Source organism: Dyella mobilis, from assembly GCF_016904945.1.
GTDB lineage: Bacteria > Pseudomonadota > Gammaproteobacteria > Xanthomonadales > Rhodanobacteraceae > Dyella_B > Dyella_B mobilis.
The window spans coordinates 509,159-564,760 of sequence record NZ_JADIKF010000039.1; the positions used below are offsets into that span (position 1 = coordinate 509,159).

Sequence of the window (55,602 nt, forward strand, 5' to 3'; positions counted from 1 at the left end):
ACCAGATCGTGCTCGGCTTCATCTGCGACGAGCGCGGCTCGCGCTGGCTATGCGACGACGAGATTGCCCAGGGCACGATCCAGGCCGTGTCTGCGGGTGCACCCAAGCACGTGGTGGGCGTGGTCGAACCCTGGGAAGCGAGGCCCTAGCCAGCACTCGTGGTGAGCTGCTTGAGCAACTGGAACAGTTCGCGGTAAGCACGCGGCGACTTGTTGCCGTCGCGCTCCAGGCGCGCCTGGCGGACCAGCGAGCGCAGGTGTTGGCGATCGACGTCTGGATGTTGATCGATCAATTCCTGCAAGGCGTCATCGTTGTCCAGCAACTTGTCGCGCATGGATTCCAGCCGATGCATGGCGGCGGTTTCCTTGCGCTGTTGATCGCGATTTTCGCCAAGCAGTGCCTTGGCCGTCTCGAATGCTTCGTCCTCGTGACGGCGCATGACCTTGGCGAGAAAGCCCAGTTGCCGCTTGCGCGCGATGTGGGAGGTGATGCGGCGCAGATTGTCGAGTTCGCGCAGCACGTCGTCCGGCAGGCCGGCGCGGGCCAGCTTGGTCTGCGGCAGCTCCGACAGCTGGATGGCGAACGCCAGCACGGCCAGCGCGTCGCGTCGCTGCTGGGTGCGGGTGGGGCCGTAGTCGTGTTCGGGATCGTCGGTGTAATTGCGGTTCACGGTGTGGTCCGGTTCAAGAGCAAATGTCGCCAGGCTGGGCCTCGATCAGCGCAAAGCGCGGGATCGGTTCGCCCTCCAGTTCCACCGACTCGGCGAACATCGCGGCAGGGCGCACCCACAGGCCGAAATCGCCGTAGAGAGCCTGGTAGACGACCAGCTCTTCCATCGTTTCGCTGTGGCGGGCCGTACCCAGCACGCGATAGTTCTGGCCTTTGTAGTGGCGGTAGATTCCGGTGGCTATGGACATCCGCCACTCCTATGGCAACCTTCAGGGTTAACGGGACGTCGAGGGAGCACTCGTGCGCTCTGCTCAACGCGCCAAGACAGGCCATGGCCAGGCCTTGGCTCCGATGAATGGGCATTTGACTGCCTGGTTCGTGGTGTGCCGCCCTCAACCGCCTGCTGCTGCATTGGCAATGGACTGAGGAGGCCCCATGTCGGTTTATTGTACCTGCCAGACCCTCAGGAAACCTACGTGAGCGAAGTTGCGATCAGCCAGGACGCCAGCCGGCGCGAACTCGAGCGATTGGCCGAACTGGCCCAGGACGTGATCCGCCGGGCTCGTGCGGCGGGCGCCAGTCAGGCCGAAGTGTCGGCCAACGTCGATACCGGCCTCAACGTCAACGTGCGACTGGGTGACGTGGAGACGGTCGAACACACCCGCGATCGCGGTTTCGGCTTGACGGTATATTTCGGGCAGCGGAAGGGCTCGGCCAGCACGGCCGACCTGAACGCCGATTCGATCCAGGCGACCCTGGACCAGGCCTGTGCGATCGCACGCTATACCGAAGAAGACCCTGCCTCGGGCCTGGCCGATGCGTCGCTCATGGCCACGCAACTGCCGGAATACGATCTGTGGCACCCATGGGCCATCGATACCGGCGAAGCCATTGCCCTGGGCCAGCGGATTGAGCAGGTCGGCCGCGCGCACGCAGGCATTACCAATTCCGACGGAGCCAGCGTGCAGGTGGGCGAGAGCCTTTCGGTATACGCCAATTCACACGGCTTCGTAGGGCGCGAGCGCGGTACGCGGCATTCGTTGTCGCTGTCGCTGATTGCCGGCGACGAAGCCGGCATGCAGCGCGATTACTGGTACGACACCGTTCGTAGCGCCGATGATTTCATCAGTGCGCAGACACTCGGCGACAAAGCGGCGCAGCGAACTCTTGCCAGGCTGGGCGCGCGACGCCTGTCTACGCGGCAATGCCCGGTGCTGTTTTCGCCGGATATCGCCCGCGGTTTGATCGGCCACCTGATCGGTGCGGTCAGCGGCGGCTCGCTGTATCGGCGTGCCAGTTTTCTACTCGACCATGCCGGCAAGCAGATCATGCCGGGTTGGCTGAACATCGTTGAGCGTCCGCATCTGCTGCGCGGGCACGGCTCGGGTGCGTTCGACGCCGAAGGCGTGGCCACGCGCGACAGTGCGTTGATCGAAAACGGTGTGCTGGCACGTTATGTCCTGGGCAGCTATTCGGCGCGCAAGCTCGGGCTGCCGACCACCGGCAACGCTGGCGGCATTCACAATCTGGTGGTCGAGCCGGGGCACGCCGATGGCGGAACGCCGCACGATTTTTCGGGGATGCTCAAGCTGCTGGGCACCGGTTTGCTGGTCACCGAAGCGATGGGGCAGGGCGTGAACGTCATCACCGGCGACTATTCGCGCGGCGCTGCCGGCTTCTGGGTGGAAAACGGAGAAATAGCCTACCCGGTGGAGGAAATTACCATCGCGGCCAATCTCCGGGACATGCTTGCGGGCATCCGGGCCGTAGGGGGCGACGTCGATCCGCGCTCGCATTTGCTGACCGGTTCGATCCTGCTCGACAAGATGACGGTCGCGGGGGAATAAACATCCCCTGCACGAAGGGCGCAGCACGATCGGCTGCGCCCTGTTAGGATGATTCCGACCGGCGCAACGCCGGGACCTGCACGACTTGAAGGAGTTGCTTATGAGCGTTCCGCCCGAGTCCGTCGTACCGCCGCCGAGCGATTCATCGAGCGCCAGCGACATTCCCGCCCAGGAGCGTACCTGGGCCATGATCGCCCACCTCTCGGCTCTGCTTGGAGCGTTGATTACTTCGTCCCACGGTGCAGGCTGGGGATGCTTCGTGGGTCCGCTGGTCGTCTGGCTGATCAAGAAGGACGGCATGCCTTTCGTGGCCGATCAGGCGAAGGAAGCCCTGAACTTCAATATCAGCGTTGCCATCGCCACGCTGGCTTTGGCGTTGCTATCGGCGATCACCTTCGGCATAGGGCTGATCATCGCCATTCCGATGTGGGTGGTGATCGGCGTTGGCTGGCTGGTGCTTACCATCGTGGCAGCCGTGAAGGCGAACGACGGTGTGCGCTATCGCTATCCGTTTACGTTGAGGCTGATCAAATAACGGGCTTGCGATGTAGCGCCCATTTGAGTCGACGAATCACTGAGCGTGGCAAAGCGAGATGCGGTCACGCAAGGAGCAGGCTTTATGAGCACCCCTTCCGATCAGGCCGCGCCGCCATCCGAGCCGGTTGTATCGAGCAACGACCGCAACCTGGCCATGCTCACGCATCTGTCCGGTTTCGTGCTGTACGTGATCATGCCGCTGGTCGTCTGGTTGATGCACAAGGACCGGCCCGAGAAGTCTTATTTGACCGGCGAAGCCAAGGAAGCCTTGAACTTCCAGATCACCATGCTGATTGCCTGGGTGGTCAGCGGGATCTTGCAGGTGATCCTGATCGGATTCCTGTTGATGGCGATCGTGTGGGTGGCTAATTTGATCTTCTGCGTGATCGCCGCGGCAAAGGTCAGCGCGGATGGGCATTATCGCTACCCATTCACCTTGAGGTTGGTGAATTGAGCCGCAGTCGCACGGCTTGAAACCTGGCGCGGCGCGCACTCGTGCGGGCTTCGCTTTTGCAACGCGCAGAGGTTTGGTGCCGGCAGCCAGCTAGCGGAGTGCGTTTTGCTCAGGCTTCCGGCTGGAACGGTTCGGCGGAATCGGGGGCTTCGGGGTCAAGCAGCAGGCGTACGCGCAATTCCGCCTGGTCCAGCGCCTGCTGGCAATGACGGTACAGCCCGATGCCGCGTTCGAAGGCACTGAGCGATTCATCGAGGCTCATGTCGCCGCCTTCCATGCGAGCTACCAGTTGCTCCAGCTCGTCGAGCGAATGCTCGAAATCGGCGGCCGGGGCGGTTTCAGCAGGGGCGGGAGCGGGTTTCTTGACCATGGCGGGGAACGCTAACGCAGCGCAGAGACGGAATCAATCGCCGCAAGCGCGCCTTGTGGCGCGGCGCAAATGGAAGCCGCCCGTTGGGCGGGCATGACCTTTGGCAGGCTTGATTTCGATATATCTAAATTATATCTTGCGACAATCCCCAAAACCCGTGCGGACCGCCGGATGCGGTTCACTGCTGGAGTCCTCGTGAGTCAATCTTCGAACTTGCATGCCGCCGAATCGGGCGGCACGGGGTTTTCCGCCTATCAGAAATTCGTGGTGGGCGTGCTGGCCTTTCTGCAATTCACCATCGTGCTGGATTTCATGCTGCTGGCGCCGCTGGGGGCCATCGTGATTCCGGCTTTGAAAATCACGCCTGCGCAATTTGGCGACGTGGTGTCGGCCTACGCTTTCAGCGCGGGCGTGTCCGGCATTCTTTCCGCCGGATTTGCCGATCGCTTTGACCGGAAAAAGCTGCTGCTGTTTTTTTACACCGGCTTCATGGTCGGTACGTTGTGCTGCGCACTCGCCCACACCTACCTCACGCTGCTGCTGGCGCGCATGGTGACGGGCATGTTCGCGGGTGTGGTGGGTGCGGCATCGATGGCCATCGTCACCGATCTGTTTCCGCTTTCCATGCGCGGGCGCGTCATGGGCTTCATCCAGACGGCATTCGCGGCCAGCACGGTGTTCGGTTTGCCGATCAGCCTGGTGTTGTCCAGCCGCTGGGGATGGAATGCGCCGTTTTTCATGATCGTTGTGGTGTGCGCGCTGGTCGGTGGATCGATCCTGGGTCGGCTGCGCCCGGTCAATGCACATCTGGCGCTGCATCCGGATCGCAGTCCCGTGCATCACTTGCGCCAGGTTCTTACCACGCGCACCTATCTGGTTGGTTTTGTCACCACTGCCATGCTGACGCTGGGCGGCTTCCTGCTGATGCCGTACTCAACGTTGTTCGTGGTGAACAACGTGGGCATTTCGGTGGACCAGCTGTCGTTTGTCTATCTGGTGACCGGAACGGTATCGGCGATCATGGGGCCGCTGATCGGGCGTGCCAGCGACACATTCGGCAAGTTTCGCGTGTTCGCTTTTGGCTGTGCGATGACTATCGCAATGGTGCTGATCTACACGCGGTTGTCGCACGTGGCCTTGTGGACTTTGATCACCATCAGCGCGTTGCTGCAGATCGGCATTTTCTCGCGCATGATCTCGTCGCAGGCCTTGATGTCGGCCCTGCCCAAGCCTGCCGATCGTGGTGCCTACATGTCGATCAGCTCCTCCCTGCAACAGGTTTCGGGGGGATTTGCGGCGATGATCGGCGGCCTGATCGTGAAACAACTGGACGACGGCCAGTTGCTTCATTTCGACGTGCTGGGCGACGTACTGGTGTGCACCACCTTGATGTCGTTTGTGTTGATGTATTTCGTCAACCGTCGGGTGAATGGTGCCGTGCTGGTAGCGCCCCAAGGGCTGAAGAGCGAGACCGGGCAGGAGTCTTGATGCTTACGTGGGGTGCCAGCGCGGACGGCCCCCGCACGCGCTGAACAGCTCTTGCGCGCGAGCGCTCAACCAACGGTCGGCGACTGCAATCAGCTCGTCGCCTTCATACAGCAGCGGGCAGGCATCGCGTTGCCACGGCGGCACGGCTCCGGTCTGGAACAGCGAACGAAGATCGCGGGTGTGGCGATCGCCGGCCGGCCTGATTCGTTCTCCGCCGCTGCGCGTACTCACGCGCAAGGGTGCAGGCAACCGTGCGGCAGCGGGTTCAAGCGTGAGCCGGCCACCATCAGGTAGCGTCAGCGGCTCGCCTTGCCAGCTCAATCCTTCTGGCCAGGTTGTGTGGCGGCGTGGCGCCATGGCCCATAGTCTGTTTTTCCACACGTAGAGTTCGGCGCCGGGCCAACGGATGAGCGGTAACTGTCCCTCCCGTGCCGCGCACTGTCGCTCGATCTGCCGGCGTTGTGCCGTGGTGGGTGCTGGCAGGCCCTGGGTGTGCAGCCAGTGTGACAACAGTGGATCGCGCAAGGCTGGAGCCAGGGCGAGCCAGGCGCCAGCGGCGAGACTGTTGGTGGCCTCGTCGCGCAAACTGTCGAGTTCGCCCAGCCAGTTTTGCGCTAAAGCATCCGAGGCGGCGCGGCACAACGAGGCACTGTGGGTGATGGATGCCGTGGCGTGGGGCCAGTGCGTTTTCAGCAGTGGCAACACGTCATTGCGCAGGTGATTGCGCGCCAGCCGGGTGTCGTCGTTTGAGGGATCGTGGATGGATGGCAATGCGTGGGCGCGCACGTAATCGCCCAGCGCCTGGCGTGGCAAGGCCAGCAACGGGCGCCACAGTGTCCCGCCGCCCAAGGCACGTTCCGCGCGCATGCCGCCCAATCCTTCCGGGCCCGCTCCGCGCAGCAGTTTCAACAGAATGGTTTCGACCTGATCGTCCTGGTGGTGACCAAGCAACAAGCGCTCGCCGACGTGCAGATGCCGGGCAAAAAGGCTATAGCGAGCATGCCTTGCCGCGGCTTCCAGGCCCATGCCGCCATGACGATCCACCTGGGCGGCATGAATATCGCAGGTCAGGCCCAGGGTGGCGCTGAAAGCCCGGCAATGAGCCGCCCAGCGGGCGCTCTCCGGATGCAGGACATGATCCACGTGGATGGCGCGCAGGCCGCGTGCGCGCGCCTGGGGCATGCTGGCGAGTGCGTGCAGTAGCGCCGTGGAATCCGGCCCGCCGCTGTAGGCCACGCACAACGGTCCGATGGGATGGGCGGCCAACGCCTCGTGGAGGGTATCGAGCAAAGAACGGCCGCTACTCACGCGCCACCGGCTTTTTCTTGTTGCGCACGTAAATAGCCTTGGGGCGGCCGTCGCCGGGGCTGCGGCGATCCAGCTCGAACAGTTTGATGGCATCGATCAATTCGCTCAGCTTGCCGTAGCCGTAGCTGCGCGAATCGAAGTTGGGGCGCTGCTTGGTGATGATGGAGCCGACGCCGCCCAGTCCCGCCCAGCCGTCGTCATCGTCGTCGGACGCCGCGTCGATAGCGTTGCGCAGCAGGTTGATCAGGCCGCTGTCCTGCTTCAGCTGCGCCGTGGTGCGCGGCTTGAGCGGCTGTTCTTCGTCGGGCTTGGCACCGAGAATTTCGGTATAGATGAATTTGTCGCAGGCGGCGACGAAAGGCTCCGGTGTCTTGCGCTCGCCAAAGCCATAGACAATCAGGCCCGATTCGCGGATACGCGCGGCCAGGCGCGTGAAGTCGCTGTCGCTGGAGACGATGCAGAAACCATCGAAGCGGCCGGCATAGAGCAGGTCCATGGCGTCGATGATCATGGCCGAATCGGTGGCGTTCTTGCCGCTGGTGTAGCCGAACTGCTGGATCGGCTGGATCGATTGCGTCAGCAGCTGATCTTTCCAGCCTTTCAGGTGATTGCTGGTCCAGTCGCCATAGGCGCGTTTGACGTGCGCCGTGCCGTACTTGGCCACTTCGGCCAGCAAGCCTTCGGCGATGGCTGGCTGCGCGTTATCCGCATCGATCAACACGGCGAGTTTGGTGGCTTGATCGTTGGCCATGGCAGGGCGCTCGTGGAGGCTGCCAGGATGGTAACGCGGGAGGTCTCTTCTCCCTAGCCAGGGAGAAGAGCCATGGGTTTATTCCTGGAAGGCGCCGTAACCGCGCATGCGGCGATAACGCAGCTCCAGCAGCTCGGGCAGAGGCACCGCTTCCAGCTTGTCCAGCTCGTTGAGCAGCACGGCCTTCAAGCGGACAGCCATCGAATGGGGATTGCGGTGGGCGCCGCCCAGCGGCTCGCGCACGACCTTGTCGATCAGGCCCAGCTCGAACAGGCGCGGAGCGGTCATACCCAGGGCTTCGGCAGCATCCTTGGTCTTCTCGCCGCTCTTCCACAGAATCGAGGCGCAACCTTCCGGAGTGATCACCGAATAGGTGGAATATTGCAGCATCAGGGTGCGGTCGCCGACGCCGATGGCGAGTGCGCCGCCCGAGCCGCCTTCGCCGATCACCGTACAGATGATCGGGGTCTTCAGTTCGGCCATTTCCAACAGGTTGCGGGCGATGGCTTCGCTCTGACCGCGTTCCTCGGCGCCAATGCCGGGGTAGGCGCCCATGGTATCGATGAAGGTGAACAGCGGCAGCTTGAAGCGCTCGGCCATTTTCATCAGGCGCAGCGCCTTGCGGTAGCCCTCCGGCCGCGGCATGCCGAAGTTGCGCTTGAGCTTGCCCTTGGTGTCGCGCGCCTTCTGGTGGCCGATGATCATCACTGGGCGGCCATTGATGCGGCCCAGGCCGCCCACGATGGCGCCGTCGTCGGCATAGGCGCGATCGCCGGCCAGCTCGTGGAACTCTTCGCAGATCACACTGATGTAGTCGAGCGTGTAGGGGCGGGCGGGATGACGCGAAAGCTGGGTGGTCTGCCAGGAATCCAGGTTGCGGAAGATGTCGGCTGTCTTCAGCTTCAGCTTCTCGCGCAGGCGTCGGATTTCGTCGTCGATATTGACGGCCTGGCCGCTGCTCGCATAACGCAGTTCCTCGATCTTGGCTTCCAGATCGGCGATCGGCTGTTCGAAGTCGAGGAAATTGGGATTCATTCGGTCATGGGGTGGCACGGAAGCGGCGCAGTATAACCGGGGAGGCCGGTTGGGCGAGAACGTTGGCGTATGGCCCGGGCAGGCCGGTTTCGCATGGGTCGCCAGCAAGTTGCATGGATTAACTCTTTTTTATCTCTCCTTTTGAATGGTTTCGGTGTCTGGTTTGGCGGTTCCGCCGATCCAGGGTGTGAATCGTTGCGGCATGGGGGTGCGCCAATGGATGGAATGGGCTGCCGGATTTGAATGCGCCGCTCATCATTTGCGCGGGCGTCCGCAGCGGCTCCCCGTTTCTCACCGGTCACGTCGCAAGCGGATCCTCACGAATACCCATGAGAACCGCGTCTACGTCGCTGCTCAGTTGTCTGCGCCGCCGGTCTTGACGATTCTCACGCCGGCACCCAGGACCCCCGGCATGCCACGCAGCGTGCGTAGCAGATCGGGAATGGCGTGCACCTTCCATTCCTGCCCAAGCTCGAAGTCGGCCTGTGCGTTGGCGTTGCGGTAACCGTTCAAGATCACGCTGGCGTTGCCGCCGCGGTGGCCGGCCAGCGCCTGCCGGAGCTGGGATACGAAGTCCGGGCCGATGCCGTTGACCTTCACGCGCAGCAGACGCGCGAAGCGGCGACAGGCGTCGCCGAGGGTGTAGGCACTGCGGGCGCGTACCTGGAAGCCGCCGCCGGAGAACTCGTCGATGCGCAGGCCGCCTTCGACCACCAGCATTTCGTCGCGGGTGAGCAGGGGAGCGACCTGCTGATACAGCTCGCCGAAAAAGCTCACTTCGATGATGCCGGTGCCGTCTTCCAGGCGCACGAAGGCATCGCTGTCGCCGCGCTTGCGCACGGCGGTGACCATGCCGGCAACGGTCCACGGAGTGTCCGGGCCGCGACGGAAGCGGTTGCCGTCATCGCCGTCGTTCTTGCGTGGACGAGGCGGCTGGTAGCGGTCGGCGATCTCGCCGAGTGGGCAGGTGGCCAACTGGGCCAGCTCCTCGCGCCACGGGTCGGTGGGGTGGCCGGAGAGGTAATGGCCCAGCGTGTCGCGCTCGCCCTGCAGCTTCTGCTCCAGCGGCCATTCCGGCGCGGTAGGCAGGTCGACCTGAACCACTGGCGCGGTCGTGCCCATCATCGCCCCGAACATGTCGTTCTGGCCCGACTGGCGGTTGCGCAGATGCTGGTCGGCGGCCTTCATCGCGTCGGGCAACTGCAACATCAGGCTGGCGCGGCTGGGGGCCAGCGCGTCGAGCGCGCCGGACAGGATCAATGCTTCGAGCACGCGGCGATTTAGCTTGCCGGGATCGACGCGCCGGCAGAAGTCGGCCAGGTCCTTGTAGTTCCCGCCGTTGCGCCGCTCGTCGGCGATGGCTTCGCACGCACCCTGGCCGACGCCCTTGATCGCGCCCAGGCCGTAGCGGATCACCCGCGGTTCCACTGCCACGAACATGAACTCGGAAGCGTTTACGTCCGGTGGCAGGACCTTCAGCCCGATCGCGCGCGATTCGTCGAGGAAGATCACCGCCTTGTCGGTGTTGTCCATGTCCGACGAGATCGTCGCGGCCATGAACTCGGCCGGGTAGTGCGTTTTCAGCCACGCGGTCTGGTAGGAGACCACTGCGTAGGCGGCGGCGTGCGACTTGTTGAAGCCGTAGCCGGCGAATTTTTCCATGTCATCGAAGATGGCGTCGGACTTTTCGCCCGTCAGCCCATCTTTGGCGGCGCCTTCACGGAACTTGGCGCGCTCCTTCGCCATTTCCTCGACTTTCTTCTTGCCCATCGCGCGGCGCAGCAGGTCGGCGCCGCCGAGCGAATAGCCGCCGACGATCTGCGCCATCTGCATCACCTGCTCCTGGTAGACCATGATGCCGTAGGTCTCTTTCAGGATCGGTTCGACACGCGGATCGGGATAGATCACTTCCTCGCGGCCATGTTTACGCGCGACGAAGCTGGGGATCAGGTCCATCGGACCGGGGCGGTACAGCGCCACCAGCGCGATGATGTCTTCGAAGCGGTCCGGCTTCGCGTCCTTCATCATGCGCTGCATGCCGGAGGACTCGAGCTGGAACACGGCGACGGTCTGCGCCTTCTTCAGCAGCTCATAGGTCGGCGCGTCGTCCAGCGGCAGCGCGGCGATATCCAGTGGTTCTTCGTCGGTGGTCGCACGGCGTTGGTTGATCGCCTTGACCGCCCAGTCGATGATGGTGAGCGTACGCAGGCCAAGGAAGTCGAACTTCACCAGGCCGACCGCTTCCACGTCGTCCTTGTCGTACTGGGTGACCACGCCGGTACCGCCGGCTTCGCAGTACAGCGGCGCGAAGTCGGTCAACGGTGTGGGCGCGATCACCACGCCGCCGGCGTGCTTGCCGGCGTTGCGGGTGAGGCTTTCCAGCTTCAGCGCCAGATCGATCAGTGCCTTCGCTTCTTCGTCCTGTTCATACAGGTCGCAGAATTCCTTGACCACGCGATCAGGTTCTTTCTGCGCCTTCTCGGAACGTCCGAGCGCGCAGGACAAGGTCAGGTCGAGCGGGCGCGGCGGGATCAGCTTGGCGATGCGGTCCACCGCGTTGTAGCCCATGCCCAGCACGCGGCCGGAGTCGCGCAGCACCGCCTTCGCGGCCATCGAACCGTAGGTGATGATCTGGCTGACGTGGTCGCGACCGTATTTACGCGCGACGTAGTCGATCACCTCATCGCGGCGATCCATGCAGAAGTCGATGTCGAAGTCGGGCATCGACACGCGCTCGGGGTTGAGGAAGCGCTCGAACAGCAGGTTGAACTGCAACGGGTCCAGATCGGTGATCTTCAGCACCCACGCCACCAGCGAGCCTGCGCCCGAACCGCGGCCCGGTCCCACTGGAATGCCGTTCTGTTTACCCCAGTTGATGAAGTCCGCCACGATCAGGAAGTAGCCGGGGAAGCCCATCTTCACGATCACGTCGAGCTCGCGTTCCAGGCGTGCCTCGTAATCGGCCAAGGTATGGCCGGCCGCCAGAGGCGCTGCGGCGAGGCGTTCCTTCAGGCCCTCGCGCGCGATCTCGCGGATATAGCTGGCGAGGTCGTGGCCTTCCGGGACCGGGAAATTCGGCAGGTAATAGGTGCCGAACGACAACTCCAGGTTGCAGCGCTTGGCAAGTTCCAGCGTGTTTTCCAGCGCTTCGGGAATGTCGGCGAACAGCGCCGCCATCTCTTCGGGAGTCTTCAGGTATTGCTGATCGCTGTAGTCGCGTGGGCGCTTGGGATCGGCCAAGACGCGACCCTGGTGAATGCACACGCGCGCTTCGTGGGCCTCGAAATCGCTTTGCTTGAGAAAGCGCACGTCGTTGCTGGCGATCACGGGCAGGTCTTGTCCGGTCGCCAGGGTGAGGGCGGCGTTGTTCCAGGCCTCTTCGCCTTCGCGGCCGGCGCGGGACAGTTCCAGGTACAGACGGTCCGCAAACAGCTGTGACAAGGTACGCAGGCGCGGCGTTGCAACGTCGGTTCCCTGATTGACGGCCATGCGGGCCACTTCGCTTTCGCGGCCCAATAGAGCGATCAATCCATCCGTCGCATGGGGCGTGAGCCAGTTGGCGTCGACCAGCGCGCGGCCATTGAGCTGACCCTCGCGCCAGGCCCGCGAAACCAGGCGAGAAAGATTCAGGTAGCCGTCGCGGTTCTGGCACAGCAGTGTGAGACGCCAAGGACGCGGGTCGTCCGGCGAGCTGATCCACAAGTCGCAGCCGCCGATCGGTTTGATGCCGGCCGCGCTGCACGCCTTGTAGAACTTCACCAGGGCGAACATGTTGCATTCGTCGGTCAGCGCTACGGCGGGCGCCCCCGCCTGCACGCAGGCAGCGACCAGCGCCTTGATGCGGATGGTCGAGTCGACCAGCGAATACTCGCTGTGCAGGTGCAGATGAGCGAAACGGAGGGACATGGCTCGCACGCGAACACAATGGCTCAGCCTAGCGGGGCGGTCCGGAGCGGGCAAGAATTGACAAGGGGCGTAAATCGGGAATCGTTAAGCGGCAAGCCTTGCGCGCTTGCCGGACTGGCTTTGCGACTCCCGCGGCGTGCCGCTCAGAACAGTCGCCCTTGATCCAGCAACTGCCTGACCGGCGCAAAACTGCGGCGGTGCTGAATGCACGGGCCGAGCCGCGCCAGTGCGGCGAGGTGAGCCGGCGTCGGGTAGCCCTTGTGGATGGCAAAACCGTAGCCCGGATGCTGTGCTTCCATGGCGACCATCAACCGGTCGCGACTTACCTTGGCCAGGATCGACGCTGCGCTGATGGCAGGTTCCAGCGCATCGCCGCCGACGATGGCGCGACCTGGGCAGGGCAGATCCTTCGGGAGTTTGTTGCCGTCGATCAACGCTTCGCTGGCAGCGGGCGTCAATCCGGCTACGGCGCGGCTCATGCCGGCCATGGTGGCCTGGAAAATATTCAGGCGGTCGATTTCTTCGGGTTCGACGATTACCACGCAGTGGGCCAATGCGCGTTCAATGATCAGCGGATACAGTTTTTCGCGCCGTGCTTCGCTGAGCTTTTTTGAATCGTTCAGGCCATCGATGGGCTTGAGCGGGTCCAGCACCACCGCTGCGACCACGACCGGCCCTGCCAAGGGGCCGCGGCCGGCTTCATCGACACCTGCCACGATAGAAGAGGCCGAGCGCATCATCGAGTAGCCGCAGGCGCGTCCAGCAACTCCACGATCGCCGCGGCGGCGTGATCGCCGGCATGGCCGTGCAGGTCGCCGCGCAGGGCTTCGTGCAATTGCTCGAAAGCAGCGACGATGGCGCCGCGTTGCTCGCTGTCGCGAAACAACGCCAGCGTGGCGTCGGCCAGCTTGGCGGCGGTGCAATCGTCCTGCATCAGCTCGGGCACGAGCTTTGCCGTCTTGCCCATGCCGCAGGCACGGGCAAGGATGTTGGGCAGCGCATACACATCGGTCTTGAGCATGTTGAGCATGCGCGCGATGCGATAGCTCACCGGCGAAACGCGATAGCCCACCACCATGGGACGCTTGGCGAGCATGGCTTCCAGCGTGGCGGTGCCGGACGCGAGCATGACGACGTCCGCGGCCAGCATGGCCTCGTGCGCGTGTCCGTCCAGCAGCACCGGTGCGGTCTCGTCGTGGGGACCCCGCGCAAGCAGGCGCTTGAGCGTGGCAAGCGCGCGCGTATTGGCGGCGGGGATGATGATGCGCAGGCCAGGCAGGGCTGCGGCGACGCGACGAGCCGCATCCAGGAAGGGTTCCGCCAGCCGCTCCAGTTCGGAATGGCGGCTGCCGGGCAATACGGCCAACACCGGCACGTCCAGCGGAAGTTGCAGGCTGCGCCGGGCCGGAATGCGATCGGAAACCAAGGGGAAGCGATCGGCCAGGGGATGCCCCACGAAACGCGCGTCGATACCGTGCCTGGCGTAGATCGGCGGCTCCATCGGAAACAGGCACAGGACGCGACTGGCGCTCATGCCGATTTTGTCCGCGCGGTTTTCGCGCCAGGCCCAGATCGATGGGCTCACGTAATGAACCGTGCGCAGGCCCGCTCGTTTGACGCGTCGTTCGACGCCGAGGTTGAAATCCGGAGCGTCGATGCCGATCACCACCAGCGGTTTTTCGGCGATGAGCCGCGCCACCAGTTCCTTGCGCAACTTGAGCAGGCGAGGCAGGTGACGCACGACTTCGGCAAAACCGAACAGCGAAAGCTGCCGCATGTCATACCAGGACTCGAAGCCCTGCTGTTGCATGCGGCTGCCGCCGATGCCGGCGAAGCGGGCCTGCGGGTAGTGGCGGCGCAAGGCCGCGATCAGATCGGCACCGAGTTGGTCGCCGGATTCTTCACCGGCGACGATGGCGATCAGCGGACCTTGGTTGTCATCTGACACGAGTGGCTCCCAAGCTAAAGCCCTTGCCCGATGTGGGCATGAGCGTAGCGCGCACGGTCAGCGCGCCAATCCCCGCTCGCTGCGGTCGAGGAACTCGAGCATGGCGCGCACGTCTTCGCTTTCCTTGGCTTGCGCCGCGAGTTGTTCGCGTGCCTCGGCCAGAGGCAGGCCGGAGGTATACAGCGTGCGGTAGGCGCGCTTGATGGCGGTGATGCGCTCCATTTCAAATCCGCGCCGCTTCAGGCCGGTGGTGTTCAGGCCGCGCGGTCGTCCGTTCTGGTCGTTGGCCATCATCAGGAACGGCGGCACGTCCGCGCCAATCAGGCAACCCATGGCGATGAAGGCGTGTTCGCCGATCTTGCAGAACTGGTGCGCACCGGAATAGCCGGAAAAAACCGTCCAATCGCCAACTTCCACGTGCCCGGCAAGCGCCGAATAGTTGGAGAAAATGGTGTGATTGCCGATGGTGCAGTCGTGCGCCACGTGCACGTAGGCGAGCAGCCAGTTGTCGTTGCCGATGCGCGTTACGCAGCCGCCGTCGCCGGTGCCGCGATTGATGGTGACGAATTCGCGAATGAGATTGCGATCGCCGATGATCAGCTCCGTGCGCTCCCCGTTGAACTTCATGTCCTGCGGATCGCCGCCGAGCGAGGCAAATTGCGCAATGCGGTTGTCGCGACCGATCCGCGTGGGCCCTTCGATCACCACGTGGGGACCGATGATCGTCCCCTCGCCGACGTGCACGTCTGCACCGATGACGGTATAGGCACCAATGCGCACATTGGCGCCGATGACGGCAGTGGGATCGATTTGCGCGGTCGGATGGATCATTTCTCCGACCTCGCGGCGCACATCAGTTCGCAGCTGGCCACTTCCTTGCCGTCGACCAGAGTGCGGGCCTCGAACAAGCCCATGCTGCGCAGCAGGCGTTTGAGGCGAACTTCCATCCGCAGCTGATCACCCGGCACGACAGGGGCGTTGAAGCGTGCATTGTCGACCTTGGCCAGGTAGAACAGCGCGCTTGGCGAGCCGCCCTTCGCGCGCGCGCTCAGTTGCGTGAGCAAGCCGGCCGATTGCGCCATGGCTTCCACGATCAGTACGCCAGGCATCACCGGGTGACCAGGGAAGTGGCCGTTGAAAAAGGGTTCGTTGATGGTCACGTTCTTCAACGTCACCACGCTCTGATCCGGCACGATCTCGATCACCCGGTCCACCAGCAGGAACGGATAGCGGTGCGGCAGCAGCTGTTGAATTTGCTCAACGGCCACCGGCAGAGTGATCGGAGCGGAGTTGTCAGTCATTGTTTTTATCCTTTTCCAGCGCCGACAGCCGGCGCGTGTATTCATCCAGGTGCTTGAAACGCGCAGCATTGCGGCGCCACTGTCGATTTTCCTGCAGCGGCACGCCGGAGGAGTATTCGCCAGCTTCCCGAATCGAATGGGTCACCAGGCTCTTGGCCGTAATGGTAACCCGGTCAGCCACTTCCAGATGGCCCAGCACGCCGGCATTGCCGCCAATCATGCAATAACGGCCTATTTTTGCGCTTCCGGCCACCGCCGCACAGCCCGCCATGGCGGTATGCGCCCCTATGTGGACGTTATGGGCGATCTGGATCTGGTTGTCCAGCCGCACGTCTTCTTCCAGCACCGTGTCGTCCAGTGCGCCGCGGTCGATGGTGGTATTGGCGCCGATTTCACAATCGTCGCCAATGCGCACACCGCCCAATTGCGGCAGTTTTACCCAATGGTCGCGATCGAAGGCGAGGCCGAATCCGTCAGAACCAATGACCGCGCCGGGGTGTGCCAGCACGCGCTTGCCCAACGTTACACGGGTGACCAGGGTTACTCGCGCGACCAGCCGCGATTGTGCACCCACGACACAGTCCGGGCCGACGATGCAATGCGGGCCGAGCATTGCGCCATCCTCGATGACCGCGCCTTCTTCGATCACACAGCAGGGGCCAATGCTTGCGGTAGGGCTTACGCGTGCGCCGGGTGCAACGACCGCACTGGAATGGATGCCGGGCGGTGCTGCGGGTAGGCGCTCGAACAAGGCAGCGATGTGCGCATAAGCGACGTATGGATCGCGCGCCACCAGCGCGGCGGTGGGGCAGCTTTCGAGGGTGTCCTGGTGCAGTACGACGACGCCGGCGCGGGTGTTGGCCAGCTGCCCGGCATATTTGCTGTTCGACAGGAAGCTCAACTGGCTTGGACCTGCGCCGGCAAGTGTGCCGACCCCATCGATGATGCGTGCGCCGTCGCCGCTGAACTGGAGAGCGAAGCGTTCGGCAAGTTCGGCGACGCTGTATTGGATCTTATTCATGCAGGCCTCCGCGACACGTGCCGCATTGTAGGGTCTGAACGTACCCTTTTGCGGAATCTATAAAAGAAAGCGCGGCATAGCCGCGCTTTCTATAGGCGGGTCCTCTCGGACCGGTCGGGCAAGCGAGATTAGAACTGGCTGCCGAACGTGAACTGGATGCGTTCTTCGTACTCGGCGTCGCCCGGCTGCGAGCGGAACGGGAAGCCCAGGCTGATGATCAGCGGGCCGATCGGCGCCTGCCAGTGCAGCGACACACCGGCCGAAGCATCGAGCGTCTTGGTGCTGAAGCTCTGGACGTTCTGGTAGGCCTGGCCGACGTCCATGAACAGCGATACGCGTGCGGTATTGATGTCCTTCAGGAAGGGCAGCGGCAGATAGACTTCTGCCGTACCCAGCACCTTGAAGGCACCGCCGATCGGCTGGGCATAGTTGTAAGTGCTGCCTGCGCAGAAGCCGGTTCTGGGATCTGGAGTGATGGGGCCGCCGTTCGTTCCGGTGCCGGCGCAGGCGCGCGGGCCGAGCGTGTTGTCCTGGAAGCCGCGAAGGTCGGTCACGCCGCCAGCATAGAAATTCATCCAGAACGGGAAGGAGACCTGCTGGCCGGCCTTGTAGCCGATCTGCGAGCTGGTAGCCGTAGCCGGCGCGTAGTCCGCCGTGGTGTTCTCGAAGGTCTTGCCGCCATACGTGTTGCCGTAACCGACCTTGCCGTCGAGATACAGCACGAAACCGCCGCCAATCGGCCAGTAGTGGTTGGCTTCGCCGTTGAAGGTCCAATACTGCACGGTCGAGCCGGGCAAGGCGGTGCTCACCGTCGCGGTCAGCTGGCCGCCGTGGGTAGGGGCCCAGTAGGAGTTGCGCGTGTCGTGCACCCAGCTGAGCGAGCCTGTCCAGGTGTGGATGGTCTCGTGGCCCAGGGCATTGATGTAATCCACCAGGACCTGCGGGGTATAGCCCGCGTAGGTGTTGATCTTGGTGCTGCCGATACCCAGGCTGGCGCTGAGGCGGTCGAAGTCGGTGATCGGAACGCCCAGCGTGGTGGAGAACGATTTGGTGCTGTTGGAGTAACTGGCGTACTGGCTGCCCAGGTCGGTGTAATCGGCGCGCGAGAACGACGCGTTGTACCCGATCCCGACACCGTTGTCGGTGAGGTACGGGTTGGAGTAACTGGCGTTGATCTGCGTGAGGTAATCGCTGCGCTCGGCGCCGACGCTGAATTGGTCGCCGGTGCCCATGAAGTTTCTCTGCGACACCGAGCTGGACAGGATGATGCCCGAATACTGCGAATAACCCACGCCGAAAGTCAGGCTGCCGGCGGACTGTTCTTCCACCTTTACCGTCAGATCGACTTCGTCGTCGCTGCCAGGCACCGTCTGCTTGTCGATAGTGACGGTCTTGAAGAAGCCCAGCTGCTGCAGGCGGATCTTCGAGCGGTCGATGGCGGCCTGCGAATACCAGGAGCCTTCGAGCTGGCGCATTTCACGGCGCAGCACGTCGTCTTCGGTGCGGGTGTTGCCCTGGAAGATCACGCGGCGCACGTATACGCGCGGACCGGGCTGGATGTACCAGGTGATGTCGGCGGTGTGCTTTTCTTTGTCGAGCTTGGGTACCGAATTGACCTTCGCAAAGGCGTAGCCGATGTTGGCCAGCAGGGCCTTGATCGAGTCCGAGGTTGCTTCGATCGCACGGCGATTGAACAGGTCGCCGTTTTTGACGAACACCAGCTTGCGCAGCGTGTCTTCCGGCAGGATCAGCTGGCCCAGCAGGTGCGTGTCCGAGATGTGGTAGATGTCGCCCTGGATGACGTCGGCGGCGATGTACATCGCGCGCTTGTCGGGCGCAATGGTGACCTGGGTGGAGTCGATGCCGAAGTCGGCGTAGCCGCGATCCATGTAATAGGACTGCAGCTTCTTCAGGTCGCCGGAGAGCTTGTCCTGGGAATACTGGTCGTTCTTCGAATACCAGGACAGCCAGTTGGTGGTGCCCGATTCGAAGTCTTTTTCGATGTCCTTGGTGGTGAACGCCGTGTTGCCGACGATGTTCACTTCCTTGAGCTTGGCGACCTTGCCTTCGCGGATTTCGATATCGATCGCCACGCGGTTGCGGTCAAGCTGGGTGACGTGCGGATTGACCGACACGTTGTACTTGCCGCGGTTGTAATACTGGCGGATCAGTTCCTGCTGCACGCGGTCAAGCGCGAGACGATCGAAAGTCTCGCCTTCGGACAGGCCGATGTCCTTCAGGCCCTTCTTGAGGTCGTCGGTCTTGATGTCGCTGTTGCCGCGAATGGTCAGCTTGGTGATCGACGGGCGTTCGACCACCTTGACCACCAGGATGTCGCCGTCGCGCTCCAGCTCCACGTCGCTGAAGAACTTGGTGTTGTACAGGGCGCGGATGGCCTGCTGGGCTTCCTCGTTGGTGAGGCGGTCGCCCTTGTTGATCTGCAGGTAGTTGAACACCGTGCCGGCGGAGATCCGGCTGAGGCCTTCGATGCGGATATCGGAAACGACGAATGGTTCGAGCGCAAACACGCTCGTAGAAAGGGAGGCAAGCAGGATCAGGGCGGCGATACGCTTCATCGTCGATTCCGTTGTGTTATTCGGACGGGGCGGTTTGCGGCCGCCCCGCTGTATTTTTTTCCAAAGCCGGAATCATCCCGGCCCGTTTTTTCTACCGCAGCCGAGCAGGTCGGGTCCGGACGAACAGCTCCGGACGCAGCGCACTGCTGGCAGGTTGCCGCGCGATAGGGAGACCGCGGCCAGCATCCAACCAGAGGTTGTCAGCGGCGCGCATCCTTCTCACGAGGGCAGGATGATGCGATGGATGTCGTTGAAGAACGTCAGCCCCACCAGCATGACCAGCAAGGCGAGACCCACGTACTGGCCTGCGATGATAGTCCGTTCGCTGACCGGGCTGCCTTTGATCAGCTCGATAAGGTAATACAGCAGGTGGCCGCCGTCCAAGATCGGAATGGGCAGCAGGTTGATGATGGCCAGGCTTAGCGATACCAGTCCCAGGAATTCCAGGAACCGATCCAGGCCCATCTTGGCGGCGGCATTGGCCACCTGGGCGATGCCGATGACGCCGGAAATGTTCTTGGTGGACGCCTGGCCGGTCAGCATCCTGCCAACCATGTTGAAGGTGTCGGTGGTGCGCTCCCAGGTCAGGTTGAGCGACTCGCCCAATGCCTTGACGGGCCCATAGTGCTGGACAGCCGCCTCCAGCGGCCGCTGCGCGACGCCGATGACCCAATGCGGCGCGCCGCCGTCAGGAGAGTCCATGCGGGCTGTTACGGTCAACTGCACGGGCTTGCCGTTGCGAAGAACGTCCAGCGAGAGCACCGGCGACTTAGCGGCGTTGGCAATGATCTGCGTGCTGAGGTCGTCGAAAGTCTTTACCGCGACTCCATCGACGCTGACGATCTGATCCCCGGCCTGCATGCCGGCCATGGCGGCCGGATAGCCGGGCGCCACCGTTGCGACGATGGCCGGGGCGGGAGCCGGCTCGATGCCCAGCTTGTCCAGATAATGCGGAATGTCTTCGCCAGCGGGCAGGCGATTGAGCGGCAGGACCAGCGAACGTTCCTTGCCATCCGCTCCGCGTACCGTGACGGCCAGCGGTGCGCGACTCAGCATCGCATTGGCGATGATGTCGAACGAATCGCTCCAGGTCGCCACCGACTCGCCGCCCACCGTAAGCAGGCGATCACCGCTCTGAATGCCAGCCTGTGCCGCCATGCTCTGCGGTGCGGCGGTGACGATCGGTGCGTAGTCGGTACGCCCCAGCACGAACATCAGCCAGAACGCGGCAATGGTGAAAATGATATTGAAGCCGGGGCCGGCGGCGACGATGGCAATACGCTTCCAGATCGGTTGCGAGGTGAACTCCTGGCTACGCAACGCCGGGTCCACTTCGCCTTCGCGCGCATCGAGCATCTTGACGTAGCCACCCAACGGGATTGCGGCGATCTGGTATTCGGTGCCATCACGTCCGACGTGCTTCCAGATGGCGTTGCCGAAGCCGACGGAGAAGCGCAGCACTTTCACGCCGCAGCGTCGCGCCACCCAGAAGTGACCGAATTCGTGAAAGGTCACCAGCACGCCAAGCGTGACCGCCAACCAAAACACCGAGCCGAAAAAGGGATTCATCAAGTCAGATACGTCTCTACGGAACTCAAAGCTTATCAGCAAGCGTCGCTAAGTACCTGTCGGGCTTCCTCCCCGTCGGCCCCTGGACGCTTGCGCAAAGGTCTGGATATCGACCGCGACCCGGCACGGCAGTTCCGTTGATCGCGACTGGAGCGGTTTCACGACCGCAAGGGCATCCGGTCGGTGGACAAGAGAGGCCGTGACACCCCCCAAAACGCGGAAGAGTCCGGATGAAAGGCGGGGCCTCTAAAATGAACGGGGGGCGGTCAGAAGCCCAGCAGCAGCTTGCCCAGGGCGAATACCGGCAGGGCGGCAAACACGCTGTCGAGACGGTCGAGCAGGCCGCCATGGCCGGGAAAGAGCGCGCCGGAATCCTTGACGCTGGCATGGCGCTTCATCAGGCTTTCCAGCAGATCGCCCACGATCGAAGCGGCCACGGTCACGATAGCGACCAGAATCAGCCCGAGCAGGCGCGCGTCGCGCACCCCAAGCAGCCAGCCGCCCGCGACGACGACCACGGAGCTCGTGACGAAGGCACCGTAGACGCCGGCCCAGGTCTTGCCCGGACTGATCTGCGGGGCGAGCTTGCGCTTGCCAAAGAAGCGGCCGCTGAAATAGGCGCCGGTATCGGCGGCCCAGACCAGCAGCATGGCCAGGAAGGTCCATACCGGACCATGCGACGGGCTGTGGTGAATGCTGAGGGTCGCCACCCAGGCCGGAAATATCACAAACGCGCCGGCCAGGAGCTTCAGGTTGCGGTTCTCCGGCGTCGGCGCCGCGGCAAAGGCGAAATGGCGCAACCAGGCGCACGCCACCAGCCACCAGGCTACCCCTGCGCAGATCAGCGCCGGCCACAGCCAGGTTTTGTCGCGAAGTACCCATAGCGCGACAAACACCGCCGCGGCAAACATCAGGATCGCGGCTCGCGTCGCGTGGCTTTTCATCCGGGCCAGTCGCGTCCACTCCCAGGTGGCTGCCAGGAACGCCGCCGACAGCAGCCAAGCCAACAGGCTGGTCGGCAGCAGCAGAATCAGCAGGATGGCCAGCGGGGCGAGGAGCAGGGCGGTTAGAACGCGCTGTCGCAGCATGGAGGGTCCTTAGCAATCAGGCCTGGGCGACCTGATCGCCGGTGCGGCCAAAGCGGCGCTCGCGGCGGGCAAAGTCATTGATGGCATGCTGCAGCGAGAGCTGGTTGAAATCTGGCCACAGCGTATCGGTGAAATAGAGTTCCGCATAGGCCAGCTGCCACAGCAGGAAGTTGCTAACGCGCCGGTCACCGCCGGTGCGAATGAACAGGTCCAGGGGCGGCAGGCCGGCCAGGCTCGTGTGGAGGTCGAACGCGGGCTCGTCGATGGCGTCCACCGACAGATCGCCCCGAGCGACCGCGGCGGCAAGCTGGCGTGCGGCATGCACGATGTCCCAGCGTCCGCCGTAGTTGATGGCTACGTTCAAATGCAATTTCTCATTGCCTGCCGTGCGCTTGGCGGCAGCCAGCATGCGTTGCTGTAGCGGCTGGTCGAACGCGTCCAGATCGCCGATGAATCGCAGGCGTACCCCATTGGCGTGCAGTTCATCCACTTCCTTGTCGAGCGCACGCATGAACAAATCCAGCAGTGCGCTGACTTCTTCTTGCGGGCGTTGCCAGTTTTCGCTGGAAAACGCGAACAGCGTGAGGGCCTCCACACCCATCCGCAGACAGCCTTCCACGACCTGCCGTACCGCTTTGCGGCCGGCGTTGTGGCCGAAGCTGCGCGGGCGATGGCGTGCCTTGGCCCAGCGACCATTGCCATCCATCACGATGCCGATGTGGCGGGGTATGTAGTTTTGCTCGGTCGTGGTCATGGATGGAGAGTAACGTTGACGATGACGCTTGCCTCGCTGAAGCGGATGCCGGAAGCACGTTCGCCAGGGAACGGCCATTTGTCATCACGATACGGACTCATCGGCGGCGGAAGCTGCCTCTGGTCTGCAGGTTCGTCGGCAACTGGGCTGCTGGCCGGGTGTGCGTTCGAACGACTTTGCGATAACTGGATAGAGTCCTTCACCCGTTGCCCTCTCCCCGTCTGAGAGCGTGGAATGCGCGGTGCTGCAAGGTTCCTTATCTCCAATGGAGTCCGGCGGCCAGGCAGCACGCCTGTTCGATGGCGATCTATTACATCGCCATCAGTTCTTCTTCCTTCGCCTTGGCCACGGTGTCGACTTCCTTGACGAAGCGGTCGGTGATCTTTTGGATTTCCTCGTCGGCCTTGCGTTCTTCGTCTTCGGTAATCTGCTTTTCCTTCAGCAGATCCTTGATGTGCTGCAAGGCGTCGCGGCGCACGTTGCGGATGGCAATCTTGGCATTCTCGCCTTCGTGCGATACGTGCTTGGCCAGATCGCGGCGGCGTTCTTCGGTAAGCGGCGGCATGTTGAGGCGGATCACCGTGCCGGCGGTGGTCGGCGTGATGCCGATGTCCGAAGCCAGCAGGGCCTTTTCGATCGGCGCCACCATGTTCTTTTCGAATGGCGTGATGATGATCGAGCGCCCGTCGGCCAGCGAAACCGATGCGACCTGATTCAGCGCGGTGTCCGATCCGTAGTACGGCACCTTGATGTGGTCGACCAGCGAGGTGCTGGCGCGGCCGGTGCGCAGGCGGGACAGATCGTGCTTGAGCGCGTCGATGCTCTTGCCCATTCGGGTCTGGGCATCGTTCTTGATGTCGTTGAGCATGAGGAAATCACCCGTTGGCGTGCAAGCCTTTCATTATAGCAGGGGGCAGGGGAGGGTAGCGGAAGCACGCTTTGCGCTGCTCCGCGCCCCGTCTTTTGCGATTATTCAGCGTCAGCCCGCATCGACCAGGGTGCCGACCGCTTCCCCGCGCATGATGCGCATCAGGTTGCCTGGCACGGTCATGTCGTAGATGCGCAGCGGCATGCGTTGATCGCGGCACAACGCGATGGCGGCCGTATCCATCACGGCCAGCTTGCGTTCGATCACCTGGTCGTAGCTCAGCCGCTCGAAGCGCACGGCGTTGCTGTGCTTGGCCGGGTCGGCATCGTAGACACCGTCCACCTTTGTGGCCTTGAGCAGCAGGTCCGCGCTGACTTCGATCGCGCGTAGCGCGGCCGCCGAGTCGGTGGTGAAGAAGGGGTTGCCGGTGCCGGCGGCAAACAGCGCTATGCGGCCTTTCTCGATGTGGCGGATGGCGCGGCGACGGATGAAGTCCTCTGCCACGTCGTGGATCTGGATGGCGCTCATCACGCGGGCGAAGCCGCCGCGCTTTTCGATGGCGTCCTGCATGGCCAATGCATTCATGACGGTGGCCAGCATGCCCATGTGGTCGCCGGTGACGCGGTCCATCCCGGCTGCGGCCAGGCCGGCGCCGCGGAAGATGTTGCCGCCGCCGATCACCACGCCGATCTGCACGCTGGCACGCTGGATTTCGATGATTTCATCGGCCAGGCGGCCGATCACTTTCGGGTCGATGCCATAGTCGGCGTCGCCCATCAATGCCTCGCCGGAGAGCTTGAGCAGGATGCGTCGGTACTTTAGCTGGTCGCTCATGGGGGCTCCGGATTGTGAGATGCAAAACGCGCGCATTGTAGCGGAGCCTGCCGCAGACGTCAGCGCGTCACAGTTTTATGCTGGGCGTGCGGGGCTGGCGCTTTTGTGCGCCCCGTGCCCGTTGCATCACTGCAGCCTCGCCGGAGCCCATCATGCAGCATGCCATCGCCGCCGTTGCCTTGCTGGTACGTGACTATGACGAGGCGATCGCCTTCTATACCGGCTGCCTGGATTTTCAGCTGGTCGAAGACGTTTTGCAGGACGATGGCCGGCGCTGGGTGCTGGTTTCGCCGCCAGGGGGCAGCCAGACACGTCTGTTGTTGTCGCTGGCGAGTACGGCGGAGCAGGACGCCTGCGTGGGCGAGCAGGGTGGCGGCCGGGTCTTTCTGTTTTTGCACGTCGATGATTTTTACGCGCGCTATCGGATCATGAGCGAGCGCGGCGTACGCTTTCTCGAGCGTCCGCGCGAGGAGCCCTACGGCACCGTTGCGGTGTTTGAGGATCTTTACGGGAATCGTTGGGACTTGATGCAGCCGCGCGAGCCTGGGGCTGAATGAAATCCAACACGTGGAGAAAAAAAGAAAGCCGCGATTTCTCGCGGCTTTCTTTTTTGGAGCTGAAGGATGCGGTCTTAACCCTGCATCGCCTTCTGCACTTCTGCCAGGTAGTCTTCCTGCACCTTCTCGATGCCTTCGCCAACGGCCAGGCGAGCCACCGAGATCACGTCGGCGCCTTCCTTCTTCAGGGCGTCGGCAACGGTGACGTTGGTGTCCAGCACGTAGGGCTGGCCCAGGAGGGTGACTTCGGAAATGATCTTGCTGACTTTGCCGCTCACGATCTTTTCCAGGATCTCGGCCGGCTTGGCCTTTTCCTTGTCGGACATCTGGCTCAGCGCGATGTCCTTTTCCTTGGCCAGGAAGTCGGCCGGGACGTCTTCGGCACGCACATACGCCGGGTTCATGGCTGCTACGTGCATGGCGATGCCCTTGGCCAGCTCTTCCGAGCCGCCCTTCAGAGTCACCAGTACACCGATGCGGCCGCCGTGGACGTAGCTGGCGATCACGCCGTCATTCGAGACGCGTGCCAGGCGGCGAGCCTCGATCTTCTCTCCGATCGTGGCGACCAGGCCCTTGGTGGCCTCTTCGACCGTGCCGCCGCCCGGGTAGGTAGCAGTCTTCAGTGCTTCAACATCGGCGGCACCCGACTTCAGCGCCACCTCGGCAACGTTGTTGCCGAACGTCACGAAATCGGGGTTCTTGGCCACGAAGTCGGTTTCGCTATTGACTTCGACCAGCACGGCGCTGCCGTTGCCCTGGGCGTTGAAGATGCGACCTTCGGCGGCCACGCGGTCGGCCTTCTTGTCGGCCTTGGCCAGGCCCGTCTTGCGCAGCCATTCCATGGCGACTTCGATATCGCCATTGTTTTCGACCAGCGCTTTCTTGCACTCCATCATGCCGGCGCCGGAGCGCTCGCGGAGTTCCTTGACCAATTGGGCGGAAATATCAGCCATTGCAGAGTTCCTCGGGAATCTTGGTGATGCCGCGGCGGCGGGGCCGCCACGGCATGGAGAGGCTTAGTCGGCGTCGCCGCCGGTGTCCTGCGTACGACCACCACGGCCACCGCGACCGCCGCGACGGTCGTCACGGTCGCCGCCGCGTGGGCCGCCCTTCTTGGCCGGCGGGTTGCGGCGCGGGGCAGCGGCGCGGCGTTCCTCGTCCTTGGCGACCGGGTTGCCTTCTTCGTCCAGTTCGACGAATTCGTTGGCATCGCCCTGGGCGGCGGCCGGAGCGGCAGCCTTGCCTTCGAGGATCGAGTCGGCAGCGGCGCGGGCATACAGCTGGATCGCGCGGATGGCGTCGTCGTTGCCCGGGATGGCGTAATCGACCAGTTCCGGGTTGTAGTTGGTGTCGACCACGGCGATCACCGGGATGCCGAGCTTCTTGGCTTCCTGCACGGCGATGTTTTCATGGCCGATATCGACCACGAACAGCGCGTCGGGCAGGCGGTTCATGTTCTTGATGCCGCCGAGCGAGTTTTCCAGCTTGGCGCGCTCGCGGCGCAGGGCCAGCACTTCGTGCTTGACCAGCTTCTCGAAGCTGCCGTCAGTTTCGGCGGCTTCCAGTTCCTTCAGGCGGGCCACCGACTGCTTCACGGTGCGGAAGTTGGTCAGCATGCCGCCGAGCCAGCGCGCAGTGACGAAGGGCATGCCGGCGCGGCCTGCTTCTTCAGCCAGGGCTTCGCGGGCGGAGCGCTTGGTGCCGACGAACAGCACGGTGCCGCGCTTCTGGGCGATCGCCGACAGGAAGTTCATCGCGTCGGTGAACAGCGGCAGCGTCTTTTCGAGATTGATGATGTGGATCTTGCCGCGGGCGCCAAAGATGTACGGAGCCATCTTCGGGTTCCAGTAGCGGGTCTGGTGACCGAAATGCACGCCAGCTTCCAGCATCTGACGCATGGTGACTTGAGCCATGGTGTTACTCCTGCAGTGGGCCTTTTTTGGTAGCCCAGGGGTTGGGACCTCCACGTATCCCCGGCTTCGACTGCGGCGCCCATGGCTTGAAGAAGGGCGGTCGCAGCACCCCGAAGGCGGTGCCGATACGTGTGTGGCATTGGTTGGGCTTGTACCGCGGCGCGGTTACAATCCTGCTTCGCTTTGCACCCGCGTGGACCATTAAAGTGGCCGGAAGCGGTCTGCAAAACCCGGAAAGTATAGCCGGGACCACCGCTTCGCGGCAAGTTACTGGTTTTCGGGAACTTTGCCGCCACATTTGCTTGGACTTATGGCCATTACCCTCAAATCCGCCCAAGACCTCGAAGGCATGCGCGCCGCCGGCCAGTTGGCCGCCGAAGTGCTGGCCATGCTCAAGGAACACGTCAAGCCGGGCGTGACCACCGAAGACCTGGACCGGCTGGCCTACGAGCACATCGTCAACGTGCAGAAAGCCATTCCCGCCAACGTGGGCTACAACGGCTTCCCCAAGACCCTGTGTACCTCGGTCAACCACGTCATCTGCCACGGCATTCCCAGCCCGGGCAAAGTGCTCAAGGACGGCGACATCATCAACCTCGACGTCACCGTCATCAAGGACGGCTGGCATGGCGATACCAGTCGCATGTACTTCGTCGGTACCCCGGGTGTGCTGGCCAAGCGCCTGGTGGACACCACCCACGAGGCGATGATGCGTGGCATCGAGGCGGTGCGCCCGGGCGCCACCCTGGGCGATGTCGGCCATGCCATCCAGAAGCATGCCGAGGCGGCCGGCTTCTCGATCGTTCGCGAGTATTGCGGGCATGGCATCGGCAAGATCTATCACGATGAGCCGCAGGTACTGCACTACGGCAAGCCCGGCACCGGCGTAGTGCTGCAGAAAGGCATGACCTTCACGGTCGAACCGATGGTCAATGCAGGCAAGCCGCACACCAAGCAACTGCCGGACGGCTGGACGGTGGTCACCAAGGATCATTCGCTGTCGGCGCAGTGGGAGCACACCATTGCGGTGACCGACGACGGCTTCGAGATTCTCACGCCTTGGCCGGATGCCTGATGGCGTCTTTCCGCTGCTCGCCGTGAGCTAGTTTTCCTGGCGTGGCGCGCAGCCGATTGCGGCAAACTCACACATCCCCTCGCCGTTTTTCCCGGATCGTACCGGAACGTGTTCAGTGAGCAGGGAAGGAGCCGATTCCATGTCCCAACCTGCCGCCGCACTTCCATCCTTGCCGCGCTTGCCGATTGCAGTACCGCGCTCGGGTGTTTCCGGTGATGCGAGGCGCGCACTCAGGCAGTTGCTTGGCGACCTGGATCGGGCGATTGCGGCGGCATTTCGTGCGGGTGCCGACGCCAGCGAGTTGGCGCGCAGGCGCAGCGATGCCGTAACGCGCGTAGTGGTGCACGTATGGACGGCATGTCTTGGCGAGGTCAGCGATGCCGCGCTGTTCGCCGTTGGCGGTTTTGGCCGGGGCCTGCTGTTTCCCCATTCGGATATCGATCTGTTGGCATTGGTGGAGCAGCCTGATGCCTCCCGGCTGCGGGCGCTAGAGCAATGTTTCGCCACGCTTTGGGATGTCGGTTTGAAAGTCGGACATGCCGTGCGCGATTCGGCCCAGTGCCGGACGCTGGCGGCGGCGGAGGCGAGTGTGTTCACCAGTTTGCTCGACGCGCGGCGCATGGCGGGCGACCCCGCCTTCGACGCACGCCTGCGGCAGATCGTCGAGGCGCCGGGGATGTGGCCGCCGCGCGATTACCTGCTTGCGCGTCTGGCTGAGCGCGATGCACGGCATGCCCGCTACGACGATACCGCCTACAACCTCGAGCCCAATCTGAAAGACGGTCCAGGTGGCTTGCGCACGCTCGATTCGCTACGTTGGCTGGGGCGGCGCCTTGCGCACGCCAACGATTTTCCCGATATGGTCGCCGAGGGGCTGCTCGATCCTGCCGAATGCGACACGTTGTTGCACGCCGAAGCGACCCTGCGGCGTTATCGCTTTGCCTTGCACCTGGAAGCAGGCCGGCCGGAAGAACGCCTGCTGTTCGACTATCAACGTGCCATTGCAGCGCAATTGGGTTTTGAGGACGAGCACGAAAAGAATTTGGGCGTCGAACAATTCATGCAGGGCTATTACCGGGCTGCGAGCCAGGTGGAGCGCCTAGGCATCCAGATTGCCGAACGCTTCGAGGAAATGCTCGAGCCGCCAAGCGCCGCGCAATCGGTAGGCGAGGATTTCATTCGTTACGGTGCACGCATGGCGGTGCGCGATCCGGATCTGTTCGTGCACCGTCCTGCCGCGCTCGTCGATATTTTCATTGCGCGCCTGGATGAAAAGGGCGTGATCGGCTTTACCGCCGATACGATGCGCCGCATACACCAGGCAACCGCTGCGCTGGATGGCTCCCTCGCGGACGATCCGCAGGTGCTGGCTGCGTTTTTGCGACTGCTGCGACGCGGTGCGCCGGCGGTGGATGCGCTTTGGCGCATGAATCGCCACGGCCTGCTTGCGGCGATCCTGCCTGCCTTTGGCAAGGTTTTTGGCCGCATGCAGTACGACCTGTTCCACGTATACACGGTCGACGAACATACCCTGCGCGTATTGCGCAACGTGGCACGTTTTGCCGATGCCGCGACCCAGGCGGAATTTCCGCTAGGTTGCGAAGTGTGGCCAACCCTGCCCAAGCCCGAAGTGCTGCTGTTGGCGGCGCTGTTCCACGACATTGCGAAAGGGCGCGGCGGCGATCACTCGCAGTTGGGCGAAGAAGACGCCCGGGAATTCGGTCGCAAGGTCGGCCTGCCCGAGGAAGATACCGAGCGGGTGGCGTGGCTGGTGCGCTGGCATTTGCTGATGAGCACCACGGCCCAGCGGCAGGACATCACCGACCCGGATGTGGTGCAGCGCTTTGCCGATGCGGTAGGCGGCCGCGAACGCCTTGGTCAGCTTTACTTGCTGACCATCGCCGACATCATCGGCACCAGTCCGCGCTTGTGGAATGCCTGGAAGGATCGCCTGCTGGCGGACCTCTATACGGCTACGCGCTATGCGTTGCGCCGCGACGCCAAGCCTTCGCCAGGCGCGGCGGCGCGTGCCCAGCACTGTCGCGAACATGCGTTGGCGATGCTGATTGCCGACGGCAAAGACGCGGCTGCCGTGGCGAATGTCTGGGACGCATTCCCGATGGTGAGTTTCCTGCGCCACCGGCCGGAGCAGATCGCGTGGCAGACCACGGCGATTCTGCAAGGCGAAAACAGACTGCCGCTGATTGCCGTCAACCCGCTGTCCGTGCGCGGAAGCACGGAATTGTTCGTCTATGCACCCGATCGCGATGGGCTGTTCGCCAACGTCACAGCCATGCTCGATCGCCTGCATTTTTCGGTGATGGAGGCGCGCGTGCTGAGTTCCCCCGACGGCAAGGCTATGGATACCTTCCTGTTGCTGGAAGCGGAAACCCAGAAGCCCGCCACACCCGAGCGTGCGGAGGAGCTGCACCAGCGCCTGCAGCGCGCGCTCGTGCAGTCGGCTCCGATCATGCCTTCCCGGCGCAGCATGTCGCGCCATCTGCGGCATTTTCAGATGGTGCCGCGCATCGATTTCAAGCAATCACACGACCGCACCCAGATGGCCTTGGTGTGCAGCGACCGGCCTGGTTTGCTGGCGGCGGTGACACAGGTGATGATGTCCTGCGAAGTGCGCGTGCACGATGCGCGCATTGCCACCTTCGGCGAACGGGTGGAAGACTTCTTTCAGCTTACCGACCGCCGCAACGCGCCGCTGAGCGAGACACAGCAACAGCATCTGTGGCAGGCTTTGACGGAGCGGATCGGACCACAGTGCCTGCCCGCATAGCTGCGTGCCGGGCACGGGTTGTGCGATCAGTCGCAGGGGATGATTTCCCGCTGGGCCACAGCGCCTGTCATCGTCATTCCCTCTCAACCGTTTGGCCGATTTTGCCAAGAAGGCCGTATATCCATGTCCGCTGCCCACGCGTTTCTGAAAATCGTTCGTCAGATCCACCTCTATGTTGGCGTCTTCATCGCGCCGGCCTTGCTGTTCTTCGCCTTGACCGGCGGCCTGCAGGTCTTCAGCCTGCACGAAACCACTCGTGGCAGCGATTACCGGCCGCCGCAATGGCTGGTGACCCTGGCCCAATTGCACAAGAAGCAAACCATGGCGGTGCCGGTGCACAAGGCACGGCCAGCAGATGCCGGCGATCACCCGCCCGTGTCGGCAACGGCGCCCGCCACGTCCGATGCCCATGCACCGGCACTGGCCCAGGAAAAGCCCGAAATGCCGAAAATGCAGGCCAGCCATCCGCTGCCGCTGAAAATCTTCGCGGCTTTCGTTGCGTTGGGCCTGTTCGTATCGACCCTGATCGGTCTCTATATGGCCTTCCGTTACACGCGCAAGCCGCGCCTGGTCGCCGTTCTGTTGTTGGCTGGTATCGTGGTGCCCTTGGTGCTTGCACTGATTTGACGTTTTCCATCCCCCGAATTGACGAGTCTTACCCCATGCAGTCCATCGAAAATCTGATTAACGACGCTTTCGATCGTCGCAACGACCTTAGCCAGAGCGAAATCGAAACCCATCTGCGCCCCGCGCTGGGCCAGGTGATCGAGCTGCTTGAAGCGGGCGAACAGCGTGTAGCTGAACCGGATGGCAAGGGTGGCTGGACCGTCAATCAATGGTTGAAGAAAGCGGTGCTGCTGTATTTCCGCATCAACGGCAATCGTGTCGTGGACGGCGGCCCGGCCATGGCCTTCGACAAAGTGCCGCTGCGTTTTGCGCCTGGCAATGATGCGGAGCTGCAGAATCTCGGCGCGCGCGTGGTTCCCGGTGCGCTGGTGCGTCGGGGTGCCCACGTGGCGAAAGATGCCGTGTTGATGCCGAGCTACGTGAATATCGGCGCTTATGTCGGTGCAGGCAGCATGGTCGATACCTGGGCCACCGTCGGTTCTTGCGCACAGATCGGTGCGGGCGTGCATCTGTCCGGCGGTGTCGGCATCGGTGGCGTGCTCGAGCCGCTGCAGGCCAATCCCACCATCATCGAAGACAACTGCTTTATCGGTGCCCGTTCCGAAGTGGTGGAAGGCGTGGTGGTGGAAAAGGGCAGCGTGATCGGCATGGGCGTGTTTCTCGGCCAGTCCACGCGCATCTACAACCGCGCCACCGGCGAAGTCAGCTATGGCCGCGTCCCGGCAGGCAGCGTAGTGGTTGCCGGCAACTTGCCGGCGAAGGACGGCAGCCACAGCTTGTACGCGGCGATCATCGTCAAGCAAGTGGACGAGAAGACGCGCAGCAAGACCGGCATCAACGAACTGCTGCGCAGCGGCGAGTAATCGGCATCGTGGCAACTACGGCACCGTCGATCCGCGGGCGCGCGTATGCCCTGGCGCTACTCGCGGCGACGCTGCTGGTGCTGGCCCTGATTTTGCCGCCTTTCGCACAACCGCAGCATTACCACGATTTTGCCGACCAACGTGGGTGGCTGGGCATTCCCAACTACGGAAACGTTGCCTCCAACGCGATGTTCCTGGTGGTGGGACTGGCCGGATTGCTGGCGACACGCGCAACGGCGTTGCGAGCCATGGACGCGGCGCCACGCCATGCCTATGCGTGGATGTTCGCAGGCCTGGTCATTACGGCATTCGGTTCGGCGTATTACCACTGGGCGCCATCAGACGCGCGCCTGGTCTGGGATCGCCTGCCGATGACCGTGGTCTTCATGCCGTTGCTGGCGGCCACCTACGCAGAGCGTTTGCGTTGGCGTTCCGAACTACCCTTGGTGCTGCTGACTGTCCTTGGCGTCGGCAGCGTGGCGTATTGGAAACTCAGCGGCAACCTGATGCCCTACCTGATCGCGCAGGGCGGTTCGATTCTGCTCATCCTGCTGGCGCTGGTCACGTTGCCGACGCCGTGGACCGGCCGTCGTCTGCTCTGGCCGGCCCTCGCTTGCTACGCCGTCGCTTTTGCTTCGGAGAAATTCGACGTAGCGATCTTCCATGCCAGCCGGGGCATCATCAGCGGGCATACCATCAAGCATCTCGCTGCAGCGGCTGCGTTCTATTTCATTCTGCAGATGCTGCGGCAGCAACAGCTCAAGACGGACAAACATTCATGACAGTCCCCATGCTTTACGGCCTCCCCAATTGCGATACCTGCAAGAAAGCGCGCAACTGGCTCGCGCGCTTCGAGATCGCACACGAGTTCGTGGACTACCGCGCCCACCCGGTGCCTGCAGTAACCTTGAAGGCGTGGTCGCAGCAGTTGGGCGGTTGGGAAAAGCTGGTCAACAAATCCAGCACCACCTGGCGCAATTTGCTGCCGCAGCGCAAGAATCCAGGCAGCGATCCGGAGTGGACTCTGCTGTTGAAAGAATATCCAGCCTTGGTCCGCCGCCCCGTGGTAGTGCAACCTGACGGTTCGGTGAGCGTGGGTTTTACCGATAACGGTTTCAAGAAATTGTTTGGGCGCTGACGCGTTATGCTTCACCATGTGGCGAAGCGTAACGAGCAGTTACCGGGATTATTCTGCCGTCTTGTCGTGGACGAAGTCGTGACCTTCTGAAAGGTCGTGCTTGATGCCATTCACAAGTCCTGCGAGGCTGTCTCCTTTCATGCCGATTTCGCTCAGAACCGCGTCAAGAATAGGTTGTTGAGCGCGATAGGTCAGCGCTGCAGATACAGCTTGTTCGGCGAGGTTGCTCCCTGTGCCGTGCCCGGCCGCTTGGTCGCCACCGTTTCCGTCAGCCGAACGATTGAGGCCGCCGACCTGCACGATCTTGATGCCGTCGATCTTCTCCATCGGCTTAACCGAGGCTTCGATGATCCCGGGCAGTGCAGCGATTAGCGCCTGCTTGATTTGCAGCGCAATTTGCTCAACGCCAAGTGTATTGAATGCCTCGTTGCGCATGCGGATGCCAGCGGCCTCCACTTCGTAGTGGACGCGTTCCGCTTCGGCTTTGATGCGGACAGCCTGAGCTTGGTTATCGGCGGCATCTTTTTCGGCTTCGGCCGCGATTCTGACACCTATGGCTTGTTGCTGTGCTTCCTGCTCGGCCGCGACCAGTGCGATCTGTTTGTCGCGTTCGGCGATGGCGACGTCGCGCGCTGTCTTGACTTGTTCTTCGGCGCGCGCAGCTAATGATCGAGCTTCGTTGGCCTCACGCTCGGCTTCTGATTGCGATTTGGAGCGCTCCGCAATCGCTATGAGTTTTTCCTGGTCGGCCAATGTGGTGCGTTTTTGCTGTTCGATCTGGCTGACCTGGATCTCGCGTTCGGCTTCGATCTGTCGCTGTTTGACGGCACGTTCCTTTTCGACCTGAGCTTCGCGTATGAGACGCTCGGCCTCGATTTTGGCCTGCTCCGCCTCCTGCTCGCGTTGAGATTGAATCGTAGCCACTTCCGCTTTCTGTTGTGCTTCGCGGGTGGCTACGTCCTGCTGCTGGCTGAGAGTGGCGAACGTCTGTTGTTTGTCTATGTCCAGTCGCTGGTTGGTGGCCTCGTAATTCTTTTGGGCAATGGCTACGGCGGTGGCCTGTTCAATTTCATTGCGCTGTTTGGCGCGCAGTTGGGTGGCTTCGGTGAGTTTGGTGAGGCCCTCTGCGTCAAAAGCATTGTTGGCGTCGAAAAATTGCATCGGCGTCTGGTCGATACGGGTTAATGAAACGCTTTCCAGTTCCAGGCCGTTCTTCAATAGGTCTTCGGCTACGGCGTGCTGCACTGCCTGGATGAAGTCCTGACGCTTGTCCAGCAGTTCCTGCATGGTCATAGATACGGCAGCGGCGCGCAGCGCATCGACGAATTTGTCTTCTACCAGTTCGCGCAAGCTGGCTGGATCCATTGTGCGTTTTCCCAATGTTTGTGCGGCATTCGCAATGCCTTCGACGCTTGGGATGACTCGCACGAAGAACCCTGCGACCACGTCGATGCGCATGCGGTCCCGCGTAAACAGGCTATCTTTTCCAGCGCGCGCCACTTCGAGTTTTAAGGTATTCATATTAACGGGCATGATGTCGTGAAATACCGGCAATACCAACGCGCCACCATCCATGATCACCTTTTGCCCACCCATGCCGGTGCGCACGAAGGCCATCTCCTTGGACGAGCGCTTGTAGAGCCGAGCGATGATCAGGCCAATCACGATCAGGCCGATCATGATCACGCCAAGCAAGATGGCAATGTTCAATAAGCTGTTCATCGATGTTCCTTTATCGATAGGTGCCAGGCTCAGACCAGTAGGTCGGGCCGTGGATTGGGAATGGCGGCGAAATGCGAGCCATTAATTTGTCGCACGAGTAGAACAACGCTACCTGGTGGCAACTCAGGAGCGTTTTTTTCGGGTTCGACCATTAGATAGAGCGTATGGCCGTTGCCGTCAGCGGCTTTGGCTTGGGCGGGGTGTTCGTGGCGCCCCTTCCCGAGCATGCTGGCCATGCGGCCGACCAGGCTGGCAAAGGAGACGGCATACGTTTCTTCTCGCGGTATTAGGCGCGCCAGCCGGCGCCCCAAAATACGTATTGCGGCCAATCCGGCTACCGTAGCCAGCGGGAGCGAAACCGTTAGTGACACTGCATCGTCGAATACAATCGAGCACAGAATGTTGCAGGTGAGTCCGCAGAGGGCAAAAAAAGTAAGAAACAACGTTAGCAATACTAGTAACGGCACGCGTCCGATGTGTAGCCAGCCTAGAAAGCCATCGGGAGATTCGTGCGCCAATATCCCATCCAACCAGTGCAAGGCGCTGATTCCGAAGGCGAGTACGATGCCCTCGATCAAGCCCAGCACCAGTAGCAGGCCGATTGCAGTAATGAAGGGTGCGGATTGTGGTAGCAACCAGTTCACGTGGCCTTCCCGTTGCTTTGTTCGTACTTTAGTTCCGTCAGGCGCTCATCAATGCGTTTCTTGCGATGGAGTTCGCTAATTTCCCGAAGCTTCATTGTGTCGCTGGTGGTGCCGGAAATGCTTTTGCTACCTGGTTCTTGGGCTAATGCGCGATCAAAAGCAGACTCTGCTTCTTCCACCTTTTCGTGGCGCTGACGTTCACTTGTATATGGGTTGCTTTCAGAGTCGCCGACATTACGTGGGATGCTGCGTCGGATAGCGAGGTAGCCGTTGAGCATGGATTCGCGCTCGTGTTTGCGCGCAAGCAAGGCGCGCACGTAACGTTCGCACTCTTGGGCTCTTTCGCGCTGGCTCGCCAGGCTTTGCTGGAGTACAGGCAATTGATCTTCGATTAGTGTCTGCCTTTCGAGGCAGGCGATTGCCAAGTCGTCTCGTTGCTCCTTTATGGCCAGTTCGGCCTTGCCTCGCAATTCTTCGTGCTCACTGGTGAGCTTGCCTAGGCGCAACACAAGTTGATACTTTGCGGCTTCGATGGTGCCGAGTTCACCGCGGACCTCCGACGCAACTTGCTCAATTTCACGAATGGCTTGCGCCATCGTGGCCTCGGGCGCCAGATTTTCCATGCGATCAACAAAGGCGTGCGCGGTGCCGCTTATAAGGCGTGCTACGCGATCTTGAAGACTGTCGGGCATGGTTGACCTCCTTGTGAAATGGAATGTGTGGCCTCGAAGTAGCCCGTGCCAAGTGACCTGGGTTATTCCCCTGGTGGTCGTGCCGAGCGTACGTTGTCGAACAACGTGCCCAGGAGGGGCAGATGGCGATCATAGGTGTTGCTGTCGTAGGTGGCGTTTTCAGGCGCGATGCCTAGTCGCAACAACGCGCTGAGCATCGCGAGACTGCGTTGTAGCAGCATGTTCTCCAGTTGCCGCGCACGTTTGGCGGAAGCTTCGGCGGGAATGGAGTTGGATGCGAGCAATGCCATCAGCTGAGGCACCCATTCCACTACAGCCGCGATGATTTCCGAGCGCTGATGTGAACGATGCTCGTATTCTGATAGCGCCTCGACGAATGGTTGAATGATTTCGCGCAACCAGCTCAAGGTCAGCTCATATGACTGAATGCCATCCTGTTGGCGCCGGTCCCGTCGGATGATGGCGCGCAACTTGTCCGAGGGTGTGACTGCGCCCCTGATATCAAGCGAGTTCAGCCATTCGAAATCGTCTTGCGAGACGCGAACGGACAAGGGAACCGAAATCGCCACGTTGTGTCCTTGTATGCGATTGTATGCATATCGATTTTCCTTATGAACCAAATATTTGTCGATGGTTCCAGGGGCATTTTGGCTGTAGGCCTGTGGCTGTCGGTGATGAAGGCTACGGCTCACACAAGAGCTTGCTATCCTCAGTAGCCTGTCCAGATCACTACAGCGCCAACATCACCCATGTCTCCCGTCTTTCAGCTCACCTGCGACCTGATTCGCCGCCGTTCCGTAACGCCGAATGACGCTGGCTGCTTGCCATTGATCGATGGGCGGCTTGCAAAGTTGGGTTTTCACGTCGAAATGTTGCGCTATGGCGAAGTAGATAATCTTTGGGCTACCCACGGCGAGCATCGCTCTCCAGGGCAAGGGCCGCTACTCGTCTTTCTGGGACACACCGACGTCGTGCCCAGCGGGCCTGAAGACAAGTGGCAGAGTCCGCCGTTCGAGCCTGTTGTTCGCGAAGGGCGTTTGTACGGTCGCGGTGCCGCCGACATGAAGGGGTCGGTGGCGGCGATGGTGGTGGCGCTGGAGCGGTTCGTGACGGCGCATCCGGATCATCCGGGCCGCGTCGGCTTGCTGCTGACCAGCGACGAAGAAGGACCGACCAATCTGGATGGCGTGCGTCGCGTCGCGGAGCATTTTCGCCAGGCCGGCGAGCACATCGACTGGTGCGTGGTGGGAGAACCCTCCGCGAAGGAGAAACTCGGCGACCTGATTCGCGTCGGGCGGCGCGGTTCGCTATCGGGCACGTTGACGGTGCGCGGTATCCAGGGGCACGTGGCCTATCCGGAGAAGGCGCTCAATCCTATCCACGCCTTTGCACCGGCGCTCGCGGCCTTGGCGGCGGAGCGCTGGGACGAGGGCAATGCGGATTTTCCGCCGACCTCGTTCCAGGTTTCCAACCTCAACGCAGGTACCGGCGCGAACAACGTCATTCCCGGGTCGCTCACCGCGCTGATCAATTTCCGCTACAGCACGGCCAGCACGGCAGCACAGTTGCGGGAGCGCACCGAAGCGATTCTTGCCCGGCATGGTTTGGATTACGCCCTGGATTGGAACTTGTCGGGCGAATCGTTCCTCACGCCGGCAGGCGGGCATTTGCGCGAAGTGGTGGTGTCGGTGTGCCGCGACCTGTGCGGGCTGGAGCCGGAACAGAGCACCGGCGGCGGGACCTCCGACGGTCGTTTCATTGCGCCGCTCGGCGCGGAAGTCGTGGAGCTGGGGCCGGTCAATGCCACCATCCACAAAGTCGACGAATGCGTCGATGTCGCCGAGCTGGAACGCTTGCCGGATTTGTATCAGGCCGTTTGCGAACGCATGCTGCTTGGATAATCCCCGTCGTCGACGGGGATCGATGAACGCTGGGCGCGGCCGCTGTTTTCAGCTTGATGCAGGCTGCAGAATCAGGGTGTGTCGGTCGCTGCCTGGCATCAGTCGCGTCGGCCGGCCTTCGACCCAATCGCGATGGCCTGCGCCATAGAATGGCGATAGCGGGTTGTCGCTCTGTCCACCCGGCATTTCCAGGATGCCCTCGTCTTCGTGACCGGGAGCTACGTCGAAGCGTTCTGAAGCGCCGAAGCCTGGCGCGGCCACCCGCGGCATGTTGTGGTCGCCGGGAAGTTCATCGTCCGGCATGTTGAGGAACCGCGCGATGAATCCGGGCAGAGCGCGTGCGAGCGGTTGCTTGATCTGGGCATGGTTGACTTCACCCCAGGTGCGAGCCGCGAGACCGCCGGGTTGCTTGCCGAGTTTGTCGACGACGTTGCGCGCGGCCTGCAGCAGCAGCGCACGCCAATCGTGATAGTCGGGGTTGAGCAGATTGGCAGGCTGTTGCTGGATCAGCATCCACACAGCCGCTTCCTGATTTCCCGGTCCCGGCCATTCAAAATCCGGAAAGCGTTGCCGGATGCGTATCGTAAAGGGAGCCAGCACCAACTCGTGCACTTCATTGCGAAAGGCGTGCACGAGACGGTAATCGACGCTGTCTGGTGCTGCCTGGTTGCGCCAGCTGGTCGTGAGCTGGCGCAGCTGGTTGAGTCCGGGATCGTCGACATCCGACAACGTCTGCTGCAGCAACTGCTGCCAGCGGGTGAGAAACAGGGCGTGATCATCCAGTTGGATGTCGAGCATGTTGCCGGGGCCAAAATCGGCCCGGTCGTGCAGATCTTCGCGGATCTGTTGCGCGCGCGCGCCAATATCCTGGCCGCCATTGCCAAGCAGGGCCAGATCGCCGCCGCCAACGGTGCGGTTGTTCGCAGTCCACAGGCGACCATCCGCGGGATTTTCGATGCGCGGATACTGCGAAGGCGTTGCCCAACCCGTCCAGCCGCTATTGGGCTGGGACCAGTCTGCGGGCTTGCCGGGATCGAAACCGCTGCGCAGCGGAATGCTGTTGCCGGCGATGGTCCAGCCGATGTGTCCGGCACTGTCGGCGACCAGAAAGTTTTGCGGGGGGATGCCCAGCGTAGGGGCAAGATCCAGCGCTGCCGATGCGCTGGTGGCGTGTTCCAACTGCATCAGGGTCAGGTTGTAGCCGTGCGGCTGGTTGCCGATCCACGACAAAGCCAGCGGCGTGCCATCGGTATCCTTGGCAAGGATGGGTCCCCAGCGGGTGTCGTCCACTTCCAGATGGTAGGGCGCGGCCCCTTTGATGCGGATGAGTTCGTCGTGCTTGTCGATGCTGGCCCAGCCTTCGGGCACTTTGTAGCGGCTGGCATCGCTGGGGTCGCGCAGTACGCGCACCCAATCCATCCAGTCGCCGTAGCTGTTGGTGAAGCCCCAGGCAATCTGCCCGTTCGATCCCACCACCAATGCGGGAGTTCCCGGCAACGTTACGCCGACCGCGTCGCGCTGCCCCTTCGGCGCGGCAGGATCGGGATAGCGCAGGCGTGCGCGAAACCAGATATCTGGCACGCGCAAGCTCAGGTGCATGTCATTGGCCAGGATTGCCGCACCCGAGCGCGAGAGATTGCCGGCCACGGCGAAACTGTTGCTGCCCGGGTAGGCCACGTCCACCGGCACGTTTGCATCGGCCAGCTTCGATGCTCCCGTCAGGGCCGGTTGGCGGCGAAGATCGTAGACATCGGCACTCGGTATGGTTGGCGAAGGCGATACGTCGCCCTTCAGCGGCGCCTCCCAGTTCGGATCTGGCGACAGCAGGAACTGGGCCATCGCATCGGGCAGCACGGCATGGATCTGTGCGATCTGCAGCTGGCGTTCGTTGCGGCCGTCGCCGTTGAGATCCAGGTACATGGCGCCGATCACCAGCAGGGTGTCTTCCGATTGCCATGGTTGCGGCTGTGTTTGCAGCAGCAGGTATTCCCAAGGCTTTTGGCGCAGATGGGCCAGGCCCGCATTGACGCCGTCGCGATACAGATCCAGCGTGTGCTTCTGCTCCGGCGGCAAAGCGGCATACGCCGCTTCGGCCACGGCGCGCAGGCGCTGGCGGCGGTGCTCGATATCGGTGTCCAGTGCGGCGGAGCCGACCAGCTCGGACAACTCGCCGGCAGCGGCCCTGCGCATCAGGTCCATCGGGAAAAAGCGCTCCTGGGCGTGGACGTAGCCCAGCGCGAAAGTAACGTCGTCACGCGATTGGCCGGTGATGGTGGCGGTGCCGAGCGCATCGCGGGTGATGGTGACGGGGTGCTGCGGTCCGGCTACGGTTTGCGTGCCGTCGAGCTGCGCGCGACTGCCGGACAGCAACCACCATCCGGCGATGCAAACGCCGCCCACGACCAGCACGATCAGAATCAGCAGGGCGCGTAACCAGCGGAATCGCGATTTCATTGGTTGGCAAACACCGCAAAGATGCCCGCATAGGGCTTGACCATGAAGGTAGGAGCGCCGGTGTAGCCGGTGCCGTCGATGTAGAACTGCGAAATGGTGCCGTCCAGGTACAGGGCATCCCGGCAACCCAGCCTGTCGCGGAACAGCGATGCGAAAGTATGGAAATTGACCGGCGATTCGCTCACCGCGAACGCGACGTGGTGCGGATCGAGCGCGCATACGCCGCTGCGCCATTTGGTGCTGTTGGAATCGTCGACGAACTGATTGTTGATCTGCCCGTCAATCACCAGCATGGGGCCCGATTGTGTAGCCCAGTCGGCGGGCTTGGCGTCCGCCTTGAATTGCGCGCTGGTGCGCACGGCAGCATGGCCGTCCGGATAAATCGCGAACACGCCGTTGGGCTGGATGGAGAAATTGCCGGCCGCGGGATTACCCCGAAACAGGTTCAGCGGCACGATCGTCTTGCCGTTTTCCACATACAGGCCCAATGGAGAGAATGCCGCGTCATAGATGCCTGCATTGGCGGCGAACATCAGTCGCTTGCCGTTTGCAGCACCCCATTCGCGCAAACTCTGGATATCGCCAAAGGCCTCTCCGGTGTCGGGATTCTTCCAATGCAAGCTCAGCGATTCACGGTGCAAGTCCAGGCTCACTACGGTGAAGTCCTGGTTCTGGAAGCGCACTTCGCGGCTTTCCATCGGCTGCGCCTGGTAGTGACAGCCGCCCAGCACGAGCGATACCCCTAGCAGGGCAGACAGGCGGAGTGTCAGGCTGCGGCGCAACCGTTTGGCGGACGTGGACGGGAGCATTCCATGATGGTCGCCGCCCGGCCGTGATGGATGCAAGAGCACAGTCGCACGTACAGGGCTTAAACTTCAGTTTTGCCGTCGGGATGGACCTCATGCCCTACATGCCCATCGTCGCCACGCTTGGCTACGTGTTATCGCCGGATCGACGCAAGGTGTTGATGATCCACCGCAATGCCCGGCCGGACGACCAGCATCTGGGCAAGTACAACGGTCTTGGCGGCAAGATGGAACCCGGCGAAGACGTCGCCGAATGCATGCGCCGCGAAATCCGCGAGGAGGCCGGCATCGAGTGCGAATCGATGCATTTGCGCGGCACCCTCAACTGGCCGGGCTTCGGCAAACAAGGGGAAGACTGGCTGGGCTTCATTTTCATCATCGACGATTTCCGTGGCGAACCCTTGACCAGCAATCCGGAAGGCAGCCTGGAGTGGATCGAGGTGGAGCGGATCATGGATCTGCCGATGTGGGAGGGCGACCGCCACTTCCTTCCGCTGGTGTTCGACGGCGATCCGCGGCCGTTCCACGGCGTCATGCCGTACAAGGAAGGGCGCATGCAGTCGTGGGCGTTTACGCGATTGTGAGCAGTACGGACGCACAACGGAAAATAGAGATCGTCGCGGCCATGATCCGCGACGAGGCCGGTCGCATTCTGCTGGTGCGCAAACGCGGTGCGGCGGTTTTCCAGCAGCCGGGCGGCAAGCGCGACGTGGGCGATCGCGATGACTTGCAAACTCTGGCGCGCGAACTGCACGAGGAGCTCGGCTGCACCATGCGCCGCGAAAGTGCGCGCCTGCTCGGGCGCTTCAGCGCGCCGGCGGCCAATGAGCCGGGATGGGTCGTGGAGGCGGTGGTTTATGAAGTCCAGGCCAGTGGCCCGTTCCAGGCGAGCGCGGAGATCGAAGCCCTGCACTGGATCGATCCGGCACGGCCCGGCGACTTGCCGATAGCTCGGCTCAGCCGCGAGCAGTTGCTGCCGTTGATGGTGTCGCCGACCGGGTCATGACCCGGCGGGTGCCTGGCGTACCGCAACGACTGCGTTCAGTCCGCCAAAGGCAAATGAATTGCTGATGGCGGCACGTACCGGCATGGCGCGCGCTTCATGGGGAACATAATCCAGGTCGCAGGCTGGATCGGGGCCGAGGTAGTTCAGCGTCGGCGGAACGATGCCGTGGCGCAAGGCGCCGATGGTGGCGATCAGCTCAAGCGCGCCGGCGGCGCCGAGGGCGTGGCCATGCATGGGCTTGGTGGACGAGACGGCCAGCCGTCGCGCATGTTCGCCGAACACCTGGTGGATCGCGCGCGTCTCCGTGCTGTCGTTGGCTACCGTGCCGGTGCCGTGCGCGTTGATGTAGTCGATCTCTTGCGGCTGCATGCCTGCATCTTGCAGGGCGGCACGCATGGCCGCCGCGCCGCCGGCGTCCGATGGTGCGGCGATGTCGCCGGCATCGGCGCTCATGCCCACACCGGCCAGTTCGGCAAGCACGGTGACGCCGCGCGCCTGGGCGCTCTCGAGTGTTTCCAGCACGAACATTGCCGCACCTTCACCCAGCACCAGGCCGCGGCGGTTGGCACTGAAAGGGCGGCACGTATCGGGTGCCAGCACGCGCATGGCTTCCCACGCACGCAGCAGGCCCAGGGTGATGCAGGCTTCTGCGCCGCCCACCACGGCCGCATCGACCAGTCCCGCGCGAATCATCAGTGCAGCCTGGGCGATGGCGTGGTTGGAGGAGGCGCAGGCGCTGGCGACGGTAAAGGTCGGGCCGGTAATGCCGTGCGCCATGCTGATCTGGCTCGGTGGCGCATTGCTCATGATGCGCACGATGCCCAGCGGATGAAAGCGGCCGATTTCCTCGCTATAGAGCTTCTTGTAGAGGCCTTCGCGCGTTTCCTCGCCAGCCACGCCCACGCCGACGACCACCGCCGTGCGCGAAGCGCGCTCGTTGCGAAAGCTCAGGCCGGACTGGCGGATCGCCTCGTTGGCCGCGACCAGCGCGTACTGGCTGAGCGGATCGAGAAACGGCAGACGCGATTCCTCGATGAAGGCGCGCGGTTCGAAGTCGGAAATCTCCGCCGCGATCGCCGCGTTGTTGCGCAGCAGGTTCGTATCGATGTGCCCGATCGGACCGATGCCGCTGCGACCCTCGGTCATCGCACGCCAAGTGTCGGCAGCATTGTGGCCGAGCGCGCAGATGGCGCCCTGGCCGGTGATCACGATACGACGCATGAGCGGGCTCTTAACCGTTGGCGGATTTCTGCGCGAGCTGGCGATCGACGGCCTGGACGAGCTGGCCGACCGTGCCGTTTTCAAAATCCGTATCTTCGTTGGGGAGGTTGATGTTGAAGTGTTCCTCGATGTCGAAGATCACCTCGATGGCGTCCAGCGATGCGACGCCCAGATCCTTGAGGGTGGATTCGGGCTTGATGGTATCGAGCTCGATCTTGGCCTGCTTGCTGATGATTTCGAACACTTCCTGTTGCGTACTCATGCATCGGTTCCCCGGTTTGCCTTTCTCAAGCGTGACGAAGACTGCGCCCGTTGTCCACAAGGCATCCAGGCTTCGCAGCCTCAGAGGCGACATGCAGGGCGGATTCTTCGCGAAACGGCGCCCCGTTCAACGTGGTGCGGTGATATGGGTGGCCAAGCGTGGCGTGAGATAGGTGAACTTGGCAGTCCGCAAATGATTGGGCGGGCTCAGTCGCCAGCCATGACGCCCAGGGCGCCTTTCGCTTCGGTGGGCGCATCGTGTGCGGGATGTGAAGCTTTCTCGGCAAAGGCCAGGCAAATGATGCCCAGCATGATCACGCCCGCGCCCAGCAAGCGCATCGGTGTGAGCGCTTCGTGGAACAGCCAGGCGGAGGCGAGCATCACCGTCACCACGTCCAGATGCGAAGCCGCGAAGGCGGGCCCGATCGGTGCGTGCTTGAGCAGGCTCATCCAGGTAAAAAAGTTGCCGACGTAGCCGACCAGCGCAAGATAGATCCACGGATGACCGAAGACGCGCATGACCCACGCCGCGTTGGCCTCAGGCGGAAACGCATGCTGGCCGGTCAGCTTGAAGCTCAGCTGTACCACCGTGTCGAAGGCCAGCAACATCGCGAAGCCGGCGAAGTAGAAGCGCCAGGTTTTCATCCGCTCAGTCCTACGATGGCCACGCCGGCGCTCACCAGCAGAATGCCGCCGACGCGCAGCGGCGTGAGTTTTTCACGGAACAGCAGGCGCCCGGCGATCATGATCGCCACGATATTGATCGAGGCCAGCAGCACACCCTGGGAAAGATCCACCAGCGACAGAAAGGCGATCCAGGACAACAGGTGCGTGACATAAGCCAGGATGCCCAGCCAGATCCAGGGGCGCCTGGCCATGTAGCGCCAGCGCGCCATGCCATCGCCGGCGAGCGGATCGCTGGCGGCCGCCTTGAAGGCGAGCTGGCCGCCGGTGTCGAGCGTCACGTTGATCAGCCACAAGGTGGCAATCACGGGGGACACAGGCGACGGTCTCAGGCGACGGCGCGCGCGCTGGGCGTGCAGCTGGCGGCGATTTTGGAGAAGAATTCCGCGGAGCCGTGAATCAGCGTGCGGCGTTCCCGGTCGATGGTGATCATGTGATAGCTGTCTTCCAGCAGCAGCATCTCCACCGGTCCCGACACCGAACGCGCCACCAGGTGGGCATTATCGAGGCTGGCAACGTCGTCCTCGGTGGCGTGCGCGACGTAGCAAGGTGCAGTCACCTTGGGCAGTTCGCGGCGCACCACTGCAGCCATGTCGTACATCTGCGCCAACGAGGGCCACGGGTTGCCGGGCAGGCCGGCAGCGGCGCTGTCGCCACCCAGCATCAGGCCGCTGATCTGTGCGCGCAGGCGCTCGTCGCGCAGGCCGTAGGGTTCGTTTTCGTGCACCATCCGATGCTTGCCCAGTCCCAGGCGGGCGATCAGCGGGAGCAGGAAGGACAGGCGGCCATACCACGGAATGGCCCAGCCGTCGTAACGGAACGTGGCACCGTAAACGCCGACGCCACGGACCCAGTCCGGATGGTCTGCCGCCAGCTTCAACGCAAGCACCGCGCCCATGGACAGGCCGGCGACGAAGAGGTGATCCACTTCATGGCGAAAGCGTTCCGCCGCGGCTTCTACGCTGGCATACCAGTCTTTCCAGCCGGTGGCGAGCAGGTCCGATACGTCGCCGCAATGTCCGGCCAACTGCATCCCGTACACGCTGAAACCGGCGCGGTTCAGACCCTTGCCGACCAGGCGCATCTCGGTGGGGGTGCCGGTCAGTCCGTGAATGAGCAGGACACCGGAACGGCCGCCTTCGAAGCGGAACTCGACATTTTGGATCACTAGCAGGTCTCTACGACAGGCGGATGGCAATCCCTACAGTTTGTAGGGAGTTGCTTTCCACGTGCTTTCGGGGCGGCCCAGGCGGCCGTTTGGATCGGAAATCCGGCGATTAATGGCCGTTGAGCCCGCCGAAACGGCTGACCCCGATGGAAACGCCCACCGACCCGGTCGGGTGATCGCAGCTGCCGGTGTTCTGGGTAACGCTTACCGCGCCCGATTGGTAGCTGCCGGTGCCGAAATGGCTGGCGCTGACGACGCCCATGCCAACGTCGCCATGGACCTGGGGCTTGTTGAAGGTGGAGTCGTCGCAGGTAGGTACCCCGGCGGTTCGCTCATTGCCCCGCTTGCCGCTGGTGTCGCCGTAATACACGCCTGGCGAGGCTGCCGGGCGCGCCCCGTTGACAGTAATGGCGCTGGGGTTGGGCTGGCTGCTGGCGGCATGGGCGGGTGCGGCGCTGGACGTGCTGGCGGCGGGAAGGCTGTTGCTGCTGTTGGGCGGCAGCTTCAGGTTCAGCGGCTGACTGGCCGTTTGCGCCCACGCTGCGGTGATCAGCAGGCTTGTCGCCAGGGCGGTAATGGCTCGTCTTTTCATAGCTGCTCCGGGTTCATCACCGACATAACGCACGGCCATGCCTGACCGTGCACACGCCCATTGGACGATTTGCGGTTGCGTGAAGTTCCGCGAGAGCGACCCTTTGCATTTACCTCCTCTCGCCTGCGGAGAGAGAGGATTCAGGTGGGGGCCACTCTTGCGAAACGCCGCAACGCCATTCATCAACCCGTGGTCTCGATCCGCTCCACACGTCGCAGGCCGCGCGGCAATACCCCGCCGCGCGTGGCGCGGTTGCCGCCGTATTCCACCAGGTCCGACCAGCGCAGGGTCAGTTTGCGCTGCCCGGCGAACAAGGTGACTTCGCCCTTGCCTTCGGTGACCACGGCGACGCCGACGACACGCTCATCGCCACTGCTCAGCTTTGCCTTGGGAATCTCGATCAGCTTGTTGCCCTTGCCCTTGTCCAGTTCAGGCAGTTCGGCCACCGAGAACATCAGCAGATGGCCTTCGGTGGTGACCACGACGATGCGATCGCGCGATGGGTCGGCGCTGACCTGCGGAGCCAGCACGCGCGCACCGTCGCCGAGCGTGATGATCTGCTTGCCGGCCTTGTTGCGCCCGGTGAGAGCCTCGAAACGGGTGACGAAGCCGTAGCCAAAATCGGTGGCCAGCACCAGCCGCGTGTCGTTGTCGCCGGCAGCCAGCGCGTCGAAGCGAGCGCCGGCCGGCGGCGTGAAGCGGCCGGTCAGCGGTTCGCCGTTGCCGCGGGCAGAGGGCAGGGTGTGCGCGGCCGTGGAGTAACTGCGGCCGGTGGAGTCGATCACCGCCACCTGCTGGGTGGTGCGCGTCTTTACGCTCGCCAGCAGGCTGTCGCCCTCGCGGTAGGACAGGCCTTCCCCGTCGACATCGTGCCCCTTGGCGGCACGAATCCAGCCCTTCTGGCTCAACACCACGGTGACCGGCTCGCTGGCGACCAGTGCGCTTTCGTCCAGCGCCTGTGCCGCTTCGCGCTGGACCAGCGGCGAGCGGCGGTCGTCGCCGTACTTGGCGGCGTCGGCGCGCAGTTCTTCCTTGATCAGTCCCTTCAGCTTGGCGGGCGATTTCAGCAGCACGTTGATCTTGGCGCGCTCTTCTTCCAACTGGTCGCGCTCGGCATTGATCTTCATCTCTTCCAGGCGGGCCAACTGGCGCAGCCTGGTTTCGAGGATGTAGTCGGTTTGCTCCTCGCTCAGCTTGAAGCGGGCCATCAGCACCGGCTTGGGCTCGTCCTCGGTGCGGACGATGCGGATCACCTCGTCGAGATTGAGGTAGGCGATGCGCAAGCCTTCCAACAGGTGCAGGCGGCGCTCGACCTTGGCCAGGCGGTGATTGAGGCGGCGCGTGACCGTGTCGATGCGGAAGCTCAGCCACTCGGTGAGGATGCGCCTGAGATCCTTCACCTGCGGGCGGCCGTCCAGCCCGATCACGTTGAGGTTGACGCGGAAGCTCTTTTCCAGATCCGTGGTGGCAAACAGGTGCTGCATCATTTCGTCGGTGTCGACGCGGTTCGAGCGCGGCACGATCACCAGGCGGATCGGGTTTTCGTGGTCGGATTCGTCGCGCAGGTCTTCGATCATCGGCAGCTTTTTCGCGCGCATCTGCGCGGCGATCTGCTCGAGGATCTTCGACGGGCTGACCTGGTGCGGCAGCGCGGTGATCACGGTGTTGCCGTCTTCGTGGGCATACACGGCGCGTGCGCGGATCGAGCCGTTGCCGCTCTGGTACATCGCCAGCAGTTCGTTGCGGGGCGTGATGATTTCCGCTGCGGTGGGGTAGTCCGGGCCGCGCACGTATTCGCACAAGTCGGTCACGGTGGCATCCGGATCATCGAGCAGGCGGATGCATGCGCTGGCGATTTCGCGCAGGTTGTGCGGCGGAATGTCGGTGGCCATGCCGACCGCGATGCCCATCGAGCCGTTCAGCAGGACGTGCGGCAGGCGCGAGGGCAGCCAGCTGGGTTCTTCCAGCGTGCCGTCGAAGTTCGGCACCCAGTCGACCGTGCCCTGGCCCAGTTCGCCCAGCAGCACGTCGGCGATCGGGTTGAGCTTGGACTCGGTGTAGCGCATCGCCGCGAAGCTTTTCGGATCGTCCGGCGAACCGAAGTTGCCCTGGCCGTCGATCAGCGGATAGCGGTACGAGAACGGCTGTGCCATCAGCACCATCGCCTCGTAGCAGGCGCTGTCGCCGTGCGGGTGGAATTTACCGATCACGTCGCCGACGGTACGTGCCGATTTCTTGGGTTTGGCGCTCGCGGCCAGGCCCAGCTCGCTCATGGCGTAGATGATGCGGCGCTGCACCGGCTTGAGGCCGTCGCCCACGAAGGGCAGGGCGCGGTCCAGCACCACGTACATCGAATAATCGAGGTAGGCCCGCTCGGCGTATTCCTTGAGCGGGATCTGTTCGTAATTGGCTTGCAGGTTCATGGATATGACTATGGGGGCGCAGGGGCGCCACGGGCAGGCCAGATGGTGCCAGATGCCGGCAGCGTTCGGCTAGAATGCCCCGATCCTCGTCGTGGGCGAAACCATGCATTTTCTACGCAATGTGGCCGTTGCCGTGGCCTGCGTCCTGGCCGCCGGGTGCTCGCAGCTCGCGGGCCGGCACCCCCTGCTGGGCTACAAGGACAAGGATCATCCCAAGTCCGATACCGCGTTGGTGGTGTGCGCCGAGCAACCGGAGTTCATTTGCGGGATCACCGGCGTCAACGAGAAGAGCACCTGGGAAAAATACAACGGCGGCAAGACGCCGTGGGTGCGCGTGTTGCCCGGCAACCAGGTGATCAAGCTGACCTTGTCCAACTCGCACCTGATCAACCGTCCGTGGTTGAAGATCAATGACGTAAAGGCCGGCCACGTGTACCGCATCAACGTCGCGTTCAACGGCGGTGCCTTGACGGCGGCCTGGACGGATCTGGGCCAGATGGATTCCTACACGATTCACGTGCCCCAGTTTCCCCTCAAGCCCAAGGCGTATACCGCGCATTTCTGAGGCGGCAGGGCGGCGGATCAATCCTGCTGCGCTGTAATTCCCCATTTCGCCAGCTGTGCCTGGACGCTGTCGGGGCCGGCCAGGTGGGCTGCGCCCACGGCGATGAAAACCGTGGTGCCGGGTTGCTTGAGCAGGTCGCGGATCTTTTCGGCCCAAGCCGCGTTCCGCTGCACGACCAGCTTCTGGTAGAGCGCCGGCTCCTGCGTTTTCAGTTCGTCATTTTCCAGCTTGGCGATTGCGGCGACGTCGCCGTCTTTCCAGGCGCCGACCAGCGACAAGAGTTCTTCCTTGGTCTTTCCGACGTCGCGCAAGGTGTCGCGCAAGAACCCGAGCTGCATCGGTTGCGGCAAATCTGCAAGGAAACGGATCTGCTGTTCCGCCGTTTCCAGGCCAAGCACCGGCTTGCCGGCCGCGGTCATCTGCGCCTTGAGTTGCTTGTCGACACCTTCGGCAGGGTCCAGGCCTGCCTTGAGCAAAGGCGCTACCGACAGCGTCAGCGCGGCGAGCCAGGGCTTCATTGGTTGCAAAGCGTCCACGCCACCGGGCAGGCCGGCTAGCTGCGCCGCTTTGGCCAGCGCGGCGTTATCGCTTTCACTGAGTTGGGCGGAAAGCGGGTGCGCCGCATCGATGCCGTAACTCAGAACCAGTTGCGCCATGCTGGCCTGGTCGTCGTCGATCAACTCGATATACAGCGATTGGCTTTGTTTCAGGGCCTGATCGAGAGCCGGAAAGTGCCATTGCGCATCGTTCGGCAAAAGATGCACGGTGCCGAACAGATACACGGTGTCATTGCCGCTCTTGACCTGCCACAGCGCCGGGTGTGCGCAGGCGCAGGTGCAAGCCAGCAGTTGCAGACACAGTAGAAACAGCAGGTGTCGGAGAGTGCGCATGATGTTCATCAGCGAGGCACGCGGTAGCCGCCGGGTACGCCGTACGGGCTGAGAGTGAGCTGCCAGAGTTGATCGCGCCGGCTGCGAAACACCGCCGTCGATACGCCCAGGTAGAAGTGCCACATCCGACGGAAGCGCTCGTCGTAACGGGCGGACAGCGCGGGCCATGCGGCATCGAAGTTAATTCGCCATGCGCTAAGCGTGCGGTCGTAGTCTGCGCCGAAGTTGTGCCAGTCCTCGACTACGAACAGGCCCTCCAGCGTATCTGAAACCTGGCTGGCGGCGGGGATCATCGAATTGGGGAAAATGTATTTTTCGATCCAGGGGTCGGGCCGTCCCGGTGCGTGATTGGTGCCTATGCAGTGCAACAGGAACAAACCGTCGTTCTTCAGGCAACGGTGCGACACTTCGAAGTATTCGCGGTAATTTTTCGCACCGACGTGTTCGAACATGCCGATCGACATGATGGCGTCGAAAGGCTCGTCCAGTTCGCGGTAATCCTGTAGACGGATTTCGATCGGCAGGCCGCGGCACAGCTCGCGCGCCAGTTCGGCCTGCTCGTTGGAAACGGTGATACCCACTCCGCTGACGCCGTAGCGTTCGGCGGCAAACTTCAACGCCTCGCCCCAGCCGCAACCGATGTCCAGCACGCGCATGCCTGGCTTCAATCGCAGCTTGCGGCAAATCAGATCCAGCTTGGCTTCCTGCGCGTCGTCGAGGCTGCAAGCCTGGGCCCAGTAACCGCAGGAATACATCATGTACTTGCCGAGCATGGCCTTGAACAGGTCGTTGCCACGGTCGTAGTGGGCCTTGCCGATCTCGAAAGCATGCTGGCCGCGCTGCAAGTTGACGAAGCGCGCTTTCAGATGTGCGATCAAGGTATCGAGCGTCTTGAGGTGTTCATCCAGATGATGGGTCAGCAGGCGAGTGAAGAAGCCTGGAAGATCGTCGGCATCCCACCAGCCATCCACATAGGCTTCGCCCAAACCTAACGAACCATGTGCGAATACGCGGGCATAGAGCTGCTCGTCGTGGACGCGGATATCGGTAGCTGCCGGACCGTCGATGTGCACGCCGGCCATCGCCAGCAATTCGGCGGCGCGTTGTCGCAAGGAATCCTGACTCATCTTGATCCTTCTTTGCCCAGGATGCCGAAATGTACCGGCGACCATGCATAGACCAGGTCGACGCCCGCTTCGCGCACCAGGCGCAAAAGGGTCTGCGCGTTCGCCTCGCTCAGCAGGAACTCGATTTTTTCGGGAAGATCGTCGGCCAGTTCGAAAAAGGCTTCGTGATGCAATACGCCGTGCCGGCCGAATCCGGCGGTGGCGCGAAACACCGAGCCGCCGCCCAATTGGTGATGCTTGGCCAGTTCCAGCAGCCATTCGGAGACCAGCAAGCCGTTGTGCCGGGCATGTACGTGCGTATAGAAGCGCAGGAAGATGCCGCTGCCGGCGCCGGGGTCGAACGAAATGTCAGGGCTCATGTCGATGGGCTCCACGTCAGTGGCGCAACAGGCCGCGAGTCAGGAAGATGCCAAGGATGGTCATCGCGAGGCTACCGAAAAGATGTACCGCGACGTGCGTGCCGAACCAAAGATACTGCCCGCGCAACAGCAAGGTGTCGGCTTCGGCGGAGAAGGTCGAGAAGGTGGTCAAGCCGCCAAGGAAGCCGGTCAGCACGAACAGCTTCATTTCCGGCGGCAGCGTTTGAAAATGCTCGAACACGCCCATCATGCAGCCCATGACCAGGCCGCCGGAGAGGTTGGCCGCCAGGGTGCCCAGTGGCAGGGTGGGAAAGATCGGGTTGAGCAGCACGCCGAGTATCCAGCGTAGCCAGCACCCCAGGGCGCCGCCCAGTCCGACGGCAAGAAAACCACTCATGCTCACGTTATATCTCCTGCTTGCAATGGATTCGTTCCACGGCAACAGGCACGCCCGCGCCGCCGGAAACCGGTGGTGCAGGCATCATCAACCTTTCGGTGGTTCGTTCCGCAAGAACGTTCTGCACGTGTGCAGTCCTTGAAGAACAGGAGGCATGCCATCTCCCTCATACAGGCATGCTAGCCGATGCGACAAGGGGTTGGTAGGTTGGGGAGCAACCCGACCCGGTTGCTATCTGCCTGCAAGCTCCGGCATGGCGGCTATCGTGCGTGCCACCACTTCGGGGGCTTGGCCGTGTGCGGCGATGATGTGCCGACCCGGGCCGTAGGGCCCCCACTCAGCAGGGTTGGTCACCGTAAAGATGCCCATGGTAGGAACGTCAGAAGCGCAAGCCAGGTGCATGATCCCGCAATCGGCGCTGATATAGACGGCCAAACCAGAAAGCACGCTGGCGATCTTGCGCAGGTCGCTGGAGTAATAGCCTGGGTAGCGGGAACCGAGCATCGATTGGCCTGAGGCCGGCAGTATCTCCACGATGCGATGCTCGGGGTACTGCTTTTCCAGTACATCAATGAAGCGAGTCCACCAGTCCTCGCCCAGCAGTTTGGGTCCGGTGGCGTTGGCGAAAATGCCGATGATGCCGCGGCCTGGCGAGTTTATGCCGCTGGCCGCGAGGGAGCGGGCAAGGGCGGCGCGGCCGTGTTCCCGTTCGCCGGCGCCAAGGCGGATATCGGGTACGGGGTATTCGCCTGCCGTATCGCGGCCCATCGCACTGCGCAGCAAATAGACGGGACGCTGGCCTTTGCTTTGGATGTGTTCGGGCAGCGGCACGGCATGCGTGATCTCGCCGTGCTTCTTCGGGCTGCTGAAACCGAGTGTGTAGGTTGCGTTGGAAAGCAGCATCAACAGTCGACCGGTCTGCGACAGCGGATCGGCGTCGATGGCTAGGTCGTAACGGATCTTGCGCATGCCCCGCAACGTGCCCAGGAACTGCAGCGGATGGCCGACGCCGTGCGCAGGCAGCCGAAAGATACGTTGCACGCTGAAAAAACGACTGTACACGTCGTCGGCAATCGGGCTGCGCGTAAGAATGTCGATCTCGGCGGCCGGATACACTTTTTCCAGCTCCGAGAGCAGCGGCGTAAGCAACAGCGTGTTGCCCAGGCTGTGGCTTACGTGGCAGACCAGAATCCGGTAGATGCCCTTGTTCGGCAGCGGGGCGGAGGTCGGCTGTCCGTGGCTGCCGAAGACCGCGCGCATGAGCCGGCGCGCCACGCGGCGGCGGAAATCGTTGATCGGGTCGTAGTAGCGCGTGTTCTTCAGCACGGTGGATGTCGCAGTAGTTGGGCGACGCGACTATACCGGTTCGCCGCCCGATGTCAGCAGGCCTCTTTCGATCAGCCAGTTACGGGCGTTTTCGGCATCCTGCTCGAACCAGGCCCGGGCCGAACCCAGCCGAAAGGTGTACCCCCACGCATCCATGTCATGCATGACGCGTTCGCGGCCGACGCCGGGCAGGGTGCCGCCAAGCACGATTTGCAGATAGCAGACGGCGTCTTCTTCGGCGATCGAGTCGGTGGCGTCGGTATGCGTCTGCGCACGGCGTTCCGGCGGCAATACGATCAGGTGCCCTGCTTCGTGCAGCAGGGAATGGACCGGCGTGTCGCTCCGCGCATAGACGGTATGACCGATGATGCCGGCCTCATCGTCCCCCCAATAACTGCCGGGAATGGCCTCGCCATCAGCCACGCGCACCAGGCTCAGCCCGTAGTGGGCAAGCAGGGGCTCAATGGTGGAATGGCCGAGATCGGCCAGGCGTAGAACCGAGGTATGCATGGCTCCCTCTCCCCTCCGGAGTGAGGGTTGGGGTGAGGGCCAACCTCGTGAAGAGGTTGAGCCGTGGGCGTGCTTTGAGGAAAGGTGTCTGGGCTTTGAAGGGTGAGGCCGGTGCGGCCTCACCCCAGCCCACTCCCCCGTTTGCCGATTTGCTTACGGGGATAGGGAGAAAAACATCAGGTCGCCGCGTTGCCGGCGGGCTTGCCTTCCGGCAGGGCCACCGACAGTTCCAGCACTTCGTGCCCGCTGTCGCGTTCGACGTTGATGTTGATCGCTTCCAGGTCGACGTTGACGTACTTCTTGATGACCTCGAGCAATTCGTTGCGAAGCAGCGGCAGGTAATCGGGAGCGCCGCGGGTGGAACGCTCCTGTGCGACGATGATGCGCAGGCGTTCCTTGGCGACGGCAGCGGTCGGTTCCGGCTTGCGCTTCAGGAAATCGAGGATACCCATCGCGGTCAACCTCCGAATACGCGCTGGAAGAAGCCCTTCTTGGGTGCGTCGAGAAAGCGCATCGGGCGTGTTTCGCCAAGGATGCGGGCCACGGTGTCGCGATAGGCCTGTCCGGCGTTCGAATTTTCATCCAGGATCACCGGCACGCCGGCGTTGGAAGCGGCGAGCACGTTTTCCGATTCCGGAATCACGCCCACGACGTTGATCCCGAGGATTTCCTCGACGTCCTTGATGCTTAGCATTTCGCCCTGCTCGACCCGCGAAGGGTTGTAGCGGGTGAGCAGCAGGTGCTGGGTGATGGCGCCTTCACCGCGTTCGGCGCGGCGCGTTTTGCTGGCCAGCAAGCCCAGGATGCGATCTGAGTCGCGCACCGAAGACACTTCCGGGTTGACCACCACCACCGCGTGATCGGCGAAGTACATCGCCAGGTGCGCACCCTTTTCGATGCCGGCCGGCGAGTCGCAGACGATATAGTCGAATTCTTCCTTGGAAAGGTCTTCGAGCACCTTTTCCACGCCTTCCTGGGTCAGCGCGTCCTTGTCGCGCGTCTGGCTGGCGGCAAGCACGTAGAGATTTTCGTGGCGCTTGTCCTTGATCAGGGCCTGTTTGATGGCGGCCTCGCCGTGCACGACGTTGACGAAGTCGTACACCACGCGGCGTTCGCAACCCATGATCAGGTCGAGGTTGCGCAAACCGACGTCGAAGTCGATGACCGCCACTTTCTTGCCCTGCATGGCCAGGCCGGTGGCCAGCGATGCACTGGTGGTGGTCTTGCCGACGCCGCCCTTACCGGACGTCACAACGATAATCTCAGCACTCAAGGGTTCGTCTCCGCTGGTGTTCTTATAATCGGGAATAGTTATTTCAAAGGCGCAATCAGCAATTTCTCGCCGTCGAGCCAGCATTGCACAGACTGGCCCTCCAGGTCTTTCGGGATCTGCTCGAAGACCCGGTAGTGGCCGGCGATAGCCACCAGCTCGGCACGAAAATCCGAAACGAAGATACGTGCTTTTGCATCCCCTTGCGCACCCGCCATGGCGCGACCCTTCAGGCTGCCGTAAATGTGGATGCTGCCGTCGGCGATGACTTCGGCGCCGTTGGCGATGGCGCCCATCAC

Annotated in this window: 58 protein-coding genes and 1 riboswitch (2 of these 59 only partly in view); of the genes, 16 read left to right on the forward strand and 42 right to left on the reverse strand. The window is 62.7% G+C overall.

The window, feature by feature from the left end; genetic code table 11:
- Nucleotides 1-149: the final stretch of a Rossmann-fold NAD(P)-binding domain-containing protein gene (locus ISS99_RS13270; RefSeq protein WP_204632071.1), read on the forward strand. The gene continues 436 nt to the left of window position 1, outside the view; only the last 149 of its 585 coding nucleotides appear in the window; its start codon lies beyond the left edge, outside the window; its stop codon occupies nucleotides 147-149.
- Here ISS99_RS13270 and yjgA read toward each other — a convergent pair.
- Both yjgA and ISS99_RS13280 read right to left on the reverse strand, forming a co-directional pair.
- The gene (gene yjgA, locus ISS99_RS13275; RefSeq protein ID WP_204632072.1) at nucleotides 146-670 is read right to left on the reverse strand and encodes a ribosome biogenesis factor YjgA; all 525 of its coding nucleotides are present in this window, start codon (nucleotides 668-670) and stop codon (nucleotides 146-148) included. The genes ISS99_RS13270 and yjgA overlap by 4 nt on opposite strands.
- A 13-nt stretch (nucleotides 671-683) precedes the next feature.
- Nucleotides 684-917 (reverse strand): DUF1653 domain-containing protein, encoded by a 234-nt coding sequence (locus tag ISS99_RS13280; protein WP_204632073.1) that lies wholly within the window; start codon nucleotides 915-917, stop codon nucleotides 684-686.
- 228 nt (nucleotides 918-1,145) lie between these two features.
- Between ISS99_RS13280 and pmbA the strand changes: the two genes are divergently transcribed.
- The 3 genes from pmbA (at nucleotide 1,146) to ISS99_RS13295 (ending at nucleotide 3,507) form a co-directional block, all read left to right on the forward strand.
- Complete coding sequence (gene pmbA / locus ISS99_RS13285; protein WP_204632074.1) at nucleotides 1,146-2,516, forward strand: metalloprotease PmbA; 1,371 nt, start codon at nucleotides 1,146-1,148, stop codon at nucleotides 2,514-2,516.
- Nucleotides 2,517-2,616: 100 nt separating this feature from the next.
- On the forward strand, nucleotides 2,617-3,051 hold the full coding sequence (locus ISS99_RS13290) for a DUF4870 domain-containing protein (protein ID WP_275578165.1): 435 nt from the start codon (nucleotides 2,617-2,619) through the stop codon (nucleotides 3,049-3,051).
- A gap of 84 nt (nucleotides 3,052-3,135) precedes the next feature.
- On the forward strand, nucleotides 3,136-3,507 hold the full coding sequence (locus tag ISS99_RS13295) for a DUF4870 domain-containing protein (protein WP_204632075.1): 372 nt from the start codon (nucleotides 3,136-3,138) through the stop codon (nucleotides 3,505-3,507).
- Between the two features lie 109 nt (nucleotides 3,508-3,616).
- Here ISS99_RS13295 and ISS99_RS13300 read toward each other — a convergent pair whose 3' ends face one another.
- A complete protein-coding gene (locus ISS99_RS13300; protein ID WP_204632076.1) occupies nucleotides 3,617-3,877 on the reverse strand; it encodes an exodeoxyribonuclease VII small subunit in 261 nt (86 codons plus the stop codon).
- A 195-nt stretch (nucleotides 3,878-4,072) separates the two neighbouring features.
- On the opposite strand from ISS99_RS13300, the gene ISS99_RS13305 reads away from it, so the two are divergent.
- Nucleotides 4,073-5,365, forward strand: coding sequence for an MFS transporter (locus tag ISS99_RS13305; RefSeq protein WP_204632077.1), 1,293 nt, complete (start codon nucleotides 4,073-4,075; stop codon nucleotides 5,363-5,365).
- Nucleotides 5,366-5,368: 3 nt separating this feature from the next.
- Here ISS99_RS13305 and tilS read toward each other — a convergent pair whose 3' ends face one another.
- The 15 genes from tilS to pyrH form a co-directional block, all read right to left on the reverse strand.
- A complete protein-coding gene (tilS, locus tag ISS99_RS13310; RefSeq protein WP_284343728.1) occupies nucleotides 5,369-6,673 on the reverse strand; it encodes a tRNA lysidine(34) synthetase TilS in 1,305 nt (434 codons plus the stop codon).
- Nucleotides 6,666-7,424, reverse strand: a complete 759-nt coding sequence (locus tag ISS99_RS13315) for an NYN domain-containing protein (RefSeq protein WP_204632079.1) — start codon at nucleotides 7,422-7,424, stop codon at nucleotides 6,666-6,668. The genes tilS and ISS99_RS13315 overlap by 8 nt, the downstream gene beginning before the upstream one ends.
- A 78-nt stretch (nucleotides 7,425-7,502) precedes the next feature.
- Entirely contained in the window at nucleotides 7,503-8,459 is a 957-nt protein-coding gene (locus ISS99_RS13320) for an acetyl-CoA carboxylase carboxyltransferase subunit alpha (protein ID WP_204632080.1), read from the reverse strand.
- 354 nt (nucleotides 8,460-8,813) lie between these two features.
- Nucleotides 8,814-12,365: a DNA polymerase III subunit alpha gene (gene dnaE / locus ISS99_RS13325; protein WP_204632081.1), complete on the reverse strand. Its 3,552-nt coding sequence runs from the start codon at nucleotides 12,363-12,365 to the stop codon at nucleotides 8,814-8,816.
- A gap of 143 nt (nucleotides 12,366-12,508) precedes the next feature.
- Nucleotides 12,509-13,105: a ribonuclease HII gene (rnhB, locus tag ISS99_RS13330; RefSeq protein ID WP_204632082.1), complete on the reverse strand. Its 597-nt coding sequence runs from the start codon at nucleotides 13,103-13,105 to the stop codon at nucleotides 12,509-12,511.
- Complete coding sequence (gene lpxB / locus ISS99_RS13335) at nucleotides 13,102-14,313, reverse strand: lipid-A-disaccharide synthase (RefSeq protein WP_204632083.1); 1,212 nt, start codon at nucleotides 14,311-14,313, stop codon at nucleotides 13,102-13,104. The genes rnhB and lpxB overlap by 4 nt, the downstream gene beginning before the upstream one ends.
- Before the next feature lie 57 nt (nucleotides 14,314-14,370).
- Nucleotides 14,371-15,144 (reverse strand): acyl-ACP--UDP-N-acetylglucosamine O-acyltransferase, encoded by a 774-nt coding sequence (gene lpxA / locus ISS99_RS13340; protein WP_204632084.1) that lies wholly within the window; start codon nucleotides 15,142-15,144, stop codon nucleotides 14,371-14,373.
- Nucleotides 15,141-15,614, reverse strand: a complete 474-nt coding sequence (gene fabZ / locus ISS99_RS13345) for a 3-hydroxyacyl-ACP dehydratase FabZ (protein ID WP_204632085.1) — start codon at nucleotides 15,612-15,614, stop codon at nucleotides 15,141-15,143. The genes lpxA and fabZ overlap by 4 nt, the downstream gene beginning before the upstream one ends.
- Complete coding sequence (gene lpxD / locus ISS99_RS13350; RefSeq protein WP_204632087.1) at nucleotides 15,607-16,635, reverse strand: UDP-3-O-(3-hydroxymyristoyl)glucosamine N-acyltransferase; 1,029 nt, start codon at nucleotides 16,633-16,635, stop codon at nucleotides 15,607-15,609. The genes fabZ and lpxD overlap by 8 nt, the downstream gene beginning before the upstream one ends.
- Before the next feature lie 128 nt (nucleotides 16,636-16,763).
- On the reverse strand, nucleotides 16,764-19,211 hold the full coding sequence (gene bamA / locus ISS99_RS13355; RefSeq protein WP_204632088.1) for an outer membrane protein assembly factor BamA: 2,448 nt from the start codon (nucleotides 19,209-19,211) through the stop codon (nucleotides 16,764-16,766).
- Nucleotides 19,212-19,430: 219 nt separating this feature from the next.
- Complete coding sequence (gene rseP / locus ISS99_RS13360; RefSeq protein WP_204632089.1) at nucleotides 19,431-20,780, reverse strand: RIP metalloprotease RseP; 1,350 nt, start codon at nucleotides 20,778-20,780, stop codon at nucleotides 19,431-19,433.
- Between the two features lie 266 nt (nucleotides 20,781-21,046).
- Nucleotides 21,047-21,868 carry a phosphatidate cytidylyltransferase gene (locus ISS99_RS13365; RefSeq protein WP_204632090.1) on the reverse strand — a complete coding sequence of 274 codons (822 nt, stop codon included), beginning with the start codon at nucleotides 21,866-21,868 and terminating at the stop codon, nucleotides 21,047-21,049.
- A 16-nt stretch (nucleotides 21,869-21,884) separates the two neighbouring features.
- Entirely contained in the window at nucleotides 21,885-22,622 is a 738-nt protein-coding gene (gene uppS, locus ISS99_RS13370) for a polyprenyl diphosphate synthase (protein WP_204632091.1), read from the reverse strand.
- Nucleotides 22,623-22,932: 310 nt separating this feature from the next.
- Entirely contained in the window at nucleotides 22,933-23,490 is a 558-nt protein-coding gene (gene frr, locus ISS99_RS13375; RefSeq protein ID WP_204632092.1) for a ribosome recycling factor, read from the reverse strand.
- A gap of 111 nt (nucleotides 23,491-23,601) precedes the next feature.
- Nucleotides 23,602-24,324: a UMP kinase gene (gene pyrH / locus ISS99_RS13380; RefSeq protein ID WP_204632094.1), complete on the reverse strand. Its 723-nt coding sequence runs from the start codon at nucleotides 24,322-24,324 to the stop codon at nucleotides 23,602-23,604.
- A 152-nt stretch (nucleotides 24,325-24,476) separates the two neighbouring features.
- Between pyrH and ISS99_RS13385 the strand changes: the two genes are divergently transcribed.
- Nucleotides 24,477-24,881: a VOC family protein gene (locus ISS99_RS13385; protein WP_204632095.1), complete on the forward strand. Its 405-nt coding sequence runs from the start codon at nucleotides 24,477-24,479 to the stop codon at nucleotides 24,879-24,881.
- Between the two features lie 74 nt (nucleotides 24,882-24,955).
- Here ISS99_RS13385 and tsf read toward each other — a convergent pair whose 3' ends face one another.
- Nucleotides 24,956-25,834: a translation elongation factor Ts gene (gene tsf / locus ISS99_RS13390; protein WP_204632096.1), complete on the reverse strand. Its 879-nt coding sequence runs from the start codon at nucleotides 25,832-25,834 to the stop codon at nucleotides 24,956-24,958.
- A gap of 63 nt (nucleotides 25,835-25,897) precedes the next feature.
- Nucleotides 25,898-26,794 (reverse strand): 30S ribosomal protein S2, encoded by an 897-nt coding sequence (gene rpsB, locus ISS99_RS13395; RefSeq protein ID WP_204632097.1) that lies wholly within the window; start codon nucleotides 26,792-26,794, stop codon nucleotides 25,898-25,900.
- Between the two features lie 310 nt (nucleotides 26,795-27,104).
- Here rpsB and map point away from each other — a divergent pair, with 310 nt between their 5' ends.
- From map to ISS99_RS13425, 6 genes are all read left to right on the forward strand, one after another.
- The gene (gene map, locus ISS99_RS13400) at nucleotides 27,105-27,869 is read left to right on the forward strand and encodes a type I methionyl aminopeptidase (protein WP_204632098.1); all 765 of its coding nucleotides are present in this window, start codon (nucleotides 27,105-27,107) and stop codon (nucleotides 27,867-27,869) included.
- Nucleotides 27,870-28,008: 139 nt separating this feature from the next.
- On the forward strand, nucleotides 28,009-30,657 hold the full coding sequence (glnD, locus tag ISS99_RS13405; RefSeq protein ID WP_204632099.1) for a [protein-PII] uridylyltransferase: 2,649 nt from the start codon (nucleotides 28,009-28,011) through the stop codon (nucleotides 30,655-30,657).
- A gap of 123 nt (nucleotides 30,658-30,780) precedes the next feature.
- Nucleotides 30,781-31,284, forward strand: a complete 504-nt coding sequence (locus ISS99_RS13410) for a PepSY domain-containing protein (RefSeq protein ID WP_204632100.1) — start codon at nucleotides 30,781-30,783, stop codon at nucleotides 31,282-31,284.
- Nucleotides 31,285-31,319: 35 nt separating this feature from the next.
- The gene (gene dapD, locus ISS99_RS13415; protein ID WP_204632101.1) at nucleotides 31,320-32,147 is read left to right on the forward strand and encodes a 2,3,4,5-tetrahydropyridine-2,6-dicarboxylate N-succinyltransferase; all 828 of its coding nucleotides are present in this window, start codon (nucleotides 31,320-31,322) and stop codon (nucleotides 32,145-32,147) included.
- Between the two features lie 8 nt (nucleotides 32,148-32,155).
- On the forward strand, nucleotides 32,156-32,929 hold the full coding sequence (locus ISS99_RS13420) for a hypothetical protein (RefSeq protein WP_204632102.1): 774 nt from the start codon (nucleotides 32,156-32,158) through the stop codon (nucleotides 32,927-32,929).
- Nucleotides 32,926-33,285, forward strand: coding sequence for a Spx/MgsR family RNA polymerase-binding regulatory protein (locus tag ISS99_RS13425; protein WP_204632103.1), 360 nt, complete (start codon nucleotides 32,926-32,928; stop codon nucleotides 33,283-33,285). The genes ISS99_RS13420 and ISS99_RS13425 overlap by 4 nt, the downstream gene beginning before the upstream one ends.
- Before the next feature lie 48 nt (nucleotides 33,286-33,333).
- On the opposite strand, the gene ISS99_RS13430 is transcribed toward ISS99_RS13425, so the two are convergent.
- From ISS99_RS13430 to ISS99_RS13445, 4 genes are all read right to left on the reverse strand, one after another.
- Entirely contained in the window at nucleotides 33,334-35,007 is a 1,674-nt protein-coding gene (locus ISS99_RS13430) for a flotillin family protein (protein WP_204632104.1), read from the reverse strand.
- 29 nt (nucleotides 35,008-35,036) lie between these two features.
- Nucleotides 35,037-35,651: an OB-fold-containig protein gene (locus ISS99_RS13435; protein WP_204632105.1), complete on the reverse strand. Its 615-nt coding sequence runs from the start codon at nucleotides 35,649-35,651 to the stop codon at nucleotides 35,037-35,039.
- Nucleotides 35,648-36,343 (reverse strand): PspA/IM30 family protein, encoded by a 696-nt coding sequence (locus ISS99_RS13440; protein WP_204632106.1) that lies wholly within the window; start codon nucleotides 36,341-36,343, stop codon nucleotides 35,648-35,650. The genes ISS99_RS13435 and ISS99_RS13440 overlap by 4 nt, the downstream gene beginning before the upstream one ends.
- Nucleotides 36,344-36,405: 62 nt before the next feature.
- A complete protein-coding gene (locus ISS99_RS13445; protein WP_204632107.1) occupies nucleotides 36,406-37,035 on the reverse strand; it encodes a hypothetical protein in 630 nt (209 codons plus the stop codon).
- Nucleotides 37,036-37,092: 57 nt separating this feature from the next.
- Between ISS99_RS13445 and dapE the strand changes: the two genes are divergently transcribed.
- A complete protein-coding gene (dapE, locus tag ISS99_RS13450; protein WP_204632108.1) occupies nucleotides 37,093-38,244 on the forward strand; it encodes a succinyl-diaminopimelate desuccinylase in 1,152 nt (383 codons plus the stop codon).
- A 48-nt stretch (nucleotides 38,245-38,292) separates the two neighbouring features.
- Here dapE and ISS99_RS13455 read toward each other — a convergent pair whose 3' ends face one another.
- Nucleotides 38,293-40,698 (reverse strand): penicillin acylase family protein, encoded by a 2,406-nt coding sequence (locus ISS99_RS13455; protein ID WP_204632109.1) that lies wholly within the window; start codon nucleotides 40,696-40,698, stop codon nucleotides 38,293-38,295.
- Nucleotides 40,695-41,507 carry a phosphodiester glycosidase family protein gene (locus tag ISS99_RS13460; RefSeq protein WP_204632110.1) on the reverse strand — a complete coding sequence of 271 codons (813 nt, stop codon included), beginning with the start codon at nucleotides 41,505-41,507 and terminating at the stop codon, nucleotides 40,695-40,697. The genes ISS99_RS13455 and ISS99_RS13460 overlap by 4 nt, the downstream gene beginning before the upstream one ends.
- Nucleotides 41,508-41,599: 92 nt before the next feature.
- Here ISS99_RS13460 and ISS99_RS13465 point away from each other — a divergent pair, with 92 nt between their 5' ends.
- Together ISS99_RS13465 and ISS99_RS13470 are read left to right on the forward strand one after the other, a co-directional pair.
- Nucleotides 41,600-42,088: an NUDIX hydrolase gene (locus ISS99_RS13465; RefSeq protein ID WP_204632111.1), complete on the forward strand. Its 489-nt coding sequence runs from the start codon at nucleotides 41,600-41,602 to the stop codon at nucleotides 42,086-42,088.
- A 41-nt stretch (nucleotides 42,089-42,129) separates the two neighbouring features.
- Nucleotides 42,130-42,510 (forward strand): NUDIX hydrolase, encoded by a 381-nt coding sequence (locus ISS99_RS13470; protein WP_204632112.1) that lies wholly within the window; start codon nucleotides 42,130-42,132, stop codon nucleotides 42,508-42,510.
- Here the strand turns inward: ISS99_RS13470 and ISS99_RS13475 are convergent.
- From ISS99_RS13475 to parC, 7 genes are all read right to left on the reverse strand, one after another.
- Nucleotides 42,505-43,731 carry a beta-ketoacyl-[acyl-carrier-protein] synthase family protein gene (locus ISS99_RS13475; protein WP_204632113.1) on the reverse strand — a complete coding sequence of 409 codons (1,227 nt, stop codon included), beginning with the start codon at nucleotides 43,729-43,731 and terminating at the stop codon, nucleotides 42,505-42,507. The genes ISS99_RS13470 and ISS99_RS13475 overlap by 6 nt on opposite strands.
- A gap of 10 nt (nucleotides 43,732-43,741) precedes the next feature.
- Nucleotides 43,742-43,993, reverse strand: a complete 252-nt coding sequence (locus ISS99_RS13480) for an acyl carrier protein (protein ID WP_204632114.1) — start codon at nucleotides 43,991-43,993, stop codon at nucleotides 43,742-43,744.
- 206 nt (nucleotides 43,994-44,199) lie between these two features.
- On the reverse strand, nucleotides 44,200-44,637 hold the full coding sequence (locus ISS99_RS13485; protein WP_204632115.1) for a DMT family transporter: 438 nt from the start codon (nucleotides 44,635-44,637) through the stop codon (nucleotides 44,200-44,202).
- The gene (locus ISS99_RS13490; protein ID WP_284343729.1) at nucleotides 44,634-44,993 is read right to left on the reverse strand and encodes an EamA family transporter; all 360 of its coding nucleotides are present in this window, start codon (nucleotides 44,991-44,993) and stop codon (nucleotides 44,634-44,636) included. Before ISS99_RS13490 ends, ISS99_RS13485 begins: the two co-directional genes overlap by 4 nt.
- A gap of 11 nt (nucleotides 44,994-45,004) precedes the next feature.
- On the reverse strand, nucleotides 45,005-45,844 hold the full coding sequence (locus tag ISS99_RS13495; protein WP_204632116.1) for an alpha/beta hydrolase: 840 nt from the start codon (nucleotides 45,842-45,844) through the stop codon (nucleotides 45,005-45,007).
- Between the two features lie 109 nt (nucleotides 45,845-45,953).
- Nucleotides 45,954-46,436: a hypothetical protein gene (locus tag ISS99_RS13500; protein WP_204632117.1), complete on the reverse strand. Its 483-nt coding sequence runs from the start codon at nucleotides 46,434-46,436 to the stop codon at nucleotides 45,954-45,956.
- Between the two features lie 182 nt (nucleotides 46,437-46,618).
- Nucleotides 46,619-48,859 (reverse strand): DNA topoisomerase IV subunit A, encoded by a 2,241-nt coding sequence (parC, locus tag ISS99_RS13505; RefSeq protein ID WP_204632118.1) that lies wholly within the window; start codon nucleotides 48,857-48,859, stop codon nucleotides 46,619-46,621.
- Between the two features lie 103 nt (nucleotides 48,860-48,962).
- On the opposite strand from parC, the gene ISS99_RS13510 reads away from it, so the two are divergent.
- The gene (locus ISS99_RS13510) at nucleotides 48,963-49,424 is read left to right on the forward strand and encodes a hypothetical protein (RefSeq protein ID WP_204632119.1); all 462 of its coding nucleotides are present in this window, start codon (nucleotides 48,963-48,965) and stop codon (nucleotides 49,422-49,424) included.
- 17 nt (nucleotides 49,425-49,441) lie between these two features.
- Here ISS99_RS13510 and ISS99_RS13515 read toward each other — a convergent pair whose 3' ends face one another.
- The 9 genes from ISS99_RS13515 to minC form a co-directional block, all read right to left on the reverse strand.
- Nucleotides 49,442-50,314 (reverse strand): TraB/GumN family protein, encoded by an 873-nt coding sequence (locus tag ISS99_RS13515; protein WP_204632120.1) that lies wholly within the window; start codon nucleotides 50,312-50,314, stop codon nucleotides 49,442-49,444.
- Between the two features lie 8 nt (nucleotides 50,315-50,322).
- Entirely contained in the window at nucleotides 50,323-51,441 is a 1,119-nt protein-coding gene (gene cfa / locus ISS99_RS13520) for a cyclopropane fatty acyl phospholipid synthase (RefSeq protein ID WP_204632121.1), read from the reverse strand.
- Nucleotides 51,438-51,800, reverse strand: coding sequence for a DUF190 domain-containing protein (locus tag ISS99_RS13525; RefSeq protein WP_204632122.1), 363 nt, complete (start codon nucleotides 51,798-51,800; stop codon nucleotides 51,438-51,440). Before ISS99_RS13525 ends, cfa begins: the two co-directional genes overlap by 4 nt.
- 16 nt (nucleotides 51,801-51,816) lie before the next feature.
- Entirely contained in the window at nucleotides 51,817-52,197 is a 381-nt protein-coding gene (gene crcB / locus ISS99_RS13530) for a fluoride efflux transporter CrcB (RefSeq protein ID WP_239538028.1), read from the reverse strand.
- A 71-nt stretch (nucleotides 52,198-52,268) separates the two neighbouring features.
- Nucleotides 52,269-52,371, reverse strand: a riboswitch (Fluoride riboswitch).
- Nucleotides 52,372-52,428: 57 nt separating this feature from the next.
- The gene (locus ISS99_RS13535) at nucleotides 52,429-53,523 is read right to left on the reverse strand and encodes a glycosyltransferase family 9 protein (RefSeq protein ID WP_204632124.1); all 1,095 of its coding nucleotides are present in this window, start codon (nucleotides 53,521-53,523) and stop codon (nucleotides 52,429-52,431) included.
- Nucleotides 53,524-53,553: 30 nt separating this feature from the next.
- Nucleotides 53,554-54,033 carry a hypothetical protein gene (locus ISS99_RS13540; RefSeq protein ID WP_204632125.1) on the reverse strand — a complete coding sequence of 160 codons (480 nt, stop codon included), beginning with the start codon at nucleotides 54,031-54,033 and terminating at the stop codon, nucleotides 53,554-53,556.
- 176 nt (nucleotides 54,034-54,209) lie between these two features.
- Nucleotides 54,210-54,485, reverse strand: a complete 276-nt coding sequence (gene minE, locus ISS99_RS13545; protein ID WP_204632126.1) for a cell division topological specificity factor MinE — start codon at nucleotides 54,483-54,485, stop codon at nucleotides 54,210-54,212.
- A 5-nt stretch (nucleotides 54,486-54,490) separates the two neighbouring features.
- On the reverse strand, nucleotides 54,491-55,306 hold the full coding sequence (minD, locus tag ISS99_RS13550) for a septum site-determining protein MinD (RefSeq protein WP_239537925.1): 816 nt from the start codon (nucleotides 55,304-55,306) through the stop codon (nucleotides 54,491-54,493).
- 38 nt (nucleotides 55,307-55,344) lie between these two features.
- Nucleotides 55,345-55,602, reverse strand: the final stretch of a protein-coding gene (gene minC, locus ISS99_RS13555) for a septum site-determining protein MinC (RefSeq protein ID WP_204632128.1). It continues 525 nt past the right edge of the window; only the last 258 of its 783 coding nucleotides appear in the window; its start codon lies beyond the right edge, outside the window; its stop codon occupies nucleotides 55,345-55,347.

Coding starts and splice junctions, on each gene's coding strand:
- ISS99_RS13280 (WP_204632073.1), bottom strand. CDS start 917: ATGTCCATAGCCACCGGAATCTACCGCCACTACAAAGGCCAGAACTAT.
- ISS99_RS13290 (WP_275578165.1), top strand. CDS start 2,617: ATGAGCGTTCCGCCCGAGTCCGTCGTACCGCCGCCGAGCGATTCATCG.
- ISS99_RS13295 (WP_204632075.1), top strand. CDS start 3,136: ATGAGCACCCCTTCCGATCAGGCCGCGCCGCCATCCGAGCCGGTTGTA.
- ISS99_RS13300 (WP_204632076.1), bottom strand. CDS start 3,877: ATGGTCAAGAAACCCGCTCCCGCCCCTGCTGAAACCGCCCCGGCCGCC.
- ISS99_RS13315 (WP_204632079.1), bottom strand. CDS start 7,424: ATGGCCAACGATCAAGCCACCAAACTCGCCGTGTTGATCGATGCGGAT.
- ISS99_RS13320 (WP_204632080.1), bottom strand. CDS start 8,459: ATGAATCCCAATTTCCTCGACTTCGAACAGCCGATCGCCGATCTGGAA.
- dnaE (WP_204632081.1), bottom strand. CDS start 12,365: ATGTCCCTCCGTTTCGCTCATCTGCACCTGCACAGCGAGTATTCGCTG.
- rnhB (WP_204632082.1), bottom strand. CDS start 13,105: ATGATGCGCTCGGCCTCTTCTATCGTGGCAGGTGTCGATGAAGCCGGC.
- lpxA (WP_204632084.1), bottom strand. CDS start 15,144: ATGATCCATCCGACCGCGCAAATCGATCCCACTGCCGTCATCGGCGCC.
- fabZ (WP_204632085.1), bottom strand. CDS start 15,614: ATGACTGACAACTCCGCTCCGATCACTCTGCCGGTGGCCGTTGAGCAA.
- lpxD (WP_204632087.1), bottom strand. CDS start 16,635: ATGAATAAGATCCAATACAGCGTCGCCGAACTTGCCGAACGCTTCGCT.
- bamA (WP_204632088.1), bottom strand. CDS start 19,211: ATGAAGCGTATCGCCGCCCTGATCCTGCTTGCCTCCCTTTCTACGAGC.
- rseP (WP_204632089.1), bottom strand. CDS start 20,780: ATGAATCCCTTTTTCGGCTCGGTGTTTTGGTTGGCGGTCACGCTTGGC.
- ISS99_RS13365 (WP_204632090.1), bottom strand. CDS start 21,868: ATGCTGCGACAGCGCGTTCTAACCGCCCTGCTCCTCGCCCCGCTGGCC.
- uppS (WP_204632091.1), bottom strand. CDS start 22,622: ATGACCACGACCGAGCAAAACTACATACCCCGCCACATCGGCATCGTG.
- frr (WP_204632092.1), bottom strand. CDS start 23,490: ATGCTCAACGACATCAAGAACGATGCCCAGACCCGAATGGGCAAGAGC.
- pyrH (WP_204632094.1), bottom strand. CDS start 24,324: ATGAGCGACCAGCTAAAGTACCGACGCATCCTGCTCAAGCTCTCCGGC.
- ISS99_RS13385 (WP_204632095.1), top strand. CDS start 24,477: ATGCAGCATGCCATCGCCGCCGTTGCCTTGCTGGTACGTGACTATGAC.
- tsf (WP_204632096.1), bottom strand. CDS start 25,834: ATGGCTGATATTTCCGCCCAATTGGTCAAGGAACTCCGCGAGCGCTCC.
- rpsB (WP_204632097.1), bottom strand. CDS start 26,794: ATGGCTCAAGTCACCATGCGTCAGATGCTGGAAGCTGGCGTGCATTTC.
- map (WP_204632098.1), top strand. CDS start 27,105: ATGGCCATTACCCTCAAATCCGCCCAAGACCTCGAAGGCATGCGCGCC.
- glnD (WP_204632099.1), top strand. CDS start 28,009: ATGTCCCAACCTGCCGCCGCACTTCCATCCTTGCCGCGCTTGCCGATT.
- ISS99_RS13410 (WP_204632100.1), top strand. CDS start 30,781: ATGTCCGCTGCCCACGCGTTTCTGAAAATCGTTCGTCAGATCCACCTC.
- dapD (WP_204632101.1), top strand. CDS start 31,320: ATGCAGTCCATCGAAAATCTGATTAACGACGCTTTCGATCGTCGCAAC.
- ISS99_RS13425 (WP_204632103.1), top strand. CDS start 32,926: ATGACAGTCCCCATGCTTTACGGCCTCCCCAATTGCGATACCTGCAAG.
- ISS99_RS13430 (WP_204632104.1), bottom strand. CDS start 35,007: ATGAACAGCTTATTGAACATTGCCATCTTGCTTGGCGTGATCATGATC.
- ISS99_RS13440 (WP_204632106.1), bottom strand. CDS start 36,343: ATGCCCGACAGTCTTCAAGATCGCGTAGCACGCCTTATAAGCGGCACC.
- dapE (WP_204632108.1), top strand. CDS start 37,093: ATGTCTCCCGTCTTTCAGCTCACCTGCGACCTGATTCGCCGCCGTTCC.
- ISS99_RS13455 (WP_204632109.1), bottom strand. CDS start 40,698: ATGAAATCGCGATTCCGCTGGTTACGCGCCCTGCTGATTCTGATCGTG.
- ISS99_RS13460 (WP_204632110.1), bottom strand. CDS start 41,507: ATGCTCCCGTCCACGTCCGCCAAACGGTTGCGCCGCAGCCTGACACTC.
- ISS99_RS13465 (WP_204632111.1), top strand. CDS start 41,600: ATGCCCTACATGCCCATCGTCGCCACGCTTGGCTACGTGTTATCGCCG.
- ISS99_RS13470 (WP_204632112.1), top strand. CDS start 42,130: ATGATCCGCGACGAGGCCGGTCGCATTCTGCTGGTGCGCAAACGCGGT.
- ISS99_RS13475 (WP_204632113.1), bottom strand. CDS start 43,731: ATGCGTCGTATCGTGATCACCGGCCAGGGCGCCATCTGCGCGCTCGGC.
- ISS99_RS13480 (WP_204632114.1), bottom strand. CDS start 43,993: ATGAGTACGCAACAGGAAGTGTTCGAAATCATCAGCAAGCAGGCCAAG.
- ISS99_RS13485 (WP_204632115.1), bottom strand. CDS start 44,637: ATGAAAACCTGGCGCTTCTACTTCGCCGGCTTCGCGATGTTGCTGGCC.
- ISS99_RS13500 (WP_204632117.1), bottom strand. CDS start 46,436: ATGAAAAGACGAGCCATTACCGCCCTGGCGACAAGCCTGCTGATCACC.
- parC (WP_204632118.1), bottom strand. CDS start 48,859: ATGAACCTGCAAGCCAATTACGAACAGATCCCGCTCAAGGAATACGCC.
- ISS99_RS13510 (WP_204632119.1), top strand. CDS start 48,963: ATGCATTTTCTACGCAATGTGGCCGTTGCCGTGGCCTGCGTCCTGGCC.
- ISS99_RS13515 (WP_204632120.1), bottom strand. CDS start 50,314: ATGCGCACTCTCCGACACCTGCTGTTTCTACTGTGTCTGCAACTGCTG.
- cfa (WP_204632121.1), bottom strand. CDS start 51,441: ATGAGTCAGGATTCCTTGCGACAACGCGCCGCCGAATTGCTGGCGATG.
- ISS99_RS13525 (WP_204632122.1), bottom strand. CDS start 51,800: ATGAGCCCTGACATTTCGTTCGACCCCGGCGCCGGCAGCGGCATCTTC.
- crcB (WP_239538028.1), bottom strand. CDS start 52,197: ATGAGTGGTTTTCTTGCCGTCGGACTGGGCGGCGCCCTGGGGTGCTGG.
- ISS99_RS13540 (WP_204632125.1), bottom strand. CDS start 54,033: ATGCATACCTCGGTTCTACGCCTGGCCGATCTCGGCCATTCCACCATT.
- minE (WP_204632126.1), bottom strand. CDS start 54,485: ATGGGTATCCTCGATTTCCTGAAGCGCAAGCCGGAACCGACCGCTGCC.